Genomic DNA, 57671 nt, shown 5'->3' on the forward strand with positions numbered 1-57671 from the left:
AGTTGGCGTTTTTAAGTTGTGCGTTTTTCATAGCGATATCTAAAGGCATAACTAGTCTATCCTTTCCATAAATAAAATCTTCTCTCTCATAACTAGATGCTACAAGTGTTTTTGAGGTTGTCAAATAGACAGCGTCTTTTGGACATGCATCTTCACATAAACCGCAAAAAATACAGCGCAACATATTTATTTCATATATCGAAGCATATTTTTCTTCTCTGTATAAGTGTTTTTCGTCCGGCTTGCGCTCTGCTGCTGTCATTGTGATTGCTTCGGCAGGACATGATAACGCACATAGACCACAAGCAGTACAATTTTCTCTACCTTGTTCGTCACGTTTTAATTGGTGTTGACCGCGGTAAACTGGACTTCGTTCTCGAACTTGCTCAGGGTATTGAATGGTAACTTTTCTTGTAAACAAATGTTTAATTGTGATGATCATTCCCTTGACAATCGCAAGTAGATACATTCTTTCTAAAAAAGACATCTCTTTGTGAGAGACTAATTTTTTTCTTCCAGATAAGGATATTGTTTCTATTGACATTTTTTATTTTTTTGAAGCTATTCCTGCTTTTCGTTAAAATTCATCTTAGTAAAGTAAGCAAGATGAGGTTTTCACTGTCATCAGACCTAGACATTTGTAAATGTTACTTAAAGTCCTAAGTAAATTGCTATTTCTGCTCTCAATATTACAATCCCGGTTATAATGATATTGACGATAGATAATGGTATTAATACTCTCCATCCCAAATGCATCAGCTGATCGTATCTAAATCTTGGAATAGTCCATCTTACCCACATGTAAAGGAAAATGAAACCGCATATTTTTATAAATAAAGCGACGATTCCTAATACATTAGCAAAGTTTACACCCCAGTTTTCTACTGCCCAACTCATTCCAGGATAGTTATATCCTCCAAAGAATAAAACAGCAAGAATGGTAGAAGAAATAAACATATTTGCGTATTCAGCAAATAAATAGAACCCCATCTTCATAGAGGAGTATTCTGTATGGTACCCACCAATTAATTCCGTTTCACATTCTGCTAAATCAAAGGGAGTTCGGTTTGTTTCTGCAAAAGCACAAATTAAGAAAATTAGGAAAGACAACGGTTGGTAAAAAACGTTCCAGTTCATTCCAGACTGCTGCGCTGAGATTTCGCGTAAACTTAATGTTCCGGTCATCATCAATAATGCTATTAATGATAGTCCCATGGCTACCTCGTAAGATATCATTTGGGAGGCGGCACGAACAGCACCAATTAATGAAAATTTATTATTGGATGCCCATCCACCAATCATGATACCGTAGACACCTATTGACATTACTCCAATAAGGTAAAGTAAAGCAACATCAATGTCAGTTGCCTGTAATATTATGTCCTTACCGAAGAGATGAAATCGATCACCCCAGGGGATCACAGCACTTGTCATTAAAGCAGTAGTCATTGCAATCGCTGGTCCTGTAAAAAACAAAAAGCGGTTTGGGGTATCAGGTTCAAATTCTTCTTTGGCAAACAATTTTAATCCATCTGCAAGAGGTTGTAATAAACCACCTTTACCTGCTCGGTTGGGACCGACACGATCTTGAAGCCAAGCGGCTACTTTTCTTTCAGCTAAAGTGGAATACATCGCCATTAACATGGTGATTCCAAAAACTACCAAGATAATGACGCTTTTCTCTATAATTATACTACTATCCATATTCTAAATGTTACCAAGTTTAAAATCGTCTGTTTCTGCCTTATTCAAGGGGATAGCAGGCATGCTTATTTTTAAACGGTCTTGTTCTCTACCTTTTAATATGAAATCTTCGGTATCGATTACAACTGTCTCTAATTTTTGAGTATAATTATTTTGATTGATAACGGAGTCTTTGTCAAAAGCTCTTGGTCCTTCAATAACCCAGTGAGTTGGGTCTTTGTGGTCAAAACGACATCCGTTACATATAAATTCGTCAACTTCGTGGTAAACGTCTTTACGTCCTGTTACTCTTTGAATTTCGCCTCCAAACATCCAAAGGGTTGTTTTACCAGAACATTTATCACAATCTCTATGTGCAGTATAAGGCTTATTGAACCAAACTCGTGATTTAAATCGGAATGTTTTATCGGTTAGTGCACCTACAGGGCAAACGTCAATCATATTTCCTGAAAACTCGTTGTCGATCGCTTTAGAGATGCAAGTCGAAATATTAGAATGATCTCCTCTGTCCATCACACCATGTACGCGATTGTCTGTCAATTGATCAGCGACCATGACACAACGATAGCAAAGGATACAGCGATTCATGTGTAATTGAATATTTGGCCCAATATCTTCAGGTTCAAAAGTTCTTTTATCTTCTATAAATCTACTTTTACCTTTTCCGTGTTCAAAACTCAGATCTTGTAAATCACATTCTCCCGCTTGATCACAAACTGGGCAATCTAGTGGGTGATTAATCAATAAAAATTCGGTTACTGATTCTCGTGCTTCCTTAACTCTGTCTGAAGATTTGCTGTTGACCTCCATGCCGTCCATGCATCCTGTGACACAGGAAGCCATTAGTTTTGGCATTGGTCGTGAATCTGCGTCACTTCCTTTAGCGACTTCCACTAAACAGCAACGACATTTTCCTCCGCTTCCTTCTAATTTAGAGTAATAGCACATCGCTGGTGGAACAGATTCTCCACCTATCATACGTGCTGCTTGTAGAATGGTTGTTCCTGGTTCTACTTCAATTGCTTGACCGTCTATTGTTACTTTCATTTTTATTTATGCCTTAATGTTAAATGTTTTACAACGTTTAACCTTTTAACTTTCGACTCAACTTATACTATTACTTTAGAAACTAAATGCTTTACTTTTTCAAAAGGTTCGGCAACAAAATGGTTTCTGTTTTTTATTTTTTCTGGGAAACGAATGTGATATTCAAATTCATCTCTGAAGTGACGAATAGCTGCTGCTACTGGCCATGAAGCCGCATCACCTAGCGGACAAATTGTGTTTCCTTCAATTTTGCTTTGAATACTCCATAGCAAATCAATGTCTTCTTCACGTCCCTGACCGTTTTCGATACGCCATAAAACTTTTTCTAACCATCCCGTACCTTCACGACATGGGGAACATTGTCCACAACTTTCATGATGGTAAAAACGGGCAAAGTTCCAAGTGTTACGTACGATACAAGAAGTGTCATTATAGACGATGAATCCTCCAGAACCTAACATTGATCCTGTTGTAAAGCCACCATCACTTAACGATTCGTATGACATCAAACGGTCTTCACCGTTAGCTGTTTTGTATATTAGCTCTGCAGGTAATATGGGCACTGATGAACCTCCGGGTACTAATGCTTTCAAGGGGCGGTCAGAACTCATTCCGCCTAAATATTCATCTGAATTCATGAATTCGTAGACACTAAGTCCTAATTCAATTTCATATACGCCAGGATTTTTTACGTGCCCTGAAGCAGAAATTAATTTAGTTCCAGTAGATCTTCCGATTCCAATTTTAGCATAATCATCGCCAGAGTTGTTAACAATCCATGGCACTGATGCAATGGTTTCGACGTTATTCACCACGGTAGGATTTGACCATAAACCTGAAACTGCAGGGAATGGTGGTTTGATACGGGGATTACCTCTTTTTCCTTCCAATGATTCGATAAGTGCTGTTTCCTCACCACAAATGTAGGCACCGGCACCAATATGAACATGCAGTTCTAAGTCGTATCCGGTTCCTAATATGTTTTTACCCAACCAACCGGCAGCTTTAGCTTCAGCAATGGCTCTTTCCAGGATTTTATAAACCCACATATATTCTCCACGAATGTAGATGTACGATAGGTTTGCACCCAAAGCAAAACTGGAAGTAATCATTCCTTCGATCAATAAATGAGGAATAAATTCCATCAAGTAGCGATCCTTGAATGTTCCTGGTTCAGATTCATCTGCATTACAAACTAAATGTCTTGGTTTTCCTGATTTTTTATCAATAAAACTCCATTTCAATCCAGCTGGGAATCCAGCACCACCTCGACCGCGAAGTCCCGATGCTTTTACTTGCTCAACAACTTCGTCAGGAGTCATTGCTTTCATTGCTTTTTCCACTGAAGCGTAACCACCGTTTTGGCGATAAACTTCATAGGTTTTGATTCCTGGAACCTTAATTTTGTCTAATAATATCTTTTTTGACATATTATTTATCTTGTAATATTATTTTTCCGTCTTTACAATCAATGATTAATTGATCGATTTTTTCCTCTGTTAGATGCTCTTTGTAAAAATCTCCTAATTGCATCATCGGTGCGTAGCCACATGCTCCTAAACATTCTACTCCTTTTACTTCAAAAAGTCCATCTGTTGTAATTTCTCCCATTTTAACACCTAGTTTTTCACAAGTGTAATCCATTAAATCTTCCGTTCCGTTTAAGCAACATGGTGATGTTTGACAAAACTCAAACATATACTTTCCGACTGGTTTTTGATTGTACATGGTATAAAAAGAAACCACCTCATATACCTCAATTGGCAATACTTGGATGACCTCAGCTACCTTATCCATTAATTCTGTGCTCAACCAATTGTCGTGAGCATCTTGAACTTCATGCAAAACGGGCAGTAAAGCTGATTTTCTTTTATCTTCGGGATAGTGGCTTATTAATTCATTGATGCGGTTCATCAATGTTTCCGTAATATTTATTTCTTGCTTGTAATGTGTTCTTTCCATTTTTCTTTTAAATCTGAAATTTAAAATCGTTATTCTTCAATCTGAAATCTTTACGCGTCTAATTCTCCTGCAATTACATTTAAACTTGATAAAATTACAATTGCATCAGATAGTAATGCTCCTTTTATCATTTCTGGATAGGCTTGATAGTAAATAAAACAGGGTCTTCTAAAATGCAGTCTATATGGAGTACGACTTCCGTCAGTTACTAAATAAAAACCTAATTCTCCGTTTCCTCCCTCTACAGGGTGGTATATTTCCGCAACTGGAATAGGGATTTCACCCATTACAATTTTAAAGTGGTATATCAAGGACTCCATACTGGTGTAAACATCTTCTTTTGGAGGCAGGTAATAGTCAGGAACGTCAGCATGAAAATCATTGCCTTCTGGCATTTTTTCCAAAGCCTGACGAATGATACTTAAGCTTTGCCAAACTTCAGCATTACGCACGCAAAAACGATCGTAGGTATCTCCCGATGTTCCAACAGGGATTATAAAATCGAAATCGTCGTAAGAGCTGTACGGTTGTGCGATACGTACATCGTAATCAACTCCTGCTGCACGTAAGTTAGGTCCTGTAAAACCATAAGAAATTGCTTGTTCAGCAGAAATTGCACCTACATTTATAGTTCGGTCCATGAAAATTCTATTTCTTTCGAATAAATTCTCGAATTCTTTCCAAGCTACAGGAAATTCTTCTAAAAAAACATCTAACTTTCTAAAAGCTTCAGGTGACCAGTCTCTTTCGAAACCACCAATTCTTCCCATATTGGTAGTCAGTCGAGCTCCACAAATTTCTTCATAAATCTCATATACTTTTTCCCTAAACTGAAAAACATAAAGAAATCCAGTGTAAGCACCTGTATCAACTCCTAAAATAGAATTACAGATAAGATGATCCGTAATTCTTGCTAATTCCATTACAATAACTCGTAAATACTGAGCACGTTTTGGCACTTCAACATCGAGTAGTTTTTCTAAAGTCATCCACCATCCCATATTATTGATAGGAGAGGAGCAATAGTTCATTCGGTCTGTAAGGGGAGTTATTTGGTAGAAAGGTCGGTTTTCTGCAATTTTTTCAAAAGCGCGGTGTATGTAACCAATAGTTGGTTCGGCTTCTAAAATACGTTCCCCGTCCATTAATAAAATGTTTTGGAAAATTCCGTGCGTAGCAGGATGAGTAGGACCTAAATTTAATATGGAAAGTTCGCTCCCATCTTCATTTAGCTTCTCTTTCATTATTTTAGCATAGCGATGCTCTGGTGGTAATAATAGTTCTGACATTTATTGAATGTGAAAAATTATAAATTCTATTTTTAGCAATTGTCGATTGTTCTGCCGAAAAAACGATCGTCTTTATCGGTGCGTCCTCCATCTTCCATGGGAAATTCTTTGCGCATAGGAAACGAAACCATTTCATCCATGTTCAAAATACGCTTTAATTGTGGATGTCCAATAAAATCTACACCGTAAAAATCATAGGTTTCTCTTTCCATCCAGTTTGCACAGAGGAAAATGTTAGAGATGGTTTTTATCTCAGGCTTTTCACCACTAATAAACGTTTTGATTTTTATACGTTTATTTTCATACCAATTGTGCATATGATATACGATTGTAAATTGTCGGTCAACTTCATTATCCGGATAGTGTATTCCACATAAGTCGGTCAAAAAATTAAAACGCAGTAAAGGGTCATTTTTTAAAAAGAGAATAATCGCTGTAATTTTATCAGCAGGTATTTCAAACGAGAAGATATCTTTTTCTTGCTTGAAATGAAGCACATTTTCGCCAAACGCTGCCGTTAATTTATCTTGGATAACTGTGTTTTCTAATGCCATGGTATTATTTGATATTATAAGAAGCCAATAATTCTTGGTATTCAGGTGAACTTCTTCGTCTTACGTTTTCCGTTCTAACTAATTCTTGTAATTTCATTACGCCATCTACGATTTGCTCCGGTCTTGGAGGGCATCCAGGTACGTAAACGTCAACCGGTATAACTTTGTCAATTCCTTGAAGAGTAGAGTAGGTGTCGAAAATACCTCCTGAGGAAGCACAAGCGCCAACTGCAATAACCCATCTTGGCTCTGACATTTGCTCGTATACCTGACGTAAGATAGGTGCCATTTTTTTAGAAATAGTACCCATTACCATTAACATATCTGCTTGACGGGGAGAAAAACTAACACGTTCAGATCCAAATCGAGCTAAGTCATAATGAGAGGCCATGGTAGCCATGAACTCAATACCGCAACAAGAAGTTGCAAAGGGCAATGGCCAAAGTGAATTGGCGCGAGCCATACCTACAACATCATTTAGGGTTGTGGCGAAAAATCCTTCTCCAACAACGCCTTCTGGCGGCTCAACTATTTTTATGCTTGAATTACTCATCGTTTTATATTTTGAATTAGAAAATTTGGATCATAAACCATACAAGTTGGTTGTGATCCAATGTTTATCATAATTTCTTATTCCCATTCTAGCGCTTTCTTTTTGATAATGTAGAAAAACCCCACCAAAAGGAGAACCATAAATATGACCATTTTGACCATGCCTTCCATTCCTAACTCTTTAAAATTGATTGCCCAAGGATATAGGAAGATGACTTCTACATCAAATAATACAAACAAAATAGCAACTAGAAAGTATTTTACAGAGAATGGAATACGTGCGTTTCCTATCCCTTCAACCCCACATTCAAAGTTTTTATTTTTTATTTCTGATTTCCTTTTAGGTCCCAGTTTACCGGAAACAATAATAGTTCCCACAACAAATCCCGCAGCTAATAAAAACTGTAATAAAATCGGGACGTAACTTAATTGATCAGATTGCATAATTTATGATGTTTATGTACTAAAATAAGCAACAAAGATAGGTTTCAAGGATTTAAAACACAAGTGGAATACAAAATTTAGTTGCATGGAGAATCCAATTGGCTTATAATTTTTAATCATTATGAATAATAATTTCAATTCTTTCCTTTTAGGTCAATTTTTGAGGTGTAACCAAAAAAAAAACGTTTCGAAATAAATCGAAACGTCTTAGACATTCGTAGGCAAAAAATAAATTTTTTGCTTAGATAACTGCTACTTTCGCAGCAACTTTTCCTTTTCTTCCTTCTTCTTCTTCATAGCTAACTCTGTCACCTTCGCGCAATTCTTCCGCGTTGATTCCTGATGCATGAACAAAAATGTCTTTTCCTGTTTCTTCGTCTGTAATGAATCCGTAACCTTTTGATTCATTGAAAAATTTAACTGTACCTGTACGCATTGTAATTGTAATAATAATTTATAATGGGCAAATGTAATATTTAATATCATATGATTGTTATTAAATATTCTTTTTTTTTGAAAATAATTGATATTCAACGTTTTCCGACATTTTTTACCGATGAAGTACTACATGTTTAATTTTATATGTAGCTCTTTTAACTGAGATTCATCAATTGCCGATGGAGCATCGATCATAACGTCTCGTCCGGAATTATTTTTTGGAAAAGCAATAAAGTCACGTATGGTTTCCTGTCCTCCAAGAATGGCAACTAATCGGTCTAGTCCAAAAGCAAGTCCTCCGTGTGGGGGTGCTCCAAACTGGAATGCGTCCATCAAGAACCCAAACTGTTCTTTGGCTTGTTCTTCCGTGAAACCTAAGTATTTGAACATTAGCTGCTGTGTCGCCTTATCGTGAATACGTATAGATCCGCCTCCTATCTCATTTCCGTTCAACACCATATCATAAGCATTGGCACGTACTTTTCCAGGATTTGTTTCTAATAAGTGCATGTCTTCTGGTTTAGGGGAAGTAAACGGATGATGCATCGCGTGGTAACGGCCACTTTCTTCGTCAAATTCCAATAATGGAAAATCAACAACCCAAAGCGGTGCAAATTCGGTTGGTATTCTTAATCCCAATCGCGTAGCTAATTCCATACGTAATGCGCTTAATTGTGTTCTTGTTTTATCGGCAGGACCGGATAGAACAAAAATCATGTCGCCTACTTGTGCTCCGGTCGTTTTTGCCCAAGTACTTAAATCATTTTGATCATAGAATTTATCTACTGATGATTTGTAACTGCCATCTTCGTTGCATTTTACATAAACCATTCCCGAAGCACCTACTTGTGGACGTTTTACCCATTCGATTAAAGCGTCGATTTCTTTTCTAGTATAGTTTCCAGTGCCTGGAACTGCAATACCCACAACTAATTCTGCAGCGTTGAAAACAGGAAATTCCCTGTTTTTTGCCACTTCGTTCAATTCGCCAAATTCCATTCCGAAACGGATGTCCGGTTTGTCATTTCCGTATGTTTTCATTGCGTGATCGTAGGTCATACGAGGGAATTTGTCCACTACGATGCCTTTAATTTCTTTCAACAGGTGTCTTGTCAGTCCTTCAAAAACATTCAAGATGTCTTCTTGTTCCACAAAGGCCATTTCGCAATCAATTTGAGTGAATTCCGGCTGTCTGTCTGCGCGTAAATCTTCGTCACGAAAACATTTTACGATTTGGAAATATTTGTCCATTCCCCCTACCATCAATAATTGTTTGAAGGTTTGTGGAGATTGCGGTAATGCATAAAATTGCCCTTCATTCATTCTAGAAGGAACAACAAAATCACGGGCTCCCTCAGGAGTTGATTTTATTAAATAGGGTGTTTCTACTTCGCAAAAATCTAAATCAGAAAGGTACTTGCGTACTTCCATAGCTACTTTGTGACGAAATAGCAAACTGTTTTTCACTGGATTTCTCCTTATGTCAAGGTAACGGTATTTCATTCGAATGTCTTCTCCACCATCTGTTTCGTCTTCAATAGTGAAAGGAGGTGTCAAAGCGGCATTTAAAATAGTTAGTTCAGTAACTAAAATTTCGATTTCACCTGTTGGGATGTTTTTGTTTTTAGCTTCACGTTCGATAACGGTTCCTTTAACCTGGATTACGAATTCACGACCCAACGTTTTTGCCAATTCAAAAACTGTTTTTTCGGTACGACCTTCGTCAAAAATTAATTGTGTTATTCCATAACGGTCACGCAAATCAATCCAATTCATGAATCCTTTGTCTCTAGATTTTTGAACCCAACCGGCAAGAGTAACTTCAGTATTTATATGTGAGGCGTTGAGTTCACCACAGTTATGACTTCTATACATTTTATTTATTTTTATATGCTGTTTTTACTAATGCAAAATACCTGAAGCCCGCTGGGCTTCCTCCTTTTAATTTCAAATGCCACAATTATGACTTCTATACATTATCAAAATTTTAGGATACAAAAGTAACGACAAAAATTAAATTAATCCCGAAAACGGGGAAACTTCAATAAATTAATTTTTTGTTAATTTATTATTAGGCTTAAGAAAATGAAATCACGTGTTATTAATCGTAAGAAAACTAGATTTTAGGAATGAAATATTTTTATAACATTAGTGTTGGTTTGCTCTTTTAGTGGAATTAGGTAGACAAAAGAAACAGTTTCTTTTAAGGCAGAGATTGCTAACACAAACACTTATTCAATTAGTATTCTTTACAGGAATAATGGAAAGGAAATTAAAAAGATTTAAATTGGTAGTCATGGTGTTATTAAGGATTCTTTTACGGTGGAAGAGGTGTTTTATATGTTGTTTTACGTTTGGAGTATACCCAACTGTTTCTCAAAAATTTGATGAATCGATTGTCTACTCTGAAAAAGATGCTCGGGAAAATAATTTTTTGGCAGAAAACGCAATAGCGTATACTAAATACGATTATAATACGCTTTTGGCTTCAAGCACTGTTGATTTTGCGAAGCTTGTTAACGAAAAAAAGGCGCCCTACTTTTTAAAGTTAAACGACAAAAAGTTAGATCCTAATTGCGTAATCCTGTAAAAGAAAATTATAGAAATGTCTGTGAAATTTTGGACTAAATATAATAGACAAATAAGGGAGGCTAATAAGCTAAATTTTAATTTGTCGCCTTCTTTTGATTGCGATAACTATTATGGCGGAAAAACGAAACTCGAAGATTTTAAAGGGAAATATGTTTACATTGATGTTTGGGCTACTTGGTGCGGTCCTTGTCTTGCCGAAATTCCTTCTTTAAAAAAGATAGAAGAGAAGTTCCATGATCGAAACATTGCTTTCGTGAGTATTTCCAATGACAAACTAGAGGATATCGAGAAATGAAAATCGATGGTAAAAGGCAAAGAATTAGGCGGAGTTCAAGTTTTTGTTGATAATGACTGGAATTCTCAGTTTGTAAAGGACTATGCTATCTCAGGAATCCCAAGATTCATTCTGACAGATCCAAATAGAAAAATTGTAAAAGCTGATGCTGCTAGACCTTTGTCACCGAGTCTTGAAGGAGAGGTGGATGCACTTTTAGATTAGGGGCTTCATATTAAACACAAAAAAAGGTTCATCATTTTTTAGACTGTACCCAAAAGTGTGGACAAATTTATAAGTAATTGTAATAATAATGAGCTCGATATTGTGTCGAGCTCATTCCTTTTAGATTTGTTTCTCCTGTTATTATAGTTATTAAGTTTAACGCTATTTCATTAATCGCTTTAGCGAAAAACAATCAATACAAGGAATGTGTGTTTGTAATTAGATAGCATAGCTCATGAATTTCCAATGTTAAGTTTTTACTCAATGTTATTAAATTGTTATCAAATTGTGTTTTAAACGTAAATAATCTTTTATATTTGTTAGAGAAACAATTAAAATAGTACGTCATGAAAATATATATAGCTATAGCCACCGTCTTCATTTCAGGAATGATTTTCGCTCAAAATGAAAAGCCACAGTTAGAAGCTGTTGGAAAGTTAGTTAAAGCAACCTCCTTTCATGACAATGGTAAGATGCAGCAAGTAGGTTTTTATAAAAACGGGAAATTACAAGGAGAATGGACTTCTTATGATACCGATGGTAATAAAACAGCTATTGCAGTATATGATAAAGGTCAAAAAACTGGGAAGTGGTTTTTTTGGAATAATGCTACTTTAAGTGAAGTAGATTATTCAAATAATAAAATTGCTTCGGTTAAAAGTTGGAAACATGATGCTTTGGTTATTGCTGAATAAGTAAAAAAAAATAATTTTTTAAAAAGGCTTTCGTTACTGACGGAAGCCTTTTTTTATTTAGTAAAGTTGGGAATGCAATAATACAGTCTAACGCAAAAAAAATTCCTGTTCAAACTAATGAACAGGAATTTTTGTGTTTTAAAGAAATACCGTTACCCTTTATGCTCCTTATTATATTCATCCTCGCTCAATACTTGAGGTTCATAATCAGCGACTATCAGCGCGTCAAAATCTGTTTTCTTTCCTTTTGTAAATTTATAGATTAGTTTTTCCATGATTTCATAAATTACCGGAACAATAATCAACGTGAGGAATAGTGAACTGATTAAACCACCAATGATTACCCATGCTAATCCATTTTTCCATTCGGCTCCTGCTCCGGCTGCTAAAGCAATAGGGAACATACCAAATACCATGGCGATTGTTGTCATCAAAATAGGACGCAAACGGGCGTGATTGGCTTGGATTAATGCGGTTCTGATTGTTTCACCGGCAGCTCGTCGCTGGTTCGTGTAATCCACAAGCATAATCGCATTTTTACAAACCAGACCAATTAGCATAATAACTCCAAGAATGGTAAATATATTTAAAGTGTTGTTTGTTAAAGCTAAGGCTAACAAGGCTCCAATAAAGGAAAGGGGTATGGCAAATAATACCACAAACGGGTGAGCAAAACTATCATATAATCCAACCATCACGAGATAAACCAGGATGATAGCAGCTAATAAAGCAAAACCTAAGGTTCCAAAACCTTCACTTTGATTTTCTTGATCACCACCCCAAATATAATTCACTCCAACCGGTTTTTTCATTATCGTCAATTTCTCTTCAAGTTGAGCAACAACTGTTCCTACTGGAACACCAACAGTTTGTCCTTTTACGGTAACGGATGCTGTTTTGTCTCTACGTTCTAATTGACTTGGTCCTGAACCTTCTTTGATAGTGGCAAATTGAGATAACTTTATTTGTTCCCCTCTGTCATTCATAAAAATAAGGTTGCTTACATCATTAATACTTTTCCTATCGAAACTACTGTACTTGATGTTGATATCGTACTCATATTCACCAGCTCTAAATTTACCGTCCGTATTACCGCTATAAGCAGTTTGCATGGTCATACCAACAGTTTGCAACGAAAGTCCAAGGGCGGCCATTTTATCTCTGTCGACCTGAACGTTAATTTCAGGGTTTCCAGTCTCTACAGATAATTTAACTCCAGTAGCACCGGGGATTTTGTTTAGTTCTTTTTCGGCGGCTTTTGCAAAAACCATCGCGCTTTCTAAGCTTGTTCCTGTAACAATTAATGCAATAGGTGCATCTTCGGCAGTTCCAAGAATACCTACCGGCACTGTTTTTACTTTGGCACCAACCAATATTTTTTCTAATTGCAACTTCATCCTGGCGGCATAGACGTATGAATCATCTGTCCTGTCTTTTTGATCAATCATTTTCACATCAATCTCTGATTTGTATGCAGTAGATTGAGAAGCACCCATGCCTTCACTGGTTTGGCCTACCTTAGTAATCAGACTTTTCACATATTTTTGTGTGTTCAAAAAAGCTTCTGCCTTTTGCGCCATAAAATTACTTTGTTCCAATGACGCATCTTTTGGCAATTCTATTTGAACCAAAAATTCTCCACTATCTGATTTGGCAAAAAACTCTCCACCAATGAATCCAAACGGAACTAATGCTATTGAACTAAAGAATAAAACCAGCACAACAGCTAAAGTAGTTTTGTAATGATCTAAACACCATTTTAATAAATTGGTAATCCAATTAGTAAAACGAGTTAATATTTTTTCGAATCCAAGAATAACTCTTCCAAAAGCATTTTTACCTTCAATATGTTCTAGTTTCCCAAAACGAGAAGACAACCAAGGAATTATCGTAAATGACGCCAGTAAGGAGAATAAAGTGGAGATAATTACCGTAACACAAAACTGTGTAATGATATTTGAAACTAATCCCGTACTCATCGCAATCGGTAAGAATACGACAACAATTACTAGGGTAATGGAGGTTACGGTTCCGGCTATTTCGGCTGTTCCTTCATAAGCTGCACGCACCCTGTTTTTTCCCATTTCCATGTGCCTGTAGATATTCTCTAATACCACAATGGCATCATCAACAAGAATACCCACAACCAGCGATAGTCCCAATAAACTCATTAAGTTTAAAGTATATCCCAGATAGTAAAATCCGATGAAGGTAGAGATCAAAGAAGCAGGAATAGAAACCATCACAATCAAGGAGTTTCTGATACTGTGCAAGAAAAATAACATGACAAAGGCAACAAGAAATACAGCAATCAATAAATCATGGATTACCGAATCAGCAGCTTCTAAGGTAAAAATAGTACTGTCATTAGCGACATTCAATTTCACTGCGTTTTCTTTATAATCGTTTTCTAATTTCGTGATGGTTTTATACACTTGCTCACTAACTGCAACTGCATTGGCATCCGATTGTTTCACGATTTGTAAAATGATAGCGCTCTTTTGATCAACACGAGCAATTTTTTCAGCTGTTTTTTGTCCATCTTGAACATCTGCAATATCACTTAAACGAATTTGGATTCCGTTTTTTGAAGACACGACTAAATTTCTTAGCTCTTGTACATTTTTGTATTTACCAGCTAAACGAATCAATATTTTTTTGTCACGTGTTTGAATATTACCAGTAGGAAAGTCTAAGTTAGAGGATAAGATTATCTGTTGTACTTGCGGGATTGAAAGGCCATACCCTTGCATTTTAATAGCGTCAAGACTCACTTGTATTTCACGTTCCTGTCCACCAATAATGTTTACCTGAGCCACTCCATTTACACGGGATAAAACGGGAGCTATTTTTTTATCGATTAAGTCATAAAAAGCAACTTCATCCATATTACCATTGGCACCAATGGTCATAATTGGTAAATCACTTAATGAGAATTTGCTTAAGGACGGTGCTTTAGCATCTTTAGGTAAATCACTTATGATGGCATTTATTTTACGTTGCGCATCGTTTAGTGAAAGATCGACTTTTGCTTTCGTGTTCAGTGTAATGGAAACTGTCGATAAACTTTCGTACGAACGAGAGTCAATTTTTTTAATGTTTTCCAAAGAAGCTACAGCGTCTTCAATTTTTTTAGTTACCGTATTTTCTACTTCAGAAGGAGAAGCACCAGGGTATATGGTTGCCACAGTAATAACATTCTGTTCAAATTTAGGGATTAATTCATAGCCCAATTGACTGTAGCTAAAGAGCCCGCCAAGAATCAAAATCGTAAACAGTACAATTACTAACGACGGACGTTTTATGGATATTTCTGCTAATTTCATATATAATTTAGTTTCAGGTTTCAGGGGGTAAAATTTTAGTTTAACAAACTTGAAATTTTACATCTGGAACAATTTTCGATTTATTTGATAATCTCCACTTTTGTTCCGTCAGTCAAGTTAATTTGACCCGTGACAATTACAATTTCATTATCAGAAAGTCCGTTTAAGATCTCTACTTTATCACCAAGAATTCTTCCTGCCGTTACATTCTTTAATTTAGCTATTCCGTTTTCTACGACAAAAATCTGGTTGCTGCTTACACTTCCCACAAAGGCATTTCGAGGTACTACCATCATAGATTGTTTTTGTTGTTTTGAAGCAAATTCTGCCGTTCCATACATTCCCGCTTTTAGGTCATTAGAAGCGCTGTTTGTAATTTCTATTTCTACTGGAAAGTTTAAGCTGGAATCTGCTTTTTGAGCGATGAAAGTAATTTTTCCGGTAAAGTTGACATCAGGATAAACACTCGCGGTAACGTTTACTGGACCTCCCAATTTTAAATTAGCAACCTGGCTTTCGTCAACTGTAACAGTCAACTTTAATGAGGAAACATTTACAATTTCAAACATTGCCGTAACAGGCATCGCAGTCAGCATAGAACCCGGCTCAATATATCTTTTGTTGATAAATCCTTTTATTGGCGCTTTTACCTTGGTGTCGCCTACGTTAATATTCGCTTGTTTCAAGTTAGATCCCGCATTAGTCATAGCTAATTTCGCTTGGTCTAATTGTTGTTTGGTGACTCCTCCGGAATTAAACGCATTTTCATATCTGGCATAATCCGCTTGGGCGTTATTATAAACCGCTTTAGCCATTTGGGCATTTACATTTATAGCGTCGCTTCTAATAATGACTAATGTTTGACCTACTTTTACATAATCCCCTTCGTTTACAAGAACACTAATCACTTTCCCCGATTTTTCAGCTGAAAAAGTTAACTCTTGTATCGGTTCAAAATTTCCATTTACTGAAAAGTCTAAAGAAATTTCTTCGGTCTTAACTGCTTCTGTTTTCACGGATACACTAGCATTTTTTTCTGCGACAATCGCGGTTTTTGCTGCGTTTTCTTTTTTGTTATTCATTAAAGTAAAAGTAATAAGCCCCAATGCGCCGAGTATTACAATTGCGATAGTTATATTTTTTTTCATTGTATTAATTATTTAGTAGTGATTTTAGTTCTCCTTTGGATTTTATTAGTTGAATTTCTGCTAGTTTGTAATCTAAGATTGCAGAGGTGTAGTTGTTTTGTGCCTCAGTAAAGGCATTTTCCGCATCTAATAAATCAGTTAAAGAAGCTAAACCCTGTATGTAATTATTTTTGGTGTTTTTTAATACGTCTTGCGCTAATTGTGCATTCCCTTTTTGGTTCTGTATCGTTATAATACTATTGTCAATTAGAGTTTTTGCATTGGCATAAGCCAAATCAAGAGATAGTTTTGTGTCTATTAAATCTTCTTTTACAGCTCTTAATTGGATATCTGCTTGTCTAACTTTAGAGCGTGTCTCAAATCCAGAGAAAATAGGGACTCTCAAATTTAAACCTATCGAGGAAAAATCAGTCCAATAAACTCCATCGGTCGGTTTTGCTCCCCAAGGCATTTTTGGACCTTGACCTATATAATTGTATCCTGCAGAAAGCGATAGTGTTGGGTAGTAACCCGCAATCACTGATTGTTTTTGGAATTCTAACAGTTGTTCCTGTTTTTTCATCAGTAAAAACTCTGTTCGGGTCTCCGTATTCGGTATTTCTGAAAATGCCTGAGGCGTTACTTCAAAAGCAGCTTGGGGAATTTCAATTTTTGATTCAATTGGCATTCCCATATAAAATTTCAAGGCATTTTCTTGAATTTGAACGCCATTCAATACTTGTTGTCGTTGTGTTTTTATATTTGAAAGTTTCACTATAATTCGATCCAAATCAATTTTTTTTGATAAACCATTTTCATAGCGTCCTTTTATAATATTTTTCACTTTAGCAGTGTTTAAATAAGTGCTGTCCAAAACGTTTAAATTTTGTCGGCGAACATAGACTTGGTAGTAGTTATTTGCCACTCTCTCGATTACTTGTTCTTCCGTTAACTGTTCATTTATTTGGTAAAACTCTCGGGTTGTTTTAGCCGCTTGTAAACCAGTGAAAACAGATTGGTCAAATAAGTTTTGAGTCAAAGAAACCCCAGCAGTTGAAACCCATTTTTGACCAAAAGTAGCCTGAATAGTAGTTCCCGGCTCTCCTCCGAAAGATCCTGCATCGAGAAAAGTAGTTTGCAAAATGGGATTGTAAGTCAGTCCTCCATTCGCATTAATTTTCGGTAAGGCTCTGGAACGAACTTCCTGAATTTGGTATTTGCTATTTTCTACTTTAAGTCTTGCTTTTTTAGCATCAGATTTGTTTTCTAAAGCATAAGTAATAGCGTCCTTCAAGGTAAGTGATTTTACTTCTTGTGCATTTGCCATAAAAGCAAATGTTAGGAATGATATTAAAATTAATCTCTTCATTATATTGTCGGATTTAGTAAATGTTTTTCAAGTTCGATTAGTCCAGCAGCAGTGGCCATAGCTCTGGTATGGTATTCTAAAATTTCTAATTCTAATTGTTGTGATTCTTTTTCTGAACTGGTACTTTCTTTTATGGAAAAGATTAAGTTGTAATAAAATCTTGTATAGTTTTCAATATTTATATTTTCTCGATAAAGTCCTTGTTTAATACCTTGTTCAATATTTTTTTTAAAAACAGTATTACATTCATTTATCTCTCGTAGCATTACTTTTTCATGAATTTCAGGATAATGTTTTTTTAATTGATAGATAGGAGAGGTATCTGATGATTGAAACATTTCTTTGAACATTTTTCGAATTTCAAAATTTTCTCGAATTGCATTGTGCTCTTTACTTACAATGTTGTTAATGATTTCGTGTATCTCTGTATGCATTAAGGCGGTGCTTTCTTCAATTAGAATTTCTTTATTGCAAAAATATTTGTAAATCGTTTTTTTAGAAATAGACATTTCACCGGCGATATCGTCCATTGTAATACTCTTAAAACCTAGTTTTATAAACATTTCACTTGCTTTGCTAATTATTTTCTCTTTCATTATTTATCTTGGATTAATCTAACCAGTTTTACGGTTAGAGCTCTTGGTGTAAACCGAATTGAATTTGCCATGATGGAATTGAATAAACCATGAATTGCGACTCTTTTTCCTTTCATCATTGCTCTAAAACCATATTCTGCCACTTCTTTTGATGTTGGTAATTTTCTGCCTTTTACTAATTTGCTTTCATTCATGTCAGCGGCATCTTGAAATCCACTTTCGGTGGCACCGGGACACAATGCGGTCACAGTAATACCTTTATCACGAACCTCATTGTCAATTGCCTCTGAGAAATGCAATACATAGGACTTTGTTGCATAGTATACCGCCATTGTTGGCCCTGGTTGAAATGCAGCAGTAGAGGCAACATTCATTATTTTGCCTTTTTTTTGAAGAACCATGTCTTTTAAAAAGAGCTTGGTGAATTGGGTTAATGTTGTAATATTCAATTGAATCATTTCTTCTTCTTTTTTCCAATTGGTATCCGTAAACATTCCAAAATCTCCAAATCCGGCATTGTTTATCAAATAATCAATAACAATGCTTTTATTTTTTAGTTCATTATACACTTCTTGAGCTGAATCAATTTTTGATAAGTCTTTTGCAATAATGAATGCTTTTATTGAAAATTCTTTTTCAAGACTGTTTTTTAGTTCTTGAAGTTTCGAGACATTTCTTGCGACCAATACAAGATCATTTCCTTCTCTGGCAAATATTTTAGCAAGTTCAAATCCTATTCCGCTAGATGCTCCGGTAATAAGGGCTGTTTTTTTCATTTGTCGTGAAGTTTTTGCAGCACAAAAGTATTGCGGAAACTTTGAACACCAAAATAGTTTCCAAAGTATTTGCATAAGTTTAACATTATATGGATTAAATCATGAACTCCAAGTTGGCGATCAGTTTAATGTCCTGACCTAAAGCAAGCCCAGCTGTTTGCGTATAGGAGTTTGTTGTGAGGTCAAAATCTCTACGATTTATTTGTCCTGTAATTTCAAACAATGCTTTTCTTTTTCCTTCACAAGTGGTTATCGCAATTAATTCGGCATCAAGTTCAATTACTTTCGTAATATTTTTAATCCTGAGGTTTCCTTTCAAGAAATTGATGTTTTTACTTATTTTTTGAAATGATGTTGATTTGAAATGGATAGAAGGAAAGGTGTCAATGTCTAAATAATCATTTAGGATTAAATGATTGTCAATGTGATCGATGCTGGTTTCATTGTTTTTGACATCTAATTGAAATTCAACTGAGGCATCTTCTATCTCATCTTCATAAATATCTAAATGTCCATTAAATTTATTAAGAGAGCCTGCTATGTATGCGATTATGGAATGTCTTGCTTTGATTAGAACATCAGATTGATTGGAGTCAATAGTCCATTTTGTGGCTGTAATGGGGAGGGATGAATTCATGATGATAATAAGTTAAATTGCGAATGCAAATGTAATGCGGAAACTTTGAATACTAAAATAGTTTCCGTTGTTTTTTTTATTTATTTTACAGTTCATTTAAAAACGTAGTTTGTAATGAAGGATGAATGCTGTAAATTAGCCCAAAAATTTAGTTTTATGCATGCCATTGACCAGTTTCAGGATTTTTTCATCACTTATTTAGAAAAGCAGGCTATTACTAAAGAGCCTGAAAATTTGTATGAGCCTATTGCCTATATATTAGGGTTAGGTGGAAAACGAATTCGTCCAGTCCTAACATTAATGACTACAGAAGTTTTTAATGGAGATTATAATAAAGCGCTTCCTGCAGCTATGGCTGTAGAGGTTTTTCATAATTTTTCCTTAGTTCATGATGATATTATGGATGATGCCCCTTTGAGAAGAGGGAATATAACTGTTCATGAAAAATGGGGTGTTAACACTGGGATTTTATCGGGTGACGCCATGCTTATTTTAGCATACCAATATTTTGAACAATATGAGCCAGGTGTTTTTATGAGATTGGCAAAATTATTTAGCAAAACGGCACTCGAAGTTTGTGAAGGGCAACAATGGGATGTCGATTTTGAAACCCGAGATGACGTTACCATTCCGGAGTACCTTAAAATGATTGAGTATAAGACAGCGGTTCTTGTGGCTGCAGCCATGAAAATGGGAGCTATAGTAGCTGAAGCTTCAGTGGAAAATGCTGAGTTGATTTATGAGTTTGGGTTAAATTTAGGTTTGGCTTTTCAATTGCAGGACGATTATCTTGATGCTTTTGGCAATCCAAAAACTTTTGGAAAGCGAGTAGGGGGTGATATTATAGAAAATAAAAAAACATACTTGTATTTAAAAGCTATCGCGTTTTCTTCAAAAGAAGAAGCAGCTCAATTACAGCAGTTATTTTCGACGCAGCTTGAGGATAATTTAGTTAAAATTGACTCCGTAAAAGAAATTTTTAATAATTCAGGAGCATCTAAAGCGACTCAAGACGCAATACAAGATTATACTTTTAAGGCTTTTGAAACCTTGGAAAAAATGAATATCGAAGAAGCGAAAAAGGATGTATTAAGAGTTTTTGGCAAAAATTTAATGGGGCGAAAGGTTTGATTTTGCAGATAGTTATGCAAAATATCTAGTCGAAAAATCAACAGTATACAATCAAAAACAACCATGTTTATAGCTCCTAAAAATACAGATTTACTATTTTCTGAAGCAGAAAAAGAAGCTTTATATCTTAAATTAGTTGAACAAATTAATAAGGATTTTAATTTAGCCAATGAAGCGATAGATTTTCCAATCAGTATTTCTCCCAATGAATTAAAAATTCAATTGCATGAAAAAATATATCGATTGATTCAGTACAAATTTGCCGAATACCTCAATCTGCTATATATTATCGATGTCTCTGAAGATGAAGTCAAAAAAATGGACGGTTCAGATTTGGTCATATTGGCAGAGCAGGTCTCTTTTCTGATACTAAAAAGAGAATGGCAAAAAGTTTGGTTTAAAAATAAATACAGTTAGAGGATCGGTTTTATTGGGTTTAACGCGCGACTACCTTCGGTTCTTTAGTCTATTCTCTTTAATCTATATTCTATTTCTTTCTCAAAAATAAACCCTGACAAAAGGCATGAAAGCGCTACCGTAAATATTATTGGTATCGTTTAGTACATTGTAACGGGCTCCTATGGTCGCATTTCCGCTACGGTATCCAGCTCCTAAAAACAAACCGGTATTCCAATAATCTTGAGAGTTACTGTTAGATCCATCTAAATTGATATTGACACGCAGCTCTTCTAATTCGGCAGAAAGCTGGATTGCTTGAATGGGATTAAACAACCCTATAATACTGCCGCCATATAAATGGGACGCATAGTAATTTCGTTGTTTTAGATAGGTGTATTGAGCTCCAATACCTAAAGCTACATACTCATTAAAATTATAAATGGCACTTGGAGCCAAAGAAATATCAGTATAATCAGATCCAAAGCCTAAACCAATTCCTCCTCCATACTGGACATTTTTCCAGAAATTACCGCTCAATTTAGGTGTAATTGTTTGTTGTTGTGCCAACAAAGTATTTGAAATTAATGTGCTAAAGACAATCAAAACGGACTTTGAAATAGTCTTATATCGGTTTTTTCGCATAAGTATTTATTCTTTTAACATATTAATATATAAAAGTAAATATAAATTTAGCGGATTATTGTACTTTTGTACGACTATTTTAACTAAAAGTATATTCACTAATATTATGGATAGGTTTTCATTTCTAAACGCAGCACATACAGAATTTTTCGCACAATTATACGATCAGTACTTAGACAACCCAGATAGCGTAGAGCCAAGTTGGAGAAGTTTTTTTCAAGGTTTTGACTTTGGAATGGAATCCTTCGACGGGGAGGCTCCAGCACAAAGCGTTGCCAGCCCATCTGCTGGAACCGCTGACTATGATCAAATTTCGGAAAAACTTCACAAAGAATTTAACGTACTAAAACTGATAGAAGGGTACCGTACCCGTGGGCATCTGTTTACAAAAACAAATCCCGTTAGAGACAGAAGGGTTTTTGAACCTTCCCTCGATATCAGTAATTTTGGACTTTCATCTGCGGATTTAAATACCGTTTTTGATGCCGGTAAAATAGTAGGCAAGGTGCCTTCTACACTTACTGAAATAATAGCACATCTAGATGCTATCTATTGCCAGCACATTGGTGTTGAATATATGTACATAAGAAAGCCAGAGATTGTTCAATGGATACAAGAAAAAGTAGGACAAAACGACAACTTGCCCGGCTTTTCAGTTGATCAGAAGAAATCAATTCTTCGGAAATTAAATGAAGCAGTTTCTTTTGAGAACTTTTTGCACACTAAATACGTGGGTCAAAAACGTTTCTCATTGGAAGGAGGAGAGTCAATAATTCCAGCTCTCGACACATTAATTGAAAGAGCTGCCGAGATGGGAGTGGAGCAATTTGTAATGGGAATGGCACATCGTGGCCGTTTAAATATATTGGCAAACATATTTGGCAAATCTACGCAAGATATTTTTGGAGAATTCGAAGGTAAAGATTACGATAAAGAATATTTTGACGGTGATGTTAAGTATCACTTAGGGCTTACTGCTGATAAGACAACAAGAACAGGGAAGAAAATCAATATCAACTTGGCGCCTAATCCTTCACACCTTGAAACAGTAGGTGCAGTAATCGAAGGAATTACAAGAGCGAAACAAGATAAGTATTTCCCGAATGACTTTTCAAAAGTATTACCTATTGCCGTTCACGGTGATGCTGCGATTGCGGGACAAGGGATACTTTATGAAATTGTACAAATGGCTCAATTAGAGGGGTATAAGACAGGTGGTACAATTCACATTGTAATTAATAACCAAGTTGGTTTTACAACAAATTACTTAGATGCGCGATCGTCAACTTATTGCACAGATGTAGCTAAAGTAACTTTATCTCCAGTGCTTCATGTAAATGCAGATGATGCTGAAGCAGTGGTGCACGCTATGATTTTTGCATTGGATTTTAGAATGCGATTTGCACGCGATGTATTTATTGACTTATTAGGATATAGAAAGTACGGTCATAACGAAGGTGATGAACCTCGTTTTACGCAACCGGTGCTCTATAAAATTATTGCAAAACATAAAAACCCTAGAGATATTTATGCTGACAAATTAATAGCTGATGGTATAATTGACGCCACTCATGTAAAAAGTCTTGAAAAGGAATACAAAGCTGATCTGGAAATGAACCTAGAAGCTTCTCGTAAGAAAGATTTAACAATAATCACACCGTTCATGAGAAATGAATGGTTAGGTTTTGAGCAGGTCACTGACGTACAAATGCTGGAAAAGGTAGATACTTCCTACTCAAAAGCTGGGTTAACTCAGGTCGCTGATGCTGTTTGTAATTTGCCAACGGACAAAAAGTTTATCAATAAAATTCAAAAGTTAATCAACGATAGAAAAACAATGTTTTTCGATACAAACAGGCTTGATTGGGGAATGGCTGAGCATTTAGCTTATGGATCCTTACTACAGGAAGGTTTTGATGTTCGTATTTCTGGACAAGATGTAGAACGTGGAACTTTCTCTCATCGTCATGCGGTCGTAAAAGTAGAAGACTCTGAAGAAGAAGTAACATTAATCGATAGATTGGAAGGTAAAAATGGAAACTTTAATATCTACAACTCGTTATTGTCTGAATACGGAGTTTTAGGGTTTGATTATGGATATGCATTAGCAAATCCAAATACCTTAACAATTTGGGAAGCGCAATTTGGAGATTTCAGTAACGGAGCCCAGATTATGATAGACCAATACATTTCATGTGGGGAGGATAAGTGGAACAATCAAAACGGGATTGTTTTATTATTGCCTCATGGATATGAAGGACAAGGGGCAGAGCACTCGTCAGGAAGAATGGAGCGCTATTTGCAATTATGTGCAAGACAAAACATGTATGTAGCTGATTGTACAACACCCGCTAACTTTTTTCACTTGTTGAGAAGGCAAATGAAAACGAAATTTCGCAAGCCACTTATCGTGTTTACCCCTAAGAGTTTATTGCGTGATTCAAGATGCGTTTCTACTATTGAAGAATTCGAAAACGGAAGTTTTCAGGAAACGATCGATGACGATACTGTGAATAAAGCAGATGTTAAAACTTTAGTTTTCTGTACTGGTAAATTCTATTACGAGCTTACCGCCGAAAGAGAGAAAAATGAACGCAAAGACGTAGCGATTGTAAGAATAGAGCAATTGTTCCCGTTACCGGTAGCGCAGTTAAAAGCAATCATAGCAAAATATCCAAATGCTGACGATTACGTTTGGGCACAAGAAGAGCCAAAAAATATGGGGGCATATAGCTTCATGTTAATGAACTTCAACTTAGTAAAATGGAGATTGGCGTCTTTGAAGGCCTATTCTGCATCAGCTTCAGGAAGCTCCACGAGAGCTAAACGCCGTATGGCAGATGCAATACGAATGGTTTTTGATAAAGATTTATTTAATAATTAGAGGCTATTTTCTAATACCGAAGTCCGTGATGCTTCAACTAAGTTAAAAAGTTGGGGCAGCGTTTTCCGTCAGAGCTAAAATACGAGTACAAAATAAGCAGTAGTTGTTGTTAAAACAATTCGAATAATAAAAATTCATAATTTAAAAATTATACAAGATGATTTTAGAAATGAAAGTCCCATCACCAGGGGAGTCTATAACAGAAGTTGAAATTGCAACTTGGTTGGTAAAAGACGGAGATTATGTAGAGAAAGACCAAGCAATTGCTGAGGTTGACTCTGATAAAGCAACTCTAGAGTTACCTGCGGAAGCGAGTGGGATTATCACATTAAAAGCGGAAGAAGGTGATGCAGTGGCAGTAGGAGCAGTAGTTTGTTTAATTGACACAGAAGGAGCTAAACCAGAAGGTTCTGACTCAGAAGCGGCTCCGGCAGCTCCGGTTGCCGAAGCGCCAAAAGCAGTGGCTCCAGCTCCAGCAGCAGCCGCTCCGGCCGCAACATATGCTTCAGGAACACCATCTCCAGCTGCAAGAAAAATTCTAGACGAAAAAAACATAGCATCTACTGCAGTTAAAGGAACAGGAAAAGACGGAAGGATTACTAAAGATGATGCCGTAAATGCTACGCCATCTATGGGAACTCCTACCGGAGGAAGCCGTGCATCTGAGCGTACAAAACTGTCAATGTTACGTCGTAAAGTAGCAGAAAGGTTGGTTACCGCTAAAAATGAAACAGCCATGTTGACTACTTTTAATGAAGTAAACATGACGCCTATCAACTTGATTCGTAACGAGTACAAAGAAGCATTCAAAGCAAAACACGCGGGTGTTGGTTTAGGATATATGTCTTTCTTTACAAAAGCGGTTACAAGAGCATTGAAATTATATCCAGATGTCAACTCTATGATGGATGGGGATTATAAAATTGCTTACGATTTCTGTGATATCTCAATCGCAGTTTCAGGACCAAAAGGACTAATGGTTCCTGTTGTCCGTAATGCAGAGAATTTGACTTTCCGTGGCGTAGAAGCTGATATCAAAAGATTAGCTATCAGAGCACGTGATGGACAAATCACTGTTGATGATATGACTGGTGGTACCTTTACAATTACCAATGGTGGTGTATTTGGAAGCATGTTGTCTACTCCAATTATCAACCCTCCACAATCAGGAATTCTGGGAATGCACAACATTATCGAACGTCCAATTGCCGTAAACGGTAAGGTAGAAATTCATCCAATGATGTATGTTGCACTTTCATATGACCATAGGATTATTGATGGTAAAGAGTCTGTTGGTTTCTTGGTTGCTGTTAAAGAAGCGCTAGAAAACCCAATGGAGTTATTATTGGATAATGACCCTAAGAAAGCTTTCGAGTTATAAGAATTATATTTTAAAATAACTAAAAGTCCCGTTTGACTATTCAAACGGGATTTTTTTGTGCTATACTTTAAAACTGTATAGGTCTTTTATAGTTTAATATTTTCAATAATCGAAGTTCGGTTTTCATCGGTAATGATTCCTCCATTTGTGATTTGTCCGCCTTGAAGGAAATAATAAGAACTTGATAAATTTAGTGCAAAACCTACAAATTGTTCTACCAAAAGTACAGAAACATTCAATTCAGAGGTGATATTTTTTAATATTCTTCCTATTTCCTGTACGACATTGGGTTGTACTCCTTCGGCAGGTTCGTCTAGAATGATCATTTTAGGCTCTATGACAAGCATGCGAGCAATTGCCAATTGTTGTTGTTGTCCACCACTAAGCATGCCTCCTTTGCGTTTGCTGATTCCTTTTAAATCTGGGAAATACCCATACCCAATTTCAAGTGCTTTTTTTAAGTTCATTTTTCGAACTTCACAGCCTAATAAAAGATTTTCTTCTACTGTTAGATAAGGAAAAATCATACGTCCTTGCGGTACATATCCAATTCCTAATTGTGATATAGTTTCCGAATCCATTTTAGAGATATCATTTCCGTCAAAAATTATTTCTCCATTGGAAGTAGGCAGTAATCCCATAATAGCTTTTAAAAGAGTTGTTTTTCCAGCTCCATTACTTCCTATTATGGAACAAATTTCATTTTTGGGGACCTTAATGTTGATATCGTGAATAGCCGCGGTTTCATCTGAATATCCAGCGGTCAAATTTTTTATTTCTAACATTTTTATTTTATTATAACGGTGTTGACTATTGGAGAGACTATATAATGAGTCTATTTTTGTCTCCCCAAATAAATCTCAATCACCTGTTGATTATTTACAATTTGATCAAAAGTACCACGGTCTATTATCATACCTTCATGCATAACAAGTACAGTTGTAGAAAAATTGCTTACAAACTTCATGTCATGCTCTACTACAAACACAGTTCGGTCTTCAGCAATCTGGGTTAGTAATTCACCAGTTTTGTCGCGTTCGTTTGGAGACATTCCGGCTATGGGTTCATCAACTAATAGTAATTCGGGGCTGTTTATGATAGCCATTGCAATCTCTAGCCATTGTTTTTGCCCATGCGATAAAGATCCGCTAATAGAGCATTTAAATTGTAATAAATTTAATTTCTCTAGTGTTTCGTCAATTAGAGCTTCTTGTTCTCCAGAAATTTTAGAATTGAAAAGATACCAAATAGTAGATTTTCCTGAAATTAAGGCTAATTTCATGTTTTCATAAACTGTTTGGTTATTAAAAATTGTCGGGTTTTGAAACTTTCGACTAATGCCTAAATGAACAATGTTTTCCGGTTTGTCGTTTTGGATTTCAGTATCTCCTTTATATATAATTTTCCCTTTTGAAGTTTTGACTCTACCACAAATAGCATCCAGAATGGTAGTTTTTCCTGCGCCATTGGGGCCAATAATGAATTGAACTCCTTTTGCTGGGAAATCGATATTTATGTTATTTAGTGCTTTGTAGCCGTCAAAATTCACTTCGACATCATATAAACCAATAATGGGATCAATTAATCTGTAAAAATCTTTATTCATTTTTAGTTTTGTTAAATACGTTGTAAAACCATTTTTTCTCAATTAAGCTTCCTATAATCCCTTTTGGAACTATTATAGTGGCCGTAATGAATAGAAAACCATAAAAATACCACCAGTACTCTGGCATGGATTCAGAAAAACTAGTTTTAGCATAGTTTATTACTAATGCCCCAACGATTGGACCCAATAACGTAGCTCTTCCTCCGATAGCTACCCAAATCACAAACTCGGTAGACATTAAGATACTCATAATTGAGGGGGATATAATTCCCACAATAGGTACAAATAATGCGCCTGCAATCCCTGCTATTGCAGCTGATGTTGCTAGTGTAAGTATTTTGAAGGAGTCTGTTTTGTAACCTAAAAAACGAAGTCTTGTTTCTCTATCTCTGATAGCTCTTATAATTGCTCCAGCGTGCGTATTAAGCATGAATTTGCAAATAAAATAGATTGCGATTAATACGGCTACTACAATTAGGTATAATATTTTAATTAAAGTTGGGTCGCCTAAGGGGTATCCAAATAATCCTTTAAATCCTGTGATTCCGTTTGATCCACCTGTTAAACCTTGTTGGCCTATAAAAAGTATAGACATTATTAGTGTTATGGCTTGACTAATAATGGTAAAATAGACCCCTTTAGTTCCTGATTTAAAAAGTGGTATTCCAACTAGTAAAGCAAGAGACACAGGTAAAATAACAACCATTGCTAAGGCAACAGGAAGGTATTGAAAGGGTTTCCAGAACCAAGGTAGCGCTTCTATTCCGGACCATTCCATAAAATCAGGTAGGGGTTGGGATTGCAACTTGAGGTACATAGCCATAGCGTAACCGCCAAGAGCAAAATAGACACCATGTCCCAAGCTCAAAATACCACTATAACCCCATAATAGATTGATAGAGATTGCTACTATTGAAAATACTAAAAACTTACTTAGTAAAGAAAGACGGAAATCTGATAATACAAAAATTGGAACAATTATGAGGATTGCAATTAATAATATAGATATTGTTTTTTGTTTCATTTTTTATAATTCAAAAGATTAATCAATGGTTCTGTCCTTCATTGGCGATAGGCCTTGAGGTTTGTACTGAAGGGTGATAAGTACTAAACACAAAATAATTACTTTGGCCATGCTAGAGCTTGTAATACTTTCGATAAAAGGACTGCTCATACCAATTAATAAGGCGCCCAAGACAGACCCTCTTAAACCTCCAATTCCTCCTAAAATCACCACCAAAAAAGTATCAATGATATAATTTTGTCCTGTTGATGGTCCAATTGAACCTAGCATCGAGATACAAATCCCTGCAATTCCTGCAAGTCCACAACCAAATGAAAAGGCAAAGGAATCTGCTTTTTTTGTATTGATACCAATGCAAGCTGCCATAGAGCGGTTTTGCATCACCGATTGAAGAATTCGTCCTTTGGGAGTTTTGTACATGAAATAATATACAAATAGACACAACAAAAGAGAAATAAAAATAATTAAGATTCTATTATAGGGTAGTGTAATGTCTTCTGAAACTTTCCAGCCAGTATTTAAAATTTTAGGCATTGGAGCATTTACATTGTTAGAGCCAAAAATGTTGCGAGCAAGTTGTTGCAGAATTAAACTGACTCCCCATGTAGCCAGAATACTATCTAAAGGGCGGGCGTATAATCTTTTGATAATAAATTTTTCGACGAGAAAGCCAATTCCAAAAGAAAGTATAAACGAAAGGAAAAATGCTATTAATAAGGTAAACCAAGTGCCTTCATTTCCTAATACTAGACTTACAATATAGCTGCTGTAACAGCCAATCATTATAAATTCACCATGAGCAAAATTGATTACTCCCATCATTCCAAAAACAATACTCAGCCCTATTGAAGTGAGTAGAAGGATAGAGCTTATACTTAATCCGTTGAATAAAAAGGGTAGAATATCTCCCATGACTTTATAATTTTTTGTTAAAAGCATACAGATATCATGAATTAATACTTGATTATTTCATGAAATCTGTATGCTGAAAATGTGCGTTATTTTTAGAATAAGGTAACACCAAGTAAACCTGTCATTGTGTGGTTAATCGGACTGGCGACTGCGCCTGCGCTTGCTTTGATGCTATAAGTGTCGGTGATTTTTATAGGTTTACTAATGTTGATTCCTATTTCGTTAAAACCGGAACTCTTGGCGTCTGTAACGGCTTTGTCTGTCCATTGCCAAAAAGTTCCACCACCATCACTATTTAATGCAAAACCATAAGACACATAAGGGCTAACGGTTACATTGTTTTCTAAGCTAAAGTTATACGATGCTTTAAAATAAGAACTATATCTTTGGGAGTGATCTGCATTTCTATCTCTACCCCCAATAATTGTAGCAAGGAAAAGATTCAAATTAGTTTTAGGAATAGCGTATCCAATAGATAAATCGATAAAGTGTCTAGTTCCTGTTCCATAATTAAAATAATTGGCTTGTGTATGATTTAAATACCCTGCAAAACCAGCAGAAGCAGTATAATCACTATAATTAAATATATCCCATAAGGAAATTGTAAATCCTGAATTAGAATATGAAATATAAGTGTCTACATCTTTAAAGGTGCCAGATAAACTCATACCGTTCCAAGTACCTATTTCAAGACCTTTATATTTAAAACTAGCCTGTGCTGACACTAAAGGATCAGGGCCCACGGCATATCCTCTCCAGTACCATTGGTTGTTTAAAGAAGCTGTAATATCAAATGTTCCTTTTTCTTGTGCAAAAATAAGGCTAGTAAATAGCCCCATAACCGTTATCAAAATAATTTTTTTCATTATAGTTTTTTTTTCAAATTAGACATAAAGTAGCCGACTTAATCTTTAAAAATTAAATTTTAGTTTAAATCGGCTACTTTGATTTTTTGTTTGTTTATAGAATGTTACCTGGAGCAATTACTCTTTTATCGGTCGCAATACTTGGAAACGGGTCTGCTTTTATCATTTCTGGAGATTGATACATAATGTCAAATTGTCCTTTATCATTAGCTCTACCTACCATAAAGTTTTTGATAGTGTGGTTAGTAACTGGGTCAATTGAAACTGTTCCTTCTGGAGCATCAAAACTAACGCCGCCAATTGCTTTTTGTACAGCAGCTGGTTCAAAAGAACTTGCTTTTTTTACTGCTTCTGCCCATAAATAAACTCCAAAATAAGCGGCTTCGATCGGGTCATCAGTAACCTTATCATCACCATATTTAGCTTTATACGCTTTGATGAATTTTTCATTAGCTTTACCTTTCATACTCATAAAGTAATTCCAAGCAGTCAGTTGACCTTTCATAATATTAACTCCTATCCCTTTTAATTCCACTTCTGCAATAGAGAATGACATACAAGTTATTGCTGGCGCTACCAATCCATTAGATTTCATTTGTTTAAAGAAGCCAATGTTGCTATCTCCGTTTATTGTGTTTAAAACGGCATCAGCACCAGAACTTTTAATTTTTTGAACAATAGAAGTAAAATCGGTATGTCCTAGTGGAGCATATTCTTCGCCTACTATTTCATATCCTTCTAATTTTAATTTGGCTTTGATAATTTTGTTAGCAGTTCTAGGAAAAACATAATCTGAACCTACTAAAAAGAATTTTTTCTTACCTTCTCTAATTAAATAATCAACAGCAGGAAGGATTTGTTGGTTAGGAGCAGCTCCAGTATAAACAACGTTTTTAGAAGCTTCCATTCCTTCGTATTGAACAGGATAGAATAACAAGTTGTTTTTAGATTCAAAAACAGGTAGAACTGCTTTTCTACTTGATGAGGTCCAGCATCCAAAAACCGCTTTCACATTATCTTGGTCGATTAATTTAGTCGCTTTCTCTGTAAATGTGGGCCAGTCCGAAGCGCCGTCTTCAACAATAGGTGCAATTTTTTTTCCTAAAATACCTCCAGCAGCGTTTATTTCTTCAATAGCTAGAAGGGTTGCGTTTTTACAATCAGTTTCAGAGATGGCCATTGTTCCTGTTAAGGAGTGTAGAACTCCCACTTTTACAGTATCGACTTCTTCTGTAGACTCAGTAGATGCAGTTTTCTTGCATGATGTTAACATTGCTAATGTTGTAAGTGCTAAAATAATTTTTCTCATGAAATTTGATTTTAAGTTTGTTTTTATTTCAGCGAAATTATCTTTATTTTAACATTAGTACGTATAAAAATAGGGGTAATTTGTGAGAATTATTACATTTATAATTTTACACCCATGTTTTTTGCAATGTTATTTTTGAAACGATAATTTTTTGCGAAATAAGTATTTCGGGTCTTTTTTTTCAAAATCTTAGAGTTTAGATTCTGATTTCATTTAAAAATAGTCCTATTTTTGTACGATAAGTACAAAGTATATACCATGCACATAAGCCCAAAAGAAATAGAAAAGTTGCTCCTGCATTTAGCTGGAGAAGTAGCTCACAAAAGAAAAGAGAGGGGTCTCCAATTAAATTATCCCGAGGCAATTGCTTTAATAAGCTCTGAACTTTTAGAATCAGTAAGAGACGGAAAAACAGTAGCAGAACTCATGCACTACGGAACTACAATTCTTAATCGTGAGGACGTGATGGAAGGAGTGCCCGAGATGATACATGATATTCAAATTGAAGCCACCTTTCCTGATGGAACTAAATTAGTAACCGTTCACAACCCAATCAAATGATACCAGGAGAATACATTTTAAAAGAAGACCCCATCGAAATTAATGCCAATAAGAGAACTATTGTAGTTGAAGTGACTAATGCTGGAGATCGTCCTATTCAAATTGGTTCTCACTTTCATTTTTTTGAAGTCAATAAAAAAATGAATTTTGATCGTATGAAAGCGTTAGGGATGCGATTGAATATTGCCTCAGGTACAGCAGTACGTTTTGAACCAGGCGAAGAAAAAGAGGTAGAGTTGGTCGAAATAAGCGGAAATAAAATCTTGTATGGATTCAATAATTTAGTCAATGGAGCAATTGTAAGTTCAAATCCAGAAGAGATCCAAAAGCAGTTAGATCAATTTCTAAAATCAGTAGAAGAATGAGTATAGAAATAAATAGAATAAAATACGCCAATATGTTTGGGCCAACAGTTGGTGACAAAATACGATTGGCAGACACCGAACTGTTTATCGAAATCGAAAAAGATTTTGCCGTTTATGGTGAAGAAGCGAAATTTGGTGGAGGAAAAACCATTCGAGACGGAATGGCACAATCAGCAAGAGCAACAAGAGATGAAGGAGTGCTTGATTTTGTGATTACTAATGCTATGATTATTGACCATTGGGGGATCGTGAAAGGAGACATCGGTGTCAAGGACGGGAAAATTGTTGCGGTAGGAAAATCGGGAAACCCAGACACCATGGATGGAATTACCGAAAATATGATTATTGGTGCATCAACCGAAGTGCATTCGGGCGCAGGGCTTATTGTAACCGCAGGTGGGATAGACGCACACATACATTTTATTTGCCCACAACAAATAGATCATGCTTTATATAGTGGAGTGACCACCATGATTGGTGGAGGTACTGGTCCAGCTGACGGAACCAATGCTACCACCGTGACACCTGGCGCTTGGAACATTCAAAAAATGTTAGAAAGTGCAGAAGCTTTTCCAATGAACTTAGGTTTTTTTGGAAAAGGAAACTGTTCAACACTTGCGCCTCTTGAAGAGCAGGTGGAAGCTGGCGTATTGGGATTAAAAATCCATGAAGACTGGGGCGCAACTGCCGCCACCATTGATGCATCTTTAAAAATTGCGGATAAATACGATATTCAAGTAGCAATACACACTGATACGCTTAACGAAAGTGGTTTTTTAGAAGATACCATTAAAGCCATTGACGGAAGAGTAATTCATACTTTTCATACCGAAGGCGCCGGAGGTGGTCATGCGCCAGATATTATAAAGGCTGCTATGTATCCGAATGTTTTGCCATCAAGTACAAATCCAACGCGTCCGTTTACCATAAATACGATTGACGAACACTTAGACATGCTAATGGTTTGCCATCATTTAGACAAATCAGTACCCGAAGATGTGTCTTTTGCTGATTCTAGAATTCGTCCCGAAACGATAGCTGCAGAAGATATTCTACACGATTTGGGTGTTTTTAGTATGATGAGTAGTGACTCTCAAGCTATGGGTAGAGTGAGCGAAGTGATTATTAGAACTTGGCAAACTGCCCATAAAATGAAAATTCAAAGAGGCTTTTTGCCTGAAGATGAAGCTCAAAAGAATGATAACTTTAGAGTGAAAAGGTATATTGCAAAATACACGATTAATCCTGCTATTTCGCACGGAATTTCAAAACACGTAGGGTCTATAGAGCCAGGGAAATTAGCGGATTTAGTATTGTGGAAACCAGCTATGTTTGGTGTAAAGCCAGAAATCATCATCAAAGGAGGAATGATTATTGCCGGCCGCATGGGAGATCCAAATGCTTCAATTCCTACGCCTCAACCTGTAATTTATCGACCTATGTTCGGTGCTTACGGTAAGGCTTTGCACAAAACCTGTGTTACTTTTGTTTCGAAAATTTCTATCGAAAATAAAACCATAGAGAAATACGGATTAAATAAGATTATCCTTCCGGTCGAAAATTGCCGTAACATCGGAAAGAAAGATTTAATTCATAACGATAAAACACCAAATATTGAAGTCAACCCTGAGAACTATCAAGTAAAGGTAGATGGTGAGCATATTACATGTGAGCCTTTGAGAGAATTGCCAATGGCACAAAGGTATTTTTTATTTTAATGATCATAACTACTAAAATTAAACACGAAGTGCTATGTATTGGGTTAAAAGTAGCAATTTTAATCGATTTTGAATGGTTTGAAACAAGTAAACGCATCCAGCACAAAACGGCAAGAGACGGCAAAATTTTTCGGTTGAAGTTTTTGAACGAAAACCCTAATTTAAAACAAGATGAAATTTTACACCAAGAAGGAGATATAAATTATTTAGTTAACATTCTTCCTTGCGATTGTCTAGTCATTATTCCGAAAAATAATTTTGAGACAGCCTCTATTTGTTATGAAATTGGGAACAAACATTTGCCTTTGTTTTACGAAGAAGAAGCACTTTTAGTCCCTTTAGAAAAACCACTTTTTCGCCAACTTACAGCTATGGGTTTTGAGGTCTATGAGCAAAAAAGAGCTTTATTAACCCCATTAAGAACCTCAGTGGCACCTCATGGAGAAAGTGGCACTTTGTTCTCTAAGATAATGAATCTAACTCAAAAATAATGAAAAGTTCCTTACTGCATCTATTACATCTTTCTGATCCTAATTTGCCAATTGGCGGTTTTTCTCATTCCTATGGTTTAGAGACTTATACTCAAAAGGAAATAGTAAAATCGGTAGAAAGCGTGCGGTTGTTTTTGACCGAAATTTTAACACACAGTGTTTTGCCTAATGAAGCGTTTTTTATAAGTCTCGTTTTTGACGCTTGTGAACAAGAGGACTGGGACAAAATTATCGAACTCGATTGCTTGTGTAATGCGTCTAAATTGCCTAGAGAAATTCGAATGGCCAGTCAGAAATTAGGAACTCGGTTGATGAAAATTTTCAATCCTTTAATCAAAACCGAGTTAACCAAACAATTAGAAGTGGCGCTAAAGACTAAAAGTATCTACGGTCATTATTGTATTTTATATGCGATTTATGCTCACGAATTAAGGATTGAAAAAAAGGAGGCTATAGAAGGGTTTTTCTATAATACTGCTATTAGTTATATTACAAATGCAGTAAAACTAATCCCTTTAAGTCAAGATTCAGGACAAATAATGTTGTTTAAACTATTGCCTTTTTTAGAAAATTTAACTCAAAAGGCTTTACAACCTAATCTTGATTTACTAGGCATGAGTGCCACTGGATTCGATATTCGGGCTATGGAGCACGAAAATTTATATTCAAGACTATACATGTCTTAAAAACATAAAAATGGAAAGAAATTATATAAAAATAGGAGTCGCAGGGCCTGTAGGTTCGGGAAAAACAGCTTTGATTGAATGCTTAACTCGTGAATTTGCTAGCCAATATTCGATGGGCGTAATTACCAATGATATTTATACCCAAGAGGATGCTGAATTCTTAACCAAAAACAGTTTGTTAGCAGCTGAAAGAATCATCGGTGTAGAGACTGGAGGTTGTCCTCATACTGCAATTCGTGAAGATGCAAGTATGAATTTAGAAGCCATTGATGAATTAACGGAACGTTTTCCGGATATTGAATTGATTTTCATCGAAAGTGGGGGCGATAATTTATCGGCTACCTTTAGTCCTGATTTGGCTGATTTGACCATTTTTGTAATCGATGTTGCTGAAGGGGACAAAATCCCAAGAAAAGGAGGTCCTGGTATTACCCGCAGTGATTTGTTGATGATTAATAAAATTGATTTGGCTCCATATGTCAATGCGGATTTAGGAGTAATGGAACGTGATGCCCGAAAAATGAGAAATGGAAAACCTTTTATCTTCACCAATTTAATGAAAAGAGAAGGCTTGAATGATGTGATTGGATGGATACAAAAATACGCTCTTTTAGAAGAGGTAAATGAACCTAACTTAGTACGATGATTTCAAGAGTAAGCATAGAGTCGGAAGAAAAAAATGGGGTTACCCAATTGAAATCGGCTTTTTTTAATACCCCTTTTAAAGTTGTAGTTATTCGTGAAGACAGGAGAAACCCTTTGTTGGAACTTATCTTGATGTGTTCTTCTCCGGGTGTTTTGGACGAAGACGAGTTGTATTTTGATTATACCTTGCATGAAAATAGTCAATTGGAGATTACTACCCAATCTTTTCAACGATTGTTTACAATGGAAAAAAGTGCTTTTCAAGAAACAAAAGTAACTGTGAAAGAAAATGCTTTTTTGTTGTATTTGCCACATCCTTGTGTGCCACACAAAGGGTCCAGTTTCAAGAGTAGCAATACGATTTATTTGGCAAAAAAAGCGTCAATTGTTTGGGGTGAAATATTAACCTGTGGCAGAAAAATAAAAGATGAGATTTTTGAACTCGAGCAATTTCAAACGGTAACTAAAATCTATCAAGAAGATAAACTGGTGTTTTTTGAAAATTTATATTTAAAACCATCCGAGTTTAATCCATTGAATTTAGGTCAATTTGAAGGTTTTACACATCAGTTGAGTTTGGTTTTTCTGAATGATTCCTGTGAAGTAAAAATATTAAAAAAGCAATTGGATTCTTTTTTGAATGATAAAAATTGTGTTTTCGGAATTTCCGAAACGCCTACCAATGGCTTAGTGGTAAAAATTTTGCATGACAAAGCCGAAAAACTGATGTTATGGATGAAAGAAATGACTAAAATGATCAAACAAAATGGATTTTAATTTAATCTGCCTAATGGCGCTTTCGATTAGTGCATTACATACTTTTAGCGGGCCGGACCATTATTTGCCATTTATCGTTTTATCCCGTTCCAAAAAATGGAGTTTAAAAAAAACAGTATTTTGGACTTCCTTATGCGGACTGGCTCATGTGCTTAGTTCTGTTGTTTTAGGTGTTTTAGGTTTTTTTTTAGGCTGGACTTTATCCAAAACTTTTGATTTCGAATCTATTCGAGGTGGATTTGCTTCTTGGATGTTATTTGGTTTTGGGTGCGGATATGTGCTGTATGCGATTTATAATTTGAATAAAAATAAAGTTCACAAACATTTTGACACTTCAGGAGATGGTGAAATTTTTGTTTTTGAACATCAACACGGACAAAGTGTAGCTCCTAATCAACGTTATAAAATAACTCCTTGGGTCATGTTTTTTATTTTTGCATCGGGACCAAGCGAGCCTATGATACCGTTAATTATTTATCCAGCAATTGATTATTCTTTGACAGAAGTTGGGGTTTTAATTATAGTCTACACTTTGGCTACTGTTTTAACTATGGTTGCTTTGGTTTTAGTAGGGTTTTATGGAGCTAATTCAATAAATTATAAGGGTTTTGAAAAGTATATTGAGATTATAAGTGGGTCAATAATTTTAACTTGTGGTGTTGGAATGTTATGGTTTGGATGGTGATAAACGGTTTTTATGGGGTTTTAAAGTCTTGACAGTAAATCTATTTTTTTAAATATAAATAATTATTACAACAATCTACAATCGCCTTTCCCTTCAATAATACATCAGCGCCAATGATTCCATGAACGGGTTTAGACTTGTGCTGAATTAAAGCTTCGTTTACGTGAGATAAGTCAAAAATCACTAAATCAAATTCTAAATTTTTCCAAAAGCCAAGTTGCAGTTTATTATTTGATGCAGTTTGCGTAAGCATTCCGGTAGCTCCTGCCCCCGAAGCTTTTGTTTTGGAGGCTTTCGCTGTAAGTTGGAATAACTCAATGCTTTCAAAACCCACACAACTGTTTGAGGCTCCGGTATCAAGGATAAAATTGCCAGACACCCCATTGATTTTTGCTTTTATCAAAAGGTGTTGTGTTTTGGTGATTTTAAATTTAATTTTTTTATATTTTTCTTTTTTAAGAATGTCTTGTAGGCTTTTCATGAAGTAGTAATGATGATCAAAAGTAATCTAAAAAAACCGAGAAACTCAAAAACTAACAATTCAAAATGGTAACTTTACCACATTCAAATATATAAAATGACAATTACTGACACGCATACCCATTTATATTCAGAAGAATTTGATCAGGATCGTAGCGAAATGATTCAAAGGGCCATTGGTGCTGGGGTTTCTCGTTTTTTTATTCCTGCAATCGATTCTTCGTATACTGCCGCCATGTATGATTTAGAAAAGAACTATCCCGAGCAGGTTTTCTTGATGATGGGATTGCATCCAACCTATGTAAAGGAGAATTATTTAGAGGAATTGCAACACGTCGAAGAAGAATTGGCGAAAAGAAAATTCTATGCCATTGGAGAAATTGGAATTGATTTATTCTGGGATAAAACTCATTTGCCAGAACAACAAATTGCTTTCAGGAAACAAATTCAATTGGCAAAGCAATATAAACTGCCTATTGTGATTCATTGTAGGGAGGCTTTTGATGAAGTATTCGAAATATTGGAAGAGGAGAAATCACCTGAACTGTTTGGGGTTTTTCACTGTTTTACCGGGACTTATGAGCAGGCATTACAAGCGATATCTTATAATATGAAATTGGGAATTGGTGGAGTCGTTACTTTTAAAAACGGAAAAATTGACCAGTTTTTGAATCAAATTGATTTAAAACACATTGTTTTAGAAACAGACTCCCCATATCTTGCTCCGATTCCTTTTCGAGGGAAAAGAAATGAAAGTAGTTATTTATTAAACGTAATTGATAAATTGGCTGTCATTTATGATCTTTCAGCAAAAGAAATTGCGACTATAACGACCGAAAATTCTAAAGTGATTTTCGGGATTTAAAATAGAATTTATTGAAAATTAATATTTTTTTTGTTCATTTGCCCACCTGAAATAACCAAAACGACCAAAATGCAAAAATTTGACGCTATTCGGCCATTTTATGATGCCGAAATTAACGAGTCTATACTAAATGTGATTCATCATCCGATGATGAAGTCCTTGATGAACTTTACCTTTCCTGAGATGCCCGATGAAGAATGGAAAGAGCGACTTACAAAAACGCATTCTATCCGTGACTTTCAATGTAACTTTATCTATCATACGCTTCTGAAAGTGCTTGAAAAAAGTTCTGACGGTTTGACGACCTCCGGGTTTGAAAAGTTAGAGAAAGGGGAATCCTATTTATTCATTTCAAACCATAGAGATATATTACTGGACACGACATTGCTCAATGTGGCTTTGTTCGAGCATGGTTTAGTAATGACTGCCTCAGCGATTGGTGACAATTTGGTAAAAAAAGATTTTCTTAACACATTGGCAAAGTTGAACCGTAATTTTTTAGTAAAAAGAGGTTTGACTCCGCGTGAGATGTTGGGAAGTTCAAAAACATTATCTGAATATATAGGTCATTTATTGACGCATGAAAGTCGATCTGTGTGGATAGCACAACGTGAGGGTAGGACTAAAGACGGTAATGATGCCACAAATCCAGGGGTTTTGAAAATGGTTGGAATGGGATCTGATGAGACTAATCTGATGGACTATTTCAAAAAAATAAAGGTAGTTCCCGTATCCATTTCTTATGAATATGATCCGACCGATGTTCTGAAAATCCCGCAAATATTAGCTGAGGCCAATAACGAAGTGTATATTAAGGAAAAGAATGAAGATTTCATGACTCTTTTAAGCGGAGTAATGGGTCAAAAGAAGCGAATTCATATTCAAATAGGCGACGTTCTCGATACTGAAATTGATGAAATCAAGGAAGGATTCAGTAACTCAAATAAGCAAATTCAAGCGCTTGCTCAGGTAATTGATGATTCTATAATAAAGAATTATAAATTATGGCCAACTAATTATATAGCCTATGATATTTTAAATAAAACCAGTACCTATTCCGATCTGTACACAGAAGATGAAAAATCGCTGTTTGAACGTAGATTAGAGATGCGAATAGATGCTGAAAACCCGGTTGCATTGCAAGGATTACTTGATATGTATGCGAATCCGGTCGTTAATAAATTAAAAGACACGAATGAACCCAAAAGCTAAAATTCTTTTAATATATACTGGGGGAACCATCGGGATGCGCAAGGATTTTGATACTGGGGCCCTGAAAGCATTTAATTTTAGTAAATTATTACAGCGAATTCCCGAGTTGAAACAATTGGATTGTGAAATCGAAACCGTTTCATTTGAAGAGCCGATTGATTCCTCCAACATGAATCCAGGAGAATGGGCTAGAATGGCAACCATAATTGAGTCAAATTATATTGAATTTGATGGGTTCGTTGTCCTTCATGGATCCGATACGATGTCTTATTCTGCATCTGCATTGAGTTTTATGCTTGAAAATCTGGCAAAACCGGTCATCTTTACTGGTTCTCAATTACCAATAGGTGATTTGCGGACAGATGCCAAAGAAAATTTAATTACCGCCATTCAAATTGCTTCTTTGCAAGAAAATGGGTCGCCCGTTATTACTGAAGTATGTCTTTATTTTGAATATAAATTATACAGAGGAAATAGAACTACCAAGATAAATGCGGAGCATTTCAAAGCATTTACTTCACCCAATTATCCGGCTATGGTCGAATCCGGGGTTCATTTAAAGATGAGACCGGAGTTATTTTTAGTTAAAAATAAAGGTAAGGAATTGATAGTGCATAAAAACCTAGACAATAACGTAGTGATAGTTAAAATGTTTCCGGGAATGAGTGAAGCTGTTTTGTCTGCTATTTTTGGCATACCTGGTTTAAAAGGAATTGTACTTGAAACTTATGGTGCAGGGAACGCAAATACTGAGGACTGGTTTATTGCTTTATTGGTTAAAGCAATAGATAAAGGGCTGCATGTGATCAATGTAACCCAATGTTCTGGGGGAAGCGTAAACATGGGGCAATATGAAACTAGCACGGGTATGAAAGCGATAGGGGTAATTTCAGGAAAAGACATTACAACGGAGGCTGCCATTACTAAATTAATGTACTTGTTATGCCAAAACAGTGCGCAAAAAGACTTTAAAACTAGTTTTGAAACTTCTTTACGAGGGGAAGTATTATAATATTGTGATTTTACTTTTGTAAGTCACTTTTTTTAGTGTTCTTTGCAAACCTTAAATAAATAGAGAGGTGTCCGAGTGGCTGAAGGAGCTAGCCTGGAAAGCTAGTATGTGGGTAACTGCATCGTGGGTTCGAATCCCATCCTCTCTGCAATGAAATGAATGCTTCCTGAAAGGGGAGCATTTTTTTTTAGAGTATCACAATTTTCTTGTTTGGCGTAAGTGGTAAAACAAGAAAGGCTTCGGCATGTAATACAAATTTATTTATTTATGAGATTCTCTATTTAGGGAACGCCAGAGGCAATCAGTTTCTCCCTACAACCACACAAAGCTCTGCTAATTTTTTAGCGGGGCTTTTTAATATAATTATGTTTCTTAGTTGATCGTTTCAATTCAAAGAGTTTTTTGAAAACAATACGCATCGAGAACCCTTCAAAATCCTATATTTGTATAATTATAGAAAAGAAGCTAAATGAAGAATCTAGTTAAGACCGCTATGAAACAATCATTAAACCAAAAGAACACTATGCGAATCATTTTTAGTTTTTTTCTAGTACTGTCAGTTTCTTCTATTTTTTCACAAGAAGTAGAGCCGATTAAAGATAGTGCGGAAGTGAAGGTTGACTCTCTATATAGAGAAGATCAATTTTATTTTGGGTTTACTTACAATACATTACAACAGAAACCACAAGGGGTATCGCAAAATAAGTTTTCAGTAGGTTTGTCTGCCGGTTTTCTTAGAGATATGCCGATAAATAAAGACCGAACACATGCTATAGCCGCAGGTCTAGGTATTACGCATAACAATTTCGTTCAAAACCTTGCTATAACTGGAACTGGGGAACTGCCTGTCTATGCTGTTATTGATGGAAAAACAGTATTTAACAAAAATAAATTCACGCAATTGTTAGTTGATATGCCCATTGAGTTTAGATGGAGGACATCCACTTATGAGAGTTATAAATTTTGGAGAATTTATGGTGGTGTAAAATTCAGTTACGTAGTTTACAATAAGTCTCAGTTCTCTGACGATTTAAGTAAAGTAGAAATTACTAATAATATGGATTTTAATAAATTCCTGTACGGTCTCTATCTTTCGGTGGGTTATAATACAGTGAATGTATATGCCTATTATGGGTTAAATTCTATTTTTAAAACGGCAGAAATCGACGGGGAAAAGATAAACATGAAGGCATTAAATATTGGTATTATTTTTTATGTCCTATAGCCACAAGTACAATAAAAGTATTTGTGGAATGCTTCCCAAAAGAACCCCGATAATTAATTCCATAGAAGTATGTGCTTTCATCACTAAACGGGAGGAAGCAACAAATCCGTTCATAATAGTAAGAAACGTAATGGCAAAAATATTTTGGGATTGATAATGGACGCTTAGTCCAAAAACAAATACCGTCAATGCACTTATACCTATCATATGAAGGCTCGCTTTTGTCTTTACAAACAATAACAATAGCGCAAATAGAGTACTGAATAAGGCTCCTAAAAGAAAAAAGTGCAACTCCGGATATCGGTCCACCGTAATGCCTTTTCGAACCAACAGGATAAGCAAAAAACATTGAATCAGAAGCGGTATTTTACGTTCGGATAATAGTGGAGCCATAATGGAGCCAATTTTACCTGTTGCCCGCAAAAGAAAGAAAAAGAGAATCGGAATCACGACGGTGATAATTAGCACCTGGAGTAGAACAAAATATTTTTCTTGGTTAAAAAAATAAGAGTTATTCGACAAAAGGTAAAATAGCGTAGCGTAAACCGGAATAAATACCGGATGAAAAACATAAGAAAATAAGGAAAGAATTTTTTTCAACAGTACTGCAATTAATTATCCAAACAAATATAAGGAATATAACCCGTAGGGTGTAGTCTGTTTTTGATGATAATTTTTCGTCAGGGCGATTGATTCGAAAAGGCGAATCATATCGAGAACAAGAAAAAGTTATTTAAAACGATTCTCGATACACGCCATTTCGTGTAGCGGAGCTTAGCGATAAGTTTTGTTCCATTTCACTACTCAAAAAAACACTTCCCGCAACAAGTTCGGGATAAAGTGAATTGACGTTTTTAATAATTATACTCAACCAGTGAAATAGAGTAACGGAGTTCCTTTAAAACGGTTGTGATTTATGCGAAAGGCAAAATGGTTTCTCTCTTTTTAATTATGTTGTCGTAACTTTGAAGAGAAGTGTTATTTTTGAGAAAGTTCACAATAATAATTATTTTTTAGCATGCTGTTATTGGTATAAGAGTATACCGTTTGTAACACTAATATAAATAAAATCTGCATTAATCGCATAATATAGCAATGAGCATACTTATTCAAAACATAGTTCCTATTCTGAAGGCGAGAGCCTTTGGTAATACTGCAGAAGCAGTTATCGACACTGTTTCTATCGACAGTCGATCATTGCAAAACAGCGATCATACTTTATTTTTCGCATTGGTTGGCCCAAATAATGATGCGCATTCTTATATTAAAGATTTGATAGCAACCGGGGTGCAAAACTTTGTTGTTTTGCGTATTCCAGAAGGGTGTGCAGATAAGGCTAATTTTCTTATTGTAGAAAATACCTTGGTTGCTTTACAGCAATTTGCCGCCTATTATCGCAGCCTTTTTCATTTTCCCGTTATTGGTTTGACTGGAAGTAATGGTAAAACGATAGTAAAGGAATGGCTTAACTTTCTATTAAGCCCTGACTTTAATGTGATCCGCAGTCCAAAGAGTTATAATTCTCAGGTGGGTGTCCCGTTATCAATATTTGCAATTAACGAAAAGCACAATCTGGGTGTGTTTGAAGCTGGAATTTCTACCGTTAACGAAATGGCGAAATTGGAAAAGGTCATTCAACCTACCATTGGAATTCTAACAAGTATAGGTTCATCTCATGATGAAGGTTTTCTTGATTTAGAAGAAAAAATTAAAGAAAAATTAATTCTTTTTAAAGATGCTGAAATTTTAATATATCAAAAAAGGGATCTTGTAGATAAATTGATTCTTCCAAAAACAAAAACATTTAGCTGGAGCTTTAGAAGGGCTGAAGCCGATGTTTTTGTTTATAAAAAAGAGACAGAGGACCAAGACACAGTCTTATATTACAAATACAAAGGAAATGCCTATACGTTGAAAATCCCATTTCAAGATACTGCATCCATTGAAAACGCGATTTCCTGTTTGGTTGTATTGTTGTATTTTGATTACGATATTGCTACAATTCAATCTAGGATGCTGTTGCTGTTTCCTGTGGAAATGCGATTAAAAGTAAAAACTGGAATCAACAACTGCAGTCTTATCGATGACAGTTATAGTTCTGATTTTCAGTCTTTAAAAATCGCGTTGGATTTTCTGGAAAGTCAAAATCAATTCCCAAAGAAGACGGTTATACTTTCTGATATTTTCCAAAGCGGTTTGTCCAATGAGGAACTGTATTCCAAAGTTTCGCAATTGATTGTTTCTAATAACATTAGTCGAGTTATAGGCATTGGAGAAACGATATCTGAATTCAAAGATACCTTTGTCAACTGCATTGTATTCAAAGATACGGCTGGATTTATATCCAATTTTGAAAACTTGGACTTTGCAAATGAGACCATTTTGATAAAAGGCGCACGGTCTTTCCAGTTTGAAGAAATTGTTTATTTGCTCGAAGAAAAAACACATGAGACTGTTCTGGAAATTAACCTTAATGCAATCAGTTATAACTTGAATTTCTTTAAGTCCAAACTGAAACCAAATGCAAAAATTATGGTTATGGTAAAAGCGTTTGGCTATGGGAATGGTGGTCTGGAGATAGCCAAATTACTCGAACATCACAAAGTGGATTACCTAGGTGTGGCTTTTGCCGATGAAGGTATTTCATTGAAAAACGGAGGTATTCATTTGCCAATCATGGTTCTGAACCCTGAGAACACGAGTTTTGCAGCAATTATACAATACAAACTAGAACCGGAAATATATTGTCTAAAAGGACTTTATGCGTTTCTAAAAATCGCAAAGGAAAAGAACCTGCATCATTTTCCTATCCATATCAAATTAGATACGGGGATGCACCGCCTCGGTTTTGAGGATGGTTCGATGGATGAGTTGATAACCACTTTAAAAGGAAATGAAACAGTCAAGGTGCAAAGTATTCTTTCACATCTTGCCACAAGTGATGATCTAAAGCATCGTGATTTTACACTTTCCCAAATTAATTTATTCGAAAAAATGTCTTCCAGAATAATGGATGAATTGGGAGTAGATCCAATTCGGCACATCCTGAATACGTCGGGGATAAGTAATTATCCAGATTCTCAATTTGATATGGTACGTTTAGGAATTGGTGTTTATGGGGTGTCGAACGATCCTGCGGAGCAAAAATATTTAGAAAACGTGGGGACTCTGAAATCAGTGATTTCACAAACTAGAACCATCACAGCCGGCGAAAGTGTGGGGTATGGACGAAAATTTATGGCTGAGAAACCTACGAAGGTCGCAACAATACCTATTGGTTATGCAGATGGTATTTCCAGAGGTTGGGGGAATGGGGTTGGATTTGTAACCATTAAAGATAAAAAAGCAAAAATTTTGGGAAGTATCTGTATGGATATGTTGATGGTCGATGTTACTGAAATTGATTGCACAGAAGGAGATTCGGTAATTGTTTTTGGCGAAAGCCCAACCGTTTCTTCTATTGCAAAAAAGCTAAATACAATACCCTATGAAATTCTTACCAGTATATCTCAGCGCGTAAAACGGGTGTTTTATCGATAAAACCGTATTTATGACTAATAGTATCTTGATAATTTCGTATTTTAGATCATTATAAATAACTTAAAACTGGAAGTTATGGGATTTTTTAGCGACTTTAAGGTCTCTTTGATGAAAGGGGATGTATTAAGCTTAGCCACTGCCGTTGTTATTGGTGGTGCATTTGGAAAAATTATAGCCTCTGCTGTTGAAGATGTTATTATGCCAATTATTGGTTTAGTAACCGGTGGTGTTGATTTTACCCAAAAATTCATTGCGCTGGATGGAAACCATTATGAGAGCTTAGATGCAGCTAAAGAAATAGGGGCTGCTGTTATCACCTATGGTAATTTACTGCAGGCTACCATCAATTTTGTTATTATTGCATTGTTTGTCTTTACCATTTTGAGAGCTGCTGAAAAAATGAAAAAGAAAGAAGTGGTTGTGCCCGCAGCCGCAGCACCTGCCGGACCTACTCAAGAAGAATTGCTGATTCAAATTAGAGATTTATTGAAAAAATAAGAATACCACTATACTATGTTTTCCACTTAACTATTCTTTAAAGCGGGAGGCTTTTCTCTAATGTTATAATTGTAACATTTTGTTATTTATTGTTAAGCGTCTTGTTATGATTTGAATAATACTTACTTTTGTAATTCAAATTAAGAATTCTATAATAAATATATACTATGAGAATAGCAGTTGTAGGTGCTACCGGAATGGTTGGCGAAGTAATGTTGAAAGTATTGGCAGAGAGAAATTTTCCTGTAACTGAATTGATTCCCGTTGCTTCTGAGAAATCAGTGGGTAAACTTATTGAATTTAAAGGAAAGAGTTATCCCGTAGTAGGAATGCAAACCGCAGTGGATATGAAAGCAGATATTGCTTTATTTTCTGCAGGTGGTGAAACATCGTTGGAGTGGGCTCCAAAATTTGCTGCTGCCGGAACAACCGTTATCGATAACTCATCAGCATGGAGAATGGATCCTTCAAAAAAATTGATCGTTCCTGAAATCAATTCTGCTTCTTTGACAAAGGAAGATAAAATAATAGCGAACCCTAATTGTTCGACAATCCAAATGGTGTTGGTTTTAGCGCCTTTACATAAAAAATACAATATCAAACGTGTTGTCGTTTCCACTTACCAGTCGATTACTGGAACAGGTGTAAAAGCGGTAGAGCAATTAGAAAATGAATATGCAGGAGTTCAAGGGGAAATGGCTTATAAATACCCGATTCATAGAAATGCAATTCCACAATGTGATTCATTTGAAGAAAACGGATACACTAAAGAAGAAATGAAATTGGTTCGTGAGACTCAAAAAATATTAGACGACAAAACAATTGCTGTTACGGCAACTGCGGTGCGTGTGCCTATAGTTGGTGGACACAGCGAAGCAGTAAACGTGGAGTTTTCGAATGACTTTGAAGTTTCAGACATTCAAAGTTTATTGCATCATACAGACGGTGTTGTAGTACAGGACAACAATGATACTTATACGTACCCAATGCCAATGTATGCACAAGGAAAAGATGATGTTTTTGTGGGTAGAATACGTCGCGATGAAAGTCAGGCTAATACATTAAATATGTGGATTGTTGCTGACAATTTAAGAAAAGGTGCGGCCACAAATACGGTTCAAATTGCTGAATACTTAGTAGCGTCTAAATTGGTTTAATTAATTTAGTATTATATTCTAAACCATCTATTTTAACAATCTTTTAGTTTTGTTAAAATAGATGGTTTTCTCTTTGATGTTTTCTTACATTTGCATGCAATGAAAAAGAAGCAACTTATAATTAGTATTTCTTTGGCACTGACGTTATTGTTTTCAATACTGTTTCAGTGCATTCATACGTATGAGCATTTTGTCAAGCAATTTTCTCAAACGGAATGCCATCACAAACAGAATGGAACTACTGCTCAAATCACACATAAGCATCATAGTTTCGACACTTGTAAAGTATGCCATTTCACTTTTGGCTCTTATGTAGCTCCAAAGGTTTTGGCCTACACACTCATTTCAAATTACAAAGTAGCACCTTATTTTTACAAAACTGCTAGAGCGATTGTTTCTTTTTCAGGTAGTTTGTATTGTCTTCGGGGTCCGCCTTCGGTTATTATTTAAATTACTTTTTTCTCCAACCAATTCTTACGAAGGTTTTGTTGGAGATGTTTTACTATTTAAATAATTGCAATTCAGTGGCCTTCTTTAAGATCCTGTTTGAGCACAATACAATCATTTTTTGATGAGAAAAATTATAATCACCTTATTATTAGGGTTTTCAGCAGTGCTTCACGCACAAAATTCAGTCTCAGGTACGGTAACGGATATGACAAATCAGCCTGTAAGCGGCGTATCGGTGTATGCGCCTGAGCTACATAAAGGAACTACGACTGATGAAAACGGAAAATTCAGTTTGACGAACCTTCCCAATGGCACCGTAAAGTTGAGTTTTACTTCCGTAGGGTTCATAACTCAAAATAAAACTATAAAAGGACTTGAAAAAGAAACCCCACTTGATATAATACTAGAAGAAACCGTTTTTCAAATGGATGCAGTAATCGTATCTACTGCTTTCAATAAAATACAATCACAAAATGTGATGAAGGTAGAGCATAAAACCATTAAGGAATTACAGCAAAAAGGAACAGCAACCTTAATAGAAGGATTGGCAACTATTCCCGGAGTATCTCAGGTTTCTACTGGAACATCGATAGGGAAACCGGTTATCCGTGGTTTAAGCGGAAACCGCGTTTTAGTCTATTCACAGGGGGTTCGAATGGAAAACCAGCAGTTTGGAGACGAACATGGTTTAGGGTTAAATGATGCCGGAGTAGAAAGCGTTGAGGTAATCAAAGGTCCTGCGTCTCTATTGTATGGTTCAGATGCCCTGGGCGGTGTTTTGTATTTTAATCCGGAGAAATTTGCAGATGCGAATACTTTTAAAGCTAATTTCAGTCAGAAGTTGTTTTCTAATACTTTAGGGAGTAACTCTTCTTTGGGGTTAAAAACGTCTACTGAAAACTGGAAATTTATTGCCAGAGGAAGTTACAATACGCATTCTGATTATCGAATATCGGGAGGGGATCGAGTAACCAATACCCGTTACAATGAAACGGATTTTAAAACTGGAATTGGCTATAGTAACTCCAGCTTTTCTTCGATTCTTCGATACAATTATAACAAATTAGATTTAGGAATTCCAGAGGATGGAATAGCAGAACAAACGTCAAGTAAAAACACAACATTTCCGCGGCAAGGGGTTTTCAACCATCTGTTGAGTTTGAATTCAGTGATCTATCTAAAAGATTCAAAGCTGGATTTTGATTTAGGATATGTAGCTAATGACCGAAGCGAATTCGAGGATAGTGATGTAGCAGGTCTACGTATGAAACTGAAAACTTTTAATTACGATGCGAAGTACCATTTACCTAAAATGGGTAAACTGGAATCAATTTTGGGAATTCAAGGAATGCACCAAACCAATTCTAATTTAGGAGAGGAATACTTGATCCCAGATGCTACCACAAATGATTTTGGAGTTTTTGGAACTATTAATTACGAATGGGACAACAACAGTGCACTTCAGGCAGGTTTGCGTTTTGATAATAGAAAAATAGCTACAACTGAAAATGGAACAGTGGGAGAAGAAGGTTATTTTAAAGCCGTCGATAAATCATTCGATAGTTTTAATGCTTCCTTAGGGTACAAAACGAATCTTGCTGAGGATTTGACTTTAAGACTGAACCTGGCTTCAGGATTTAGGGCGCCTAATTTAGCCGAATTGACTTCCAATGGAGTTCACGAAGGAACCAACCGCTATGAAGTAGGTAACAGTGACTTGAAAACAGAACAAAATGTACAGTCTGATATTAATTTAGAATACAACAATAGTCATTTTGAGTTTTTTGTAAATGGTTTTTACAATCACATCAATAATTATATTTATACGGCGCCTACAGGAACTCAACGTGACAATAATGATGTTTTTGATTATATTCAAAATAATGCCAAATTATACGGGGGCGAAATAGGATTACATTTTCACCCACATCCTTTAGACTGGTTGCACTACGAAACTAGTTTTGAAACTGTTACTGGTAAGAAACAGAATGGGGACTATTTGCCGCTGATTCCAGCTAATAATTGGAGTAATACTATTAGAACCGAATTCAGAATCAAGAACTGGTTTGAAGCGGGTTATGCTACTTTGAATTTTACTAGCACATTCAATCAAAATAATGTTAGCGGATTTGAAACAGAATCCAATGGATATACTTTGGTTAATCTTGGTTTTGGAGGAACCGTAAAACTTGGTGAAACGGTATTCGACATCAATTTAAACGGAAATAATTTGTTTGATAAAAGTTATATTGCTCATCTTTCTCGTTTAAAAAATGATGGAATTCCAAACATAGGACGCAATATCGTCCTTGGGGTAAATTTCGATTTATAAAAAAACAACAGTATATAATGAGGCGCTATCCGAAAGGGTAGCGCTTTTTTTATGATCTAATTTCGAAATGTTTATTGGCTTTTTCGGAAAAGGAGAATTACATAAAGCTTCGCAAAGCAAACGCTAAGTTTTTTAAAGAGTTTTTAAACATTTAGAAATTAAGGATTATTAAGTGTTGGGTGATTTTTTTACCATATCAGTCATATAAGTGTGATGAGTTTTGGGCTTACTTTTTGTAAATCATTTTGAGAGTAAGAGGCATTAAGAGTTGGCTTAATTTCTTAATAGTTTTAAGATTTGCGACTCTCTGCCTTACCTCCGCGTATCTCTGTGAAGCATATTTTCGCTACCATAAATTAAAAAAAGATAAATCATTTATATGTTTTAAAATTTCAACCCCATTTTGATTCTAAGTTCCGTATCTTTGTTTAACAGATACACGAAGAGGTTAAACAATATTATTTTCTAATTAAAATAGAAGACAGATTGAATAACAGCAATAAAAATCAAGTAGAGTGCTTAAAACTGCAATAAATATTGTTTGGTTCAAAAGAGATTTACGTTTCGTAGATAACGAAGCTTTATTTGCTGCGCATAATTCGGGATTACCTTTGTTGTTCGTTTATTTTTTTGAACCTACGGTAATGAATTACGACGACGCTGATGTTCGGCATTGGCGTTTTATTTATGAATCTGTTCAAGACTTACAAGCCAAGTTAAATACCGCAAATTCTAAAATATATTTTTTTCACAGTGAAGTAGAGCCTGTTTTTGACGAGTTGCTAAAACGCTATGATATAAACACGGTTTTTTCGCATCAAGAAATTGGTAATAAGCTCACGTTCGACAGAGATTTAGCCATGAAAGCTTTTTTTCAAAAAAACAATATCCTCTGGAAGGAGTCACAAATGCATGGTGTTATAAGAAGGTTGAAGTCAAGACAGCATTGGGATAAACGATGGGAAGATGTTATGCGTGCCGAACCCAAAATTATTAACGAAGCGGATTTAAAATTAATAAAACTGGAAGATGCTTTTTATGATTCGGTAAGGGGAGAAAACCTTCCTGAGTGTGTTACAACCAGAAATAAAGATTTTCAGCAAGGAGGGGAACATCTTGCTTGGCGCTATTTAGATAGCTTTGTAAAAGAACGCTATGTCAATTATAGTAAGCATATTTCTAAACCGGCATTGAGTAGGAAAGGCTGTAGCCGCTTGTCGCCCTATTTGGCATACGGGAACATCAGTATGCGTATGATTTATCAATACACGAATCAGCATTATGAGAATTCTAAAAACAAACGAGCGATTCTCAATTTTGTATCTCGACTCCATTGGCATTGCCATTTTATACAAAAATTTGAAGATGAATGTAGGATGGAATTTGAAAATGTAAATAGAGCGTATGATGTGCTAATTAAGCCAAAAAACGAAGACTACATAAAAGCCTGGCAAGAAGGAAGAACGGGGGTGCCTATAGTAGATGCCTGCATGCGATGCTTAGTTGCAACGGGATATATTAATTTCAGGATGAGGGCTATGGTGGTTTCGTTTTTTACTTTCAATTTATGGCAAGATTGGCGGGAGCTGCATTTTTTGGCGAGACAATTTTTGGATTACGAACCAGGAATTCATTACCCACAAGTTCAAATGCAATCAGGAACAACAGGAATTAATACTATTAGAATTTATAGCCCAATAAAAAATTCTGAAGATCACGATCCGGATGGTGTTTTTATAAAACAATGGCTGCCTGAATTGGCTGGAATTCCGGTGAATCTAATTCATGAGCCTTGGAAATTAAATATGATTGAACAACAATTTTATGATTGCGAAATAGGTATTGACTATCCTGCTCCCATTGTAAATATTGAAGAAACTAGAAGGTATGCCAGTGACATTGTCTGGAGTTTTCGTAAAAAAGACGAAGTGAAAGAGGAGGGGAAAAGAATTTTGAAAAAGCATGTTTCTAATCCGAATCGGAAAACAAGAAAAACAAAACTGTAATGACTATTTTTTTAAAAGCAAACTGGGAAAACATCATAATGGCTAATTATGAAATTGATCCTAAAATACTACTTCCTTTCTTACCTAAAGGAGTGGAGCTTGATTTGTATAATGGTAAAGCGTACATGAGTCTGGTGGGGTTTATGTTTAAGAAAATCAAGCTATTCAATGTTCCAATCCCATGGTTTGGCAATTTTGAAGAAATCAATTTACGATTTTATGTAGTTCGAAAAGAGGGTGGCACATTAAAGCGGGGTGTGGTTTTTATAAATGAAACCATCCCGTATCCCATTGTGGCTTGGATGGCCAATAAATTATACAAGGAGCATTACACCGTTGTCCCGACGAGGCATGAAATAACTAGGGATACTAAAAGTCAAAAAGTAAATTTTGAATGGCTCTTAAATAAAAAATGGAATAGTATTTATGTAGAAGCAACTGTAGCGTCTAAGGTGATGAAAAGCCCCTCTTTAGAGAAATTCATATTTGAACATTATTATGGATACACTAAAATTGACGAAAATAATACGGAAGAATATAAATTGCAACATCCGAGCTGGCGTGTAAATCAAGTGCTAGAGTATAAAATTGATTGCGATTTTAAAGCAATGTATGGTGATGCTTTTGAGGTCTTAAATGATACAGAGCCAGAAGCAGTTTTTATAGCAGAAGGTTCAGCAGTGGGCATAGAATGGAAAAGAAACCGCTTAAATCTAGATGATGAAAGGAGTTAAAAAACAAAACTTACCAACTAAAATATGCTTGGTATGCAACAAACCTTTCACTTGGCGGAAAAAATGGGAAAAGGTTTGGGATGAGGTAAAATATTGTAGTGATAAATGCAGAAGTAACAAATAATATGGCAAATAAGACTTTAAGATTAATTCTTGGCGATCAACTAAATAGCAATCATTCTTGGTTTAAAAACACGGATGACGCGGTTACTTATGTTTTGATGGAAATTCGAACAGAGACTGATTATGTAGCGCATCATATTCAAAAAGTAGTCGGGACCTATTCCGCAATGAGAAATTTTAGCGAAGCGCTAAAGTTAAATAATCATCAGGTTATTTATATTAAACTAGTGGATGAAAATAACTTACAGTCATTTGAAAAAAACATTCAAAGCCTGATTGTAAAACATAATTTCACTCATTTTGAGTACCAACTTCCAGATGAATACAGGGTTGATGTGGTTTTGACAAATCTATGTAACTCGATTTCAATCGAACATTCAGCAGTAGATACGGAACATTTTTTCACCTCTCGTGTGGAGCTAGCACAGTTCTTTGAAGGGAAGAAAACTTTTGTGATGGAAAACTTTTATCGCATGCTCCGGAAAAAGCACAATGTTTTAATGGATGGGAATAATCCAGTAACAGGAAAATGGAACTACGATAAAGAGAATCGTAAAAAGTTACCTAAAAATCATAAACCGACGCCGCCGTTAGTTTTTGATAATGATGTTTCGGAGGTTTTTGAGGAAATAAAGAAAACAGATATTAAAACCATCGGAAATGTTGATGCTACTAATTTTGTTTGGCCAGTGAACCGAGAACAATCGTTGCAGTTGCTCGATTTTTTTCTTGCCGAGTGTTTGCCTTTATTTGGTAGTTATCAAGATGCGATGTCGCCGAACGAATGGTCTTTATATCATGCGCGAATTTCATTTTCGATGAATATAAAAATGATTTCACCACAAGAAGTAATTGCTAGTGCAATACAGGAATGGGAAAAGCGACCTGACGAAATTGAATACAATCAATTAGAAGGGTTTGTACGTCAGATAATAGGATGGCGTGAGTATATGCGGGGAATTTATTGGTTGAAAATGCCAGATTATGCTAGCATGAATTTTTTCAACAATAAAGAAAAGTTACCAGATTGGTTTTGGACCGGGAAAACTAAAATGCATTGTTTAAGAGATACTATAAATCAGTCTTTAAACTATGGATATGCACATCATATTCAGCGATTAATGATAACGGGAAATTTTGCGCTTTTAGCAGGCATTAATCCTGACGAATTAGACGCTTGGTATCTCGGGATTTACATTGATGCTATTGAGTGGGTAGAAATTACAAATACGCGTGGGATGAGTCAATTTGCAGATGGCGGGATCGTAGGGACAAAGCCGTATGTAAGTTCGGCATCTTATATTAATAAAATGAGCCATTATTGTGGCGATTGTTTTTATGATAAAGAAGTAAAAACGGGTGAAAAAGCGTGTCCGTTCAATAGTTTGTATTGGAATTTTTATAATAAAAATGAGGATAAATTAGCGAAAAACCCAAGAATTGGAATGATGTATAATGTTTGGAATAAGATGAAGCCCGAATCAAAAGTGGCTCTATTAGAACAAGCTGATTATTATCTAAAAAAAATAAATGAATTATGAAAACAGCGATAGTGTGGTTTAAAACAGATTTACGATTATATGATAACGAAGCACTTGTAAAAGCAATCGCACAAGGCGAAAAAGTGTTACCTGTGTATTGCTTTGATGATGCAGATTTTGTAACAACTCGCTATGGTTTTAAAAAAACGGGTAATTACAGAGCCCAATTTTTATTGGAGTCGTTACAAGATTTAGACGCTAATTTGCGTAAAATAGGCTCGGGCCTGATGATTTTAAGAGGGAAGCCAGAAGAGGAAATTCCCAAAATTGTAGCAGAATATAAAGTCTTAAAAGTTTTTGCTAAACGCGAAGTAGCATATGAAGAAAAGGAAACAGAAACTTTGGTTCAAACAGCCCTTTTTAAATTGCGTTGTGAACTAGAAACCTTTAGCAGTAGTACTTTGTATCATGCAGAAGACTTGCCGTTTGCTATAAAAGACATTCCAGATGTTTTTACTAATTTTAGAAAAAAAACAGAACTAGATGCTACAGTAAGAGCTGTTTTTGATAGCCCACTAGCGATGACCTCTCCAGATATTCCTGAAATGATTTTACCTACTTTACAAGAGTTAGGCCTGGAATTTTCTGAAATAGACTCGCGTGCCGCAATTCAATTCAAAGGAGGAGAAACGGCAGCAATGAAGCGATTAAATAATTACTTTTTTGAAACGAAAAATCTCTCTGTCTACAAAGAAACCAGAAATGGAATGGTGGGCGAAGGGTACTCTTCAAAATTTTCGGCTTGGTTAGCTATGGGCTGTATTTCACCTAGGACTATTTATAAAGAAATAAGGGTATATGAAAATGAAAATGGGGCCAATGATTCCACGTATTGGTTGATTTTTGAATTATTATGGCGTGATTTCTTTCGCTTTATGTTCAAAAAATACCAGACTAAATTTTTCTTATATGCGGGTATAAAGGGCGAAAAAGAAAATTCAGAATCCTTGAGTAACAAACTGTTTTCACAATGGGAAAATGGTGCTACTCCTTCTGATTTTATCAATGCTAATATGATAGAATTGAAACAAACTGGTTTTATGAGCAATAGGGGTAGACAAAATGTGGCGAGCTATTTTTGTAATGAGCTCAATATGGATTGGCGTCTAGGAGCTGCTTATTTTGAATCTCAATTAATAGATTACGATGTTTGCAGTAATTGGGGCAATTGGGCTTACTTGGCGGGCGTGGGGAATGACCCAAGAAAACACCGTTATTTTAATATTGAAAAACAAGCGAATGATTATGATAAGGATAGGAGTTTCCGGGATTTGTGGTTGCAATAAATTGCTTTGAAAAGAGTCACAAAGTAATCGCAATGATTCATTAAGCTTTTATATCAGATCAACCATATAAGTTTATACGCTATTTGAGATTGGGTTTTCACACCTATTGATATTTTTTAACTGTTGGATTAATTTTATTAATTCCTTGATGGTTTTAATTTTTTAAAATTTGTGCGTCTCTGTGAAATAGTTTTTACACCAAGCTTCTATTAACTTAGATATTTTAAAATTCGTAACAAATAACCGCTTTTAACGACCTATCTCAGTACCCTTTTATTAATGCAAGAAAGCCAGACAATTTGCTTATTTTTGATAACCAACAAAAAAACACTAATGAAAAAACTAATTCTAATAATGGCAGTATTACCTACGATAGCTTCTTTTGCCCAAAATCAAAAACCAATCCACTATCCAGAAACTAAAAAAGGAGAAACGATAGATCAGTACTTTGAAGCTAAAGTCGCAGACCCTTATCGATGGTTAGAAGACGATCGTTCTGCAGAAACAGCAGCTTGGGTTAAAGCTGAAAACAAAGTGACTTACGGTTATTTAGACCAAATTCCTTTTCGCGAAGCACTTAAAAACCGCATGGAGAAACTGTGGAATTATGAAAAAATAGGCGCTCCTTCAAAGGAGGGAAACTTTACTTATTATTCTAAAAATGACGGATTACAAAATCAGTCGGTAATGTATAGAAAAGATGCTTCTGGTAAGGAAGAGGTTTTCTTGGACCCCAATACTTTTTCTAAAGACGGAACAACCTCACTTGGAGGAATTGATTTTTCAAAGGACGGCTCAAAAGTAGCCTATGCAATCTCTGAAGGAGGAAGCGACTGGAGAAAAGTGATTATTATGGATGCGATATCTAAAAAAGTGATTGAAGATACTTTGATCGACGTGAAATTCAGCGGATTGTCATGGAGAGGGAGTGAAGGATTCTATTATTCCAGTTACGAAAAACCAAAAGGGAGTGAATTGTCTGCCAAAACAGATGAACACAAATTATATTTCCATAAACTGGGAACAGCTCAAAAAGAGGATCGTGTAATTTTTGGCGCAGACCAGAAACGCAGGTACATTGGAGGTTATGTGACGGAGGATGATCGCTATTTAGTAATTTCGGCTGCTAATTCTACGTATGGGAATGAATTATATATCAAAGATTTAACGAAGCAAGACAGCCCGATTAGTACGATCGTAGATAATTTCAACAGCGATAACAGTGTAATTGATAATGAGGGAACCAAGTTATTTATAGAAACCGACTTAAATGCACCTAACAAACGTATTGTAACTGCAGATGCCACTAACCCATCGCCATCAAACTGGGTTGATTTTATTCCGGAGACGGAGAACGTTTTGTCGCCTTCTACCGGTGGCGGGTTTATTTTTGCCAATTATATGAAAGATGCCGTTTCGGTAGTGAAACAATATGATTATAGTGGTAAAATGTTACGCGAAATTCAATTGCCTGGATTAGGATCTGCAGGTGGTTTTAGTGGTAAGAAAAAAGAGGAAACT

General features: G+C 35.7%; 56 protein-coding genes and 1 tRNA gene (2 of these 57 cut by a window edge). 31 read left to right on the forward strand and 26 right to left on the reverse strand.

Translation table 11 applies throughout. From position 1 onward, the window contains the following. From CXF59_RS13490 to aspS, 11 genes are all read right to left on the reverse strand, one after another. Positions 1–544 carry the 5' portion of an NADH-quinone oxidoreductase subunit I gene (locus CXF59_RS13490; RefSeq protein ID WP_101138270.1) on the reverse strand. 2 nt of this gene lie to the left of the window's left edge, so the window shows 544 of its 546 coding nt (coding positions 1–544); it begins with the start codon at positions 542–544; its stop codon straddles the left edge of the window (only 1 of its three bases is visible, at position 1). Between the two features lie 107 nt (positions 545–651). Then, positions 652–1704 carry an NADH-quinone oxidoreductase subunit NuoH gene (gene nuoH / locus CXF59_RS13495; RefSeq protein ID WP_101138271.1) on the reverse strand — a complete coding sequence of 351 codons (1053 nt, stop codon included), beginning with the start codon at positions 1702–1704 and terminating at the stop codon, positions 652–654. 3 nt (positions 1705–1707) lie between these two features. Further along, positions 1708–2751 (reverse strand): 2Fe-2S iron-sulfur cluster-binding protein, encoded by a 1044-nt coding sequence (locus CXF59_RS13500; protein WP_101138272.1) that lies wholly within the window; start codon positions 2749–2751, stop codon positions 1708–1710. A gap of 62 nt (positions 2752–2813) precedes the next feature. Beyond that, on the reverse strand, positions 2814–4181 hold the full coding sequence (gene nuoF, locus CXF59_RS13505; RefSeq protein WP_101138273.1) for an NADH-quinone oxidoreductase subunit NuoF: 1368 nt from the start codon (positions 4179–4181) through the stop codon (positions 2814–2816). A gap of 1 nt (position 4182) precedes the next feature. Then, positions 4183–4713, reverse strand: coding sequence for an NAD(P)H-dependent oxidoreductase subunit E (locus CXF59_RS13510; protein WP_101138274.1), 531 nt, complete (start codon positions 4711–4713; stop codon positions 4183–4185). A 50-nt stretch (positions 4714–4763) separates the two neighbouring features. After that, complete coding sequence (locus CXF59_RS13515; protein WP_101138275.1) at positions 4764–6002, reverse strand: NADH-quinone oxidoreductase subunit D; 1239 nt, start codon at positions 6000–6002, stop codon at positions 4764–4766. 32 nt (positions 6003–6034) lie between these two features. Continuing rightward, entirely contained in the window at positions 6035–6556 is a 522-nt protein-coding gene (locus tag CXF59_RS13520; protein WP_101138276.1) for an NADH-quinone oxidoreductase subunit C, read from the reverse strand. Between the two features lie 4 nt (positions 6557–6560). Further along, the gene (locus CXF59_RS13525) at positions 6561–7109 is read right to left on the reverse strand and encodes an NADH-quinone oxidoreductase subunit B (RefSeq protein WP_016990220.1); all 549 of its coding nucleotides are present in this window, start codon (positions 7107–7109) and stop codon (positions 6561–6563) included. A gap of 77 nt (positions 7110–7186) precedes the next feature. Continuing rightward, entirely contained in the window at positions 7187–7552 is a 366-nt protein-coding gene (locus CXF59_RS13530) for an NADH-quinone oxidoreductase subunit A (RefSeq protein ID WP_016990221.1), read from the reverse strand. 241 nt (positions 7553–7793) lie between these two features. After that, positions 7794–7988, reverse strand: coding sequence for a cold-shock protein (locus CXF59_RS13535; protein WP_007137066.1), 195 nt, complete (start codon positions 7986–7988; stop codon positions 7794–7796). 128 nt (positions 7989–8116) lie between these two features. Continuing rightward, positions 8117–9865, reverse strand: a complete 1749-nt coding sequence (gene aspS, locus CXF59_RS13540; protein ID WP_101138277.1) for an aspartate--tRNA ligase — start codon at positions 9863–9865, stop codon at positions 8117–8119. 730 nt (positions 9866–10595) lie between these two features. Between aspS and CXF59_RS15515 the strand changes: the two genes are divergently transcribed. The 3 genes from CXF59_RS15515 (at position 10596) to CXF59_RS13555 (ending at position 11776) form a co-directional block, all read left to right on the forward strand. Beyond that, positions 10596–10877: a TlpA disulfide reductase family protein gene (locus CXF59_RS15515; protein WP_232758881.1), complete on the forward strand. Its 282-nt coding sequence runs from the start codon at positions 10596–10598 to the stop codon at positions 10875–10877. 6 nt (positions 10878–10883) lie between these two features. After that, positions 10884–11081 (forward strand): thioredoxin family protein, encoded by a 198-nt coding sequence (locus tag CXF59_RS15520; protein ID WP_232758883.1) that lies wholly within the window; start codon positions 10884–10886, stop codon positions 11079–11081. A gap of 347 nt (positions 11082–11428) precedes the next feature. Then, entirely contained in the window at positions 11429–11776 is a 348-nt protein-coding gene (locus tag CXF59_RS13555) for a toxin-antitoxin system YwqK family antitoxin (protein WP_101138279.1), read from the forward strand. Between the two features lie 152 nt (positions 11777–11928). Here CXF59_RS13555 and CXF59_RS13560 read toward each other — a convergent pair whose 3' ends face one another. The 6 genes from CXF59_RS13560 to CXF59_RS13585 form a co-directional block, all read right to left on the reverse strand. Continuing rightward, on the reverse strand, positions 11929–15102 hold the full coding sequence (locus CXF59_RS13560; RefSeq protein WP_101138280.1) for an efflux RND transporter permease subunit: 3174 nt from the start codon (positions 15100–15102) through the stop codon (positions 11929–11931). A gap of 80 nt (positions 15103–15182) precedes the next feature. Then, positions 15183–16250 carry an efflux RND transporter periplasmic adaptor subunit gene (locus tag CXF59_RS13565; RefSeq protein WP_101138281.1) on the reverse strand — a complete coding sequence of 356 codons (1068 nt, stop codon included), beginning with the start codon at positions 16248–16250 and terminating at the stop codon, positions 15183–15185. A 4-nt stretch (positions 16251–16254) separates the two neighbouring features. After that, the gene (locus CXF59_RS13570) at positions 16255–17598 is read right to left on the reverse strand and encodes a TolC family protein (protein WP_101138282.1); all 1344 of its coding nucleotides are present in this window, start codon (positions 17596–17598) and stop codon (positions 16255–16257) included. Continuing rightward, complete coding sequence (locus CXF59_RS13575; protein WP_101138283.1) at positions 17598–18194, reverse strand: TetR/AcrR family transcriptional regulator; 597 nt, start codon at positions 18192–18194, stop codon at positions 17598–17600. The genes CXF59_RS13570 and CXF59_RS13575 overlap by 1 nt, the downstream gene beginning before the upstream one ends. Then, positions 18194–18970 carry an SDR family oxidoreductase gene (locus tag CXF59_RS13580; RefSeq protein ID WP_101138284.1) on the reverse strand — a complete coding sequence of 259 codons (777 nt, stop codon included), beginning with the start codon at positions 18968–18970 and terminating at the stop codon, positions 18194–18196. The genes CXF59_RS13575 and CXF59_RS13580 overlap by 1 nt, the downstream gene beginning before the upstream one ends. A 94-nt stretch (positions 18971–19064) precedes the next feature. Next, entirely contained in the window at positions 19065–19607 is a 543-nt protein-coding gene (locus CXF59_RS13585) for a YceI family protein (RefSeq protein ID WP_101138285.1), read from the reverse strand. A gap of 156 nt (positions 19608–19763) precedes the next feature. Between CXF59_RS13585 and CXF59_RS13590 the strand changes: the two genes are divergently transcribed. Then, positions 19764–20738 (forward strand): polyprenyl synthetase family protein, encoded by a 975-nt coding sequence (locus CXF59_RS13590; protein ID WP_101138553.1) that lies wholly within the window; start codon positions 19764–19766, stop codon positions 20736–20738. 63 nt (positions 20739–20801) lie between these two features. Next, the gene (locus CXF59_RS13595) at positions 20802–21155 is read left to right on the forward strand and encodes a hypothetical protein (protein WP_101138286.1); all 354 of its coding nucleotides are present in this window, start codon (positions 20802–20804) and stop codon (positions 21153–21155) included. 81 nt (positions 21156–21236) lie between these two features. Here CXF59_RS13595 and CXF59_RS13600 read toward each other — a convergent pair whose 3' ends face one another. Beyond that, a complete protein-coding gene (locus CXF59_RS13600) occupies positions 21237–21779 on the reverse strand; it encodes a hypothetical protein (RefSeq protein WP_198554700.1) in 543 nt (180 codons plus the stop codon). A gap of 106 nt (positions 21780–21885) precedes the next feature. Between CXF59_RS13600 and CXF59_RS13605 the strand changes: the two genes are divergently transcribed. Both CXF59_RS13605 and odhB read left to right on the forward strand, forming a co-directional pair. Next, on the forward strand, positions 21886–24663 hold the full coding sequence (locus CXF59_RS13605; protein WP_101138287.1) for a 2-oxoglutarate dehydrogenase E1 component: 2778 nt from the start codon (positions 21886–21888) through the stop codon (positions 24661–24663). Positions 24664–24820: 157 nt separating this feature from the next. Then, the gene (gene odhB, locus CXF59_RS13610; RefSeq protein ID WP_101138288.1) at positions 24821–26044 is read left to right on the forward strand and encodes a 2-oxoglutarate dehydrogenase complex dihydrolipoyllysine-residue succinyltransferase; all 1224 of its coding nucleotides are present in this window, start codon (positions 24821–24823) and stop codon (positions 26042–26044) included. 86 nt (positions 26045–26130) lie between these two features. Here the strand turns inward: odhB and CXF59_RS13615 are convergent, their stop codons facing one another. The 6 genes from CXF59_RS13615 to urtA form a co-directional block, all read right to left on the reverse strand. Further along, complete coding sequence (locus CXF59_RS13615) at positions 26131–26829, reverse strand: ATP-binding cassette domain-containing protein (protein WP_101138289.1); 699 nt, start codon at positions 26827–26829, stop codon at positions 26131–26133. A gap of 50 nt (positions 26830–26879) precedes the next feature. Further along, the gene (locus CXF59_RS13620) at positions 26880–27650 is read right to left on the reverse strand and encodes an ATP-binding cassette domain-containing protein (RefSeq protein ID WP_101138290.1); all 771 of its coding nucleotides are present in this window, start codon (positions 27648–27650) and stop codon (positions 26880–26882) included. After that, positions 27643–28674, reverse strand: a complete 1032-nt coding sequence (gene urtC / locus CXF59_RS13625) for an urea ABC transporter permease subunit UrtC (protein ID WP_101138291.1) — start codon at positions 28672–28674, stop codon at positions 27643–27645. Before urtC ends, CXF59_RS13620 begins: the two co-directional genes overlap by 8 nt. 18 nt (positions 28675–28692) lie before the next feature. After that, positions 28693–29613, reverse strand: coding sequence for an urea ABC transporter permease subunit UrtB (gene urtB, locus CXF59_RS13630; protein ID WP_198554701.1), 921 nt, complete (start codon positions 29611–29613; stop codon positions 28693–28695). Between the two features lie 65 nt (positions 29614–29678). Next, complete coding sequence (locus CXF59_RS13635; RefSeq protein ID WP_101138292.1) at positions 29679–30452, reverse strand: hypothetical protein; 774 nt, start codon at positions 30450–30452, stop codon at positions 29679–29681. A 94-nt stretch (positions 30453–30546) separates the two neighbouring features. Next, positions 30547–31761 (reverse strand): urea ABC transporter substrate-binding protein, encoded by a 1215-nt coding sequence (gene urtA, locus CXF59_RS13640; protein WP_101138293.1) that lies wholly within the window; start codon positions 31759–31761, stop codon positions 30547–30549. Positions 31762–32019: 258 nt separating this feature from the next. Between urtA and ureA the strand changes: the two genes are divergently transcribed. Genes ureA through CXF59_RS13680 form a run of 8 tightly spaced genes read left to right on the forward strand, consistent with a single transcriptional unit; the run spans position 32020 to position 37689 of the window. Further along, positions 32020–32322 carry an urease subunit gamma gene (gene ureA, locus CXF59_RS13645; protein WP_101138294.1) on the forward strand — a complete coding sequence of 101 codons (303 nt, stop codon included), beginning with the start codon at positions 32020–32022 and terminating at the stop codon, positions 32320–32322. Next, complete coding sequence (gene ureB, locus CXF59_RS13650) at positions 32319–32687, forward strand: urease subunit beta (RefSeq protein ID WP_101138295.1); 369 nt, start codon at positions 32319–32321, stop codon at positions 32685–32687. The genes ureA and ureB overlap by 4 nt, the downstream gene beginning before the upstream one ends. Then, positions 32684–34405: an urease subunit alpha gene (gene ureC / locus CXF59_RS13655; RefSeq protein WP_101138296.1), complete on the forward strand. Its 1722-nt coding sequence runs from the start codon at positions 32684–32686 to the stop codon at positions 34403–34405. Before ureB ends, ureC begins: the two co-directional genes overlap by 4 nt. Then, positions 34405–34896, forward strand: coding sequence for an urease accessory protein UreE (locus CXF59_RS13660; protein ID WP_101138297.1), 492 nt, complete (start codon positions 34405–34407; stop codon positions 34894–34896). The genes ureC and CXF59_RS13660 overlap by 1 nt, the downstream gene beginning before the upstream one ends. After that, positions 34896–35582 (forward strand): urease accessory protein UreF, encoded by a 687-nt coding sequence (locus CXF59_RS13665; RefSeq protein ID WP_101138298.1) that lies wholly within the window; start codon positions 34896–34898, stop codon positions 35580–35582. Before CXF59_RS13660 ends, CXF59_RS13665 begins: the two co-directional genes overlap by 1 nt. A gap of 10 nt (positions 35583–35592) precedes the next feature. Continuing rightward, complete coding sequence (ureG, locus tag CXF59_RS13670; protein ID WP_101138299.1) at positions 35593–36228, forward strand: urease accessory protein UreG; 636 nt, start codon at positions 35593–35595, stop codon at positions 36226–36228. Then, positions 36225–37004, forward strand: coding sequence for an urease accessory protein UreD (locus tag CXF59_RS13675; protein WP_101138300.1), 780 nt, complete (start codon positions 36225–36227; stop codon positions 37002–37004). The genes ureG and CXF59_RS13675 overlap by 4 nt, the downstream gene beginning before the upstream one ends. Continuing rightward, a complete protein-coding gene (locus tag CXF59_RS13680) occupies positions 36994–37689 on the forward strand; it encodes a hypothetical protein (RefSeq protein ID WP_101138301.1) in 696 nt (231 codons plus the stop codon). The genes CXF59_RS13675 and CXF59_RS13680 overlap by 11 nt, the downstream gene beginning before the upstream one ends. A gap of 40 nt (positions 37690–37729) precedes the next feature. Here the strand turns inward: CXF59_RS13680 and CXF59_RS13685 are convergent, their stop codons facing one another. Further along, positions 37730–38170 carry a retropepsin-like aspartic protease gene (locus CXF59_RS13685; RefSeq protein WP_101138302.1) on the reverse strand — a complete coding sequence of 147 codons (441 nt, stop codon included), beginning with the start codon at positions 38168–38170 and terminating at the stop codon, positions 37730–37732. 96 nt (positions 38171–38266) lie between these two features. Here CXF59_RS13685 and CXF59_RS13690 point away from each other — a divergent pair, with 96 nt between their 5' ends. The 5 genes from CXF59_RS13690 (at position 38267) to CXF59_RS13710 (ending at position 42483) form a co-directional block, all read left to right on the forward strand. After that, entirely contained in the window at positions 38267–39034 is a 768-nt protein-coding gene (locus tag CXF59_RS13690; RefSeq protein ID WP_101138303.1) for a TatD family hydrolase, read from the forward strand. Positions 39035–39103: 69 nt separating this feature from the next. Next, the gene (locus CXF59_RS13695; RefSeq protein ID WP_101138304.1) at positions 39104–40246 is read left to right on the forward strand and encodes a 1-acyl-sn-glycerol-3-phosphate acyltransferase; all 1143 of its coding nucleotides are present in this window, start codon (positions 39104–39106) and stop codon (positions 40244–40246) included. Beyond that, positions 40230–41258, forward strand: coding sequence for an asparaginase (locus CXF59_RS13700; RefSeq protein WP_101138305.1), 1029 nt, complete (start codon positions 40230–40232; stop codon positions 41256–41258). Before CXF59_RS13695 ends, CXF59_RS13700 begins: the two co-directional genes overlap by 17 nt. 61 nt (positions 41259–41319) lie before the next feature. Further along, positions 41320–41406: transfer RNA gene (locus CXF59_RS13705), tRNA-Ser, on the forward strand. A 321-nt stretch (positions 41407–41727) separates the two neighbouring features. After that, positions 41728–42483, forward strand: a complete 756-nt coding sequence (locus CXF59_RS13710; protein ID WP_232758887.1) for a porin family protein — start codon at positions 41728–41730, stop codon at positions 42481–42483. On the opposite strand, the gene CXF59_RS13715 is transcribed toward CXF59_RS13710, so the two are convergent. Beyond that, positions 42478–42876 carry a hypothetical protein gene (locus CXF59_RS13715; RefSeq protein ID WP_232758899.1) on the reverse strand — a complete coding sequence of 133 codons (399 nt, stop codon included), beginning with the start codon at positions 42874–42876 and terminating at the stop codon, positions 42478–42480. The genes CXF59_RS13710 and CXF59_RS13715 overlap by 6 nt on opposite strands. A 702-nt stretch (positions 42877–43578) precedes the next feature. On the opposite strand from CXF59_RS13715, the gene CXF59_RS13720 reads away from it, so the two are divergent. From CXF59_RS13720 to CXF59_RS13770, 11 genes are all read left to right on the forward strand, one after another. Then, positions 43579–46023: a bifunctional UDP-N-acetylmuramoyl-tripeptide:D-alanyl-D-alanine ligase/alanine racemase gene (locus tag CXF59_RS13720; RefSeq protein WP_101138307.1), complete on the forward strand. Its 2445-nt coding sequence runs from the start codon at positions 43579–43581 to the stop codon at positions 46021–46023. 75 nt (positions 46024–46098) lie between these two features. Next, the gene (mscL, locus tag CXF59_RS13725; RefSeq protein ID WP_101138308.1) at positions 46099–46521 is read left to right on the forward strand and encodes a large conductance mechanosensitive channel protein MscL; all 423 of its coding nucleotides are present in this window, start codon (positions 46099–46101) and stop codon (positions 46519–46521) included. 167 nt (positions 46522–46688) lie between these two features. Further along, the gene (locus CXF59_RS13730) at positions 46689–47678 is read left to right on the forward strand and encodes an aspartate-semialdehyde dehydrogenase (protein WP_101138309.1); all 990 of its coding nucleotides are present in this window, start codon (positions 46689–46691) and stop codon (positions 47676–47678) included. A gap of 99 nt (positions 47679–47777) precedes the next feature. Continuing rightward, entirely contained in the window at positions 47778–48128 is a 351-nt protein-coding gene (locus tag CXF59_RS13735) for a hypothetical protein (protein ID WP_101138310.1), read from the forward strand. A 121-nt stretch (positions 48129–48249) separates the two neighbouring features. Then, entirely contained in the window at positions 48250–50460 is a 2211-nt protein-coding gene (locus tag CXF59_RS13740; RefSeq protein WP_101138311.1) for a TonB-dependent receptor domain-containing protein, read from the forward strand. A gap of 515 nt (positions 50461–50975) precedes the next feature. Beyond that, positions 50976–52466 carry a cryptochrome/deoxyribodipyrimidine photo-lyase family protein gene (locus CXF59_RS13745; protein WP_101138312.1) on the forward strand — a complete coding sequence of 497 codons (1491 nt, stop codon included), beginning with the start codon at positions 50976–50978 and terminating at the stop codon, positions 52464–52466. After that, a complete protein-coding gene (locus CXF59_RS13750) occupies positions 52466–53200 on the forward strand; it encodes a YqjF family protein (RefSeq protein ID WP_101138313.1) in 735 nt (244 codons plus the stop codon). The genes CXF59_RS13745 and CXF59_RS13750 overlap by 1 nt, the downstream gene beginning before the upstream one ends. Continuing rightward, positions 53187–53324, forward strand: a complete 138-nt coding sequence (locus CXF59_RS13755; protein ID WP_101138557.1) for a DUF2256 domain-containing protein — start codon at positions 53187–53189, stop codon at positions 53322–53324. Before CXF59_RS13750 ends, CXF59_RS13755 begins: the two co-directional genes overlap by 14 nt. 1 nt (position 53325) lies before the next feature. Further along, on the forward strand, positions 53326–54864 hold the full coding sequence (locus CXF59_RS13760; protein WP_232758901.1) for a cryptochrome/photolyase family protein: 1539 nt from the start codon (positions 53326–53328) through the stop codon (positions 54862–54864). Continuing rightward, on the forward strand, positions 54861–56150 hold the full coding sequence (locus CXF59_RS13765; protein ID WP_198554702.1) for a DASH family cryptochrome: 1290 nt from the start codon (positions 54861–54863) through the stop codon (positions 56148–56150). The genes CXF59_RS13760 and CXF59_RS13765 overlap by 4 nt, the downstream gene beginning before the upstream one ends. Before the next feature lie 354 nt (positions 56151–56504). After that, a protein-coding gene (locus tag CXF59_RS13770; protein ID WP_232758922.1) for a prolyl oligopeptidase family protein crosses the window boundary here: on the forward strand, positions 56505–57671 show its 5' portion. Its footprint extends 930 nt past the window's final position; only the first 1167 of its 2097 coding nucleotides appear in the window; its start codon is at positions 56505–56507; the stop codon falls past the right edge of the window.

It is taken from the genome of Flavobacterium sp. ALD4 (assembly GCF_002836475.1).
In the GTDB taxonomy this organism is placed as follows: Bacteria; Bacteroidota; Bacteroidia; order Flavobacteriales; family Flavobacteriaceae; genus Flavobacterium.

Coding starts and splice junctions, on each gene's coding strand:
- CXF59_RS13590 (WP_101138553.1), top strand. CDS start 19,764: ATGCATGCCATTGACCAGTTTCAGGATTTTTTCATCACTTATTTAGAA.
- CXF59_RS15515 (WP_232758881.1), top strand. CDS start 10,596: ATGTCTGTGAAATTTTGGACTAAATATAATAGACAAATAAGGGAGGCT.
- CXF59_RS13615 (WP_101138289.1), bottom strand. CDS start 26,829: ATGTTAGAAATAAAAAATTTGACCGCTGGATATTCAGATGAAACCGCG.
- CXF59_RS13750 (WP_101138313.1), top strand. CDS start 52,466: ATGACTATTTTTTTAAAAGCAAACTGGGAAAACATCATAATGGCTAAT.
- CXF59_RS13595 (WP_101138286.1), top strand. CDS start 20,802: ATGTTTATAGCTCCTAAAAATACAGATTTACTATTTTCTGAAGCAGAA.
- CXF59_RS13525 (WP_016990220.1), bottom strand. CDS start 7,109: ATGAGTAATTCAAGCATAAAAATAGTTGAGCCGCCAGAAGGCGTTGTT.
- CXF59_RS13695 (WP_101138304.1), top strand. CDS start 39,104: ATGCAAAAATTTGACGCTATTCGGCCATTTTATGATGCCGAAATTAAC.
- CXF59_RS13710 (WP_232758887.1), top strand. CDS start 41,728: ATGAAGAATCTAGTTAAGACCGCTATGAAACAATCATTAAACCAAAAG.
- CXF59_RS13605 (WP_101138287.1), top strand. CDS start 21,886: ATGGATAGGTTTTCATTTCTAAACGCAGCACATACAGAATTTTTCGCA.
- CXF59_RS13565 (WP_101138281.1), bottom strand. CDS start 16,250: ATGAAAAAAAATATAACTATCGCAATTGTAATACTCGGCGCATTGGGG.
- urtC (WP_101138291.1), bottom strand. CDS start 28,674: ATGAAACAAAAAACAATATCTATATTATTAATTGCAATCCTCATAATT.
- CXF59_RS13665 (WP_101138298.1), top strand. CDS start 34,896: ATGAAAAGTTCCTTACTGCATCTATTACATCTTTCTGATCCTAATTTG.
- CXF59_RS13690 (WP_101138303.1), top strand. CDS start 38,267: ATGACAATTACTGACACGCATACCCATTTATATTCAGAAGAATTTGAT.
- CXF59_RS13530 (WP_016990221.1), bottom strand. CDS start 7,552: ATGCAATCTGATCAATTAAGTTACGTCCCGATTTTATTACAGTTTTTA.
- urtA (WP_101138293.1), bottom strand. CDS start 31,761: ATGAGAAAAATTATTTTAGCACTTACAACATTAGCAATGTTAACATCA.
- nuoH (WP_101138271.1), bottom strand. CDS start 1,704: ATGGATAGTAGTATAATTATAGAGAAAAGCGTCATTATCTTGGTAGTT.
- CXF59_RS13715 (WP_232758899.1), bottom strand. CDS start 42,876: ATGGCTCCACTATTATCCGAACGTAAAATACCGCTTCTGATTCAATGT.
- CXF59_RS13515 (WP_101138275.1), bottom strand. CDS start 6,002: ATGTCAGAACTATTATTACCACCAGAGCATCGCTATGCTAAAATAATG.
- nuoF (WP_101138273.1), bottom strand. CDS start 4,181: ATGTCAAAAAAGATATTATTAGACAAAATTAAGGTTCCAGGAATCAAA.
- CXF59_RS13765 (WP_198554702.1), top strand. CDS start 54,861: ATGAAAACAGCGATAGTGTGGTTTAAAACAGATTTACGATTATATGAT.
- CXF59_RS13735 (WP_101138310.1), top strand. CDS start 47,778: ATGAAAAAGAAGCAACTTATAATTAGTATTTCTTTGGCACTGACGTTA.
- ureC (WP_101138296.1), top strand. CDS start 32,684: ATGAGTATAGAAATAAATAGAATAAAATACGCCAATATGTTTGGGCCA.
- CXF59_RS13675 (WP_101138300.1), top strand. CDS start 36,225: ATGATTTCAAGAGTAAGCATAGAGTCGGAAGAAAAAAATGGGGTTACC.
- CXF59_RS13560 (WP_101138280.1), bottom strand. CDS start 15,102: ATGAAATTAGCAGAAATATCCATAAAACGTCCGTCGTTAGTAATTGTA.
- CXF59_RS13680 (WP_101138301.1), top strand. CDS start 36,994: ATGGATTTTAATTTAATCTGCCTAATGGCGCTTTCGATTAGTGCATTA.
- odhB (WP_101138288.1), top strand. CDS start 24,821: ATGATTTTAGAAATGAAAGTCCCATCACCAGGGGAGTCTATAACAGAA.
- CXF59_RS13570 (WP_101138282.1), bottom strand. CDS start 17,598: ATGAAGAGATTAATTTTAATATCATTCCTAACATTTGCTTTTATGGCA.
- CXF59_RS13635 (WP_101138292.1), bottom strand. CDS start 30,452: ATGAAAAAAATTATTTTGATAACGGTTATGGGGCTATTTACTAGCCTT.
- CXF59_RS15520 (WP_232758883.1), top strand. CDS start 10,884: ATGGTAAAAGGCAAAGAATTAGGCGGAGTTCAAGTTTTTGTTGATAAT.
- CXF59_RS13720 (WP_101138307.1), top strand. CDS start 43,579: ATGAGCATACTTATTCAAAACATAGTTCCTATTCTGAAGGCGAGAGCC.
- CXF59_RS13760 (WP_232758901.1), top strand. CDS start 53,326: ATGGCAAATAAGACTTTAAGATTAATTCTTGGCGATCAACTAAATAGC.
- CXF59_RS13685 (WP_101138302.1), bottom strand. CDS start 38,170: ATGAAAAGCCTACAAGACATTCTTAAAAAAGAAAAATATAAAAAAATT.
- CXF59_RS13600 (WP_198554700.1), bottom strand. CDS start 21,779: ATGCGAAAAAACCGATATAAGACTATTTCAAAGTCCGTTTTGATTGTC.
- ureA (WP_101138294.1), top strand. CDS start 32,020: ATGCACATAAGCCCAAAAGAAATAGAAAAGTTGCTCCTGCATTTAGCT.
- ureB (WP_101138295.1), top strand. CDS start 32,319: ATGATACCAGGAGAATACATTTTAAAAGAAGACCCCATCGAAATTAAT.
- urtB (WP_198554701.1), bottom strand. CDS start 29,613: ATGCTTTTAACAAAAAATTATAAAGTCATGGGAGATATTCTACCCTTT.
- CXF59_RS13500 (WP_101138272.1), bottom strand. CDS start 2,751: ATGAAAGTAACAATAGACGGTCAAGCAATTGAAGTAGAACCAGGAACA.
- mscL (WP_101138308.1), top strand. CDS start 46,099: ATGGGATTTTTTAGCGACTTTAAGGTCTCTTTGATGAAAGGGGATGTA.
- CXF59_RS13755 (WP_101138557.1), top strand. CDS start 53,187: ATGAAAGGAGTTAAAAAACAAAACTTACCAACTAAAATATGCTTGGTA.
- CXF59_RS13535 (WP_007137066.1), bottom strand. CDS start 7,988: ATGCGTACAGGTACAGTTAAATTTTTCAATGAATCAAAAGGTTACGGA.
- CXF59_RS13585 (WP_101138285.1), bottom strand. CDS start 19,607: ATGAATTCATCCCTCCCCATTACAGCCACAAAATGGACTATTGACTCC.
- CXF59_RS13620 (WP_101138290.1), bottom strand. CDS start 27,650: ATGAATAAAGATTTTTACAGATTAATTGATCCCATTATTGGTTTATAT.
- CXF59_RS13575 (WP_101138283.1), bottom strand. CDS start 18,194: ATGAAAGAGAAAATAATTAGCAAAGCAAGTGAAATGTTTATAAAACTA.
- CXF59_RS13520 (WP_101138276.1), bottom strand. CDS start 6,556: ATGGCATTAGAAAACACAGTTATCCAAGATAAATTAACGGCAGCGTTT.
- CXF59_RS13700 (WP_101138305.1), top strand. CDS start 40,230: ATGAACCCAAAAGCTAAAATTCTTTTAATATATACTGGGGGAACCATC.
- aspS (WP_101138277.1), bottom strand. CDS start 9,865: ATGTATAGAAGTCATAACTGTGGTGAACTCAACGCCTCACATATAAAT.
- ureG (WP_101138299.1), top strand. CDS start 35,593: ATGGAAAGAAATTATATAAAAATAGGAGTCGCAGGGCCTGTAGGTTCG.
- CXF59_RS13555 (WP_101138279.1), top strand. CDS start 11,429: ATGAAAATATATATAGCTATAGCCACCGTCTTCATTTCAGGAATGATT.
- CXF59_RS13580 (WP_101138284.1), bottom strand. CDS start 18,970: ATGAAAAAAACAGCCCTTATTACCGGAGCATCTAGCGGAATAGGATTT.
- CXF59_RS13510 (WP_101138274.1), bottom strand. CDS start 4,713: ATGGAAAGAACACATTACAAGCAAGAAATAAATATTACGGAAACATTG.
- CXF59_RS13730 (WP_101138309.1), top strand. CDS start 46,689: ATGAGAATAGCAGTTGTAGGTGCTACCGGAATGGTTGGCGAAGTAATG.
- CXF59_RS13660 (WP_101138297.1), top strand. CDS start 34,405: ATGATCATAACTACTAAAATTAAACACGAAGTGCTATGTATTGGGTTA.
- CXF59_RS13740 (WP_101138311.1), top strand. CDS start 48,250: ATGAGAAAAATTATAATCACCTTATTATTAGGGTTTTCAGCAGTGCTT.